This window comes from Haloplanus aerogenes, from assembly GCF_003856835.1.
Classification (GTDB): Archaea; Halobacteriota; Halobacteria; order Halobacteriales; family Haloferacaceae; genus Haloplanus; species Haloplanus aerogenes.
Window position 1 is genome coordinate 2,950,067 of the sequence record NZ_CP034145.1, and the last position, 55,037, is coordinate 3,005,103.

General features: G+C 68.1%; 60 protein-coding genes and 1 tRNA gene (2 of these 61 running past the window's edge). 42 read left to right on the forward strand and 19 right to left on the reverse strand.

Going from position 1 to position 55,037, the window contains the following annotated elements:
* The 12 genes from DU502_RS15095 to DU502_RS15150 all read left to right on the forward strand — a co-directional run.
* On the forward strand, window positions 1-545 hold the 3' portion of the coding sequence (locus tag DU502_RS15095) for a dihydrodipicolinate synthase family protein (RefSeq protein ID WP_121921578.1). The gene continues 364 nt to the left of window position 1, outside the view; only the last 545 of its 909 coding nucleotides appear in the window; its start codon lies off the left edge, out of view; it ends in the stop codon at window positions 543-545.
* Window positions 546-597: 52 nt separating this feature from the next.
* Window positions 598-1,368 carry a CehA/McbA family metallohydrolase gene (locus DU502_RS15100; protein ID WP_121921579.1) on the forward strand — a complete coding sequence of 257 codons (771 nt, stop codon included), beginning with the start codon at window positions 598-600 and terminating at the stop codon, window positions 1,366-1,368.
* 46 nt (window positions 1,369-1,414) lie between these two features.
* A complete protein-coding gene (locus tag DU502_RS15105) occupies window positions 1,415-2,395 on the forward strand; it encodes a S49 family peptidase (protein WP_121921580.1) in 981 nt (326 codons plus the stop codon).
* Window positions 2,385-3,359: a DUF4350 domain-containing protein gene (locus DU502_RS15110; RefSeq protein ID WP_121921581.1), complete on the forward strand. Its 975-nt coding sequence runs from the start codon at window positions 2,385-2,387 to the stop codon at window positions 3,357-3,359. Before DU502_RS15105 ends, DU502_RS15110 begins: the two co-directional genes overlap by 11 nt.
* Window positions 3,360-3,485: 126 nt before the next feature.
* The gene (locus tag DU502_RS15115) at window positions 3,486-4,031 is read left to right on the forward strand and encodes a peptidylprolyl isomerase (RefSeq protein ID WP_121921582.1); all 546 of its coding nucleotides are present in this window, start codon (window positions 3,486-3,488) and stop codon (window positions 4,029-4,031) included.
* A gap of 72 nt (window positions 4,032-4,103) precedes the next feature.
* Window positions 4,104-5,609 (forward strand): aminodeoxychorismate synthase, component I, encoded by a 1,506-nt coding sequence (gene pabB / locus DU502_RS15120; protein ID WP_121921583.1) that lies wholly within the window; start codon window positions 4,104-4,106, stop codon window positions 5,607-5,609.
* Window positions 5,606-6,187 carry an anthranilate synthase component II gene (locus tag DU502_RS15125; protein WP_121921584.1) on the forward strand — a complete coding sequence of 194 codons (582 nt, stop codon included), beginning with the start codon at window positions 5,606-5,608 and terminating at the stop codon, window positions 6,185-6,187. Before pabB ends, DU502_RS15125 begins: the two co-directional genes overlap by 4 nt.
* Window positions 6,172-7,035: an aminotransferase class IV gene (locus DU502_RS15130; protein WP_121921585.1), complete on the forward strand. Its 864-nt coding sequence runs from the start codon at window positions 6,172-6,174 to the stop codon at window positions 7,033-7,035. The genes DU502_RS15125 and DU502_RS15130 overlap by 16 nt, the downstream gene beginning before the upstream one ends.
* Window positions 7,036-7,096: 61 nt before the next feature.
* Window positions 7,097-7,570, forward strand: a complete 474-nt coding sequence (locus DU502_RS15135) for a hypothetical protein (RefSeq protein ID WP_121921586.1) — start codon at window positions 7,097-7,099, stop codon at window positions 7,568-7,570.
* Between the two features lie 71 nt (window positions 7,571-7,641).
* Window positions 7,642-7,726, forward strand: a tRNA-Leu gene (locus DU502_RS15140).
* 612 nt (window positions 7,727-8,338) lie between these two features.
* Window positions 8,339-8,824: a DUF5813 family protein gene (locus DU502_RS15145; protein WP_121921587.1), complete on the forward strand. Its 486-nt coding sequence runs from the start codon at window positions 8,339-8,341 to the stop codon at window positions 8,822-8,824.
* Window positions 8,825-8,862: 38 nt separating this feature from the next.
* Window positions 8,863-9,180: a hypothetical protein gene (locus DU502_RS15150; RefSeq protein WP_121921588.1), complete on the forward strand. Its 318-nt coding sequence runs from the start codon at window positions 8,863-8,865 to the stop codon at window positions 9,178-9,180.
* Here the strand turns inward: DU502_RS15150 and tmk are convergent.
* Window positions 9,177-9,755, reverse strand: a complete 579-nt coding sequence (tmk, locus tag DU502_RS15155; protein ID WP_121921589.1) for a dTMP kinase — start codon at window positions 9,753-9,755, stop codon at window positions 9,177-9,179. The genes DU502_RS15150 and tmk overlap by 4 nt on opposite strands.
* Before the next feature lie 181 nt (window positions 9,756-9,936).
* On the opposite strand from tmk, the gene DU502_RS15160 reads away from it, so the two are divergent.
* From DU502_RS15160 to cofG, 5 genes are all read left to right on the forward strand, one after another.
* Complete coding sequence (locus DU502_RS15160) at window positions 9,937-10,824, forward strand: complex I NDUFA9 subunit family protein (protein ID WP_121921590.1); 888 nt, start codon at window positions 9,937-9,939, stop codon at window positions 10,822-10,824.
* Between the two features lie 159 nt (window positions 10,825-10,983).
* The gene (locus tag DU502_RS15165; RefSeq protein ID WP_199722753.1) at window positions 10,984-12,171 is read left to right on the forward strand and encodes a tubulin/FtsZ family protein; all 1,188 of its coding nucleotides are present in this window, start codon (window positions 10,984-10,986) and stop codon (window positions 12,169-12,171) included.
* Entirely contained in the window at window positions 12,140-12,940 is an 801-nt protein-coding gene (locus tag DU502_RS15170) for a hypothetical protein (protein WP_121921591.1), read from the forward strand. Before DU502_RS15165 ends, DU502_RS15170 begins: the two co-directional genes overlap by 32 nt.
* A 5-nt stretch (window positions 12,941-12,945) precedes the next feature.
* Window positions 12,946-13,566 carry a 2-phospho-L-lactate guanylyltransferase gene (gene cofC / locus DU502_RS15175; RefSeq protein WP_121921592.1) on the forward strand — a complete coding sequence of 207 codons (621 nt, stop codon included), beginning with the start codon at window positions 12,946-12,948 and terminating at the stop codon, window positions 13,564-13,566.
* A gap of 32 nt (window positions 13,567-13,598) precedes the next feature.
* A complete protein-coding gene (cofG, locus tag DU502_RS15180) occupies window positions 13,599-14,729 on the forward strand; it encodes a 7,8-didemethyl-8-hydroxy-5-deazariboflavin synthase subunit CofG (protein ID WP_121921593.1) in 1,131 nt (376 codons plus the stop codon).
* Here the strand turns inward: cofG and DU502_RS15185 are convergent.
* Both DU502_RS15185 and cofH read right to left on the reverse strand, forming a co-directional pair.
* Window positions 14,721-15,275 (reverse strand): metal-dependent hydrolase, encoded by a 555-nt coding sequence (locus tag DU502_RS15185; protein ID WP_199722754.1) that lies wholly within the window; start codon window positions 15,273-15,275, stop codon window positions 14,721-14,723. The two genes, cofG and DU502_RS15185, sit on opposite strands and share 9 nt — an antisense overlap.
* A 10-nt stretch (window positions 15,276-15,285) precedes the next feature.
* Window positions 15,286-16,662 (reverse strand): 7,8-didemethyl-8-hydroxy-5-deazariboflavin synthase subunit CofH, encoded by a 1,377-nt coding sequence (gene cofH / locus DU502_RS15190; protein ID WP_121921594.1) that lies wholly within the window; start codon window positions 16,660-16,662, stop codon window positions 15,286-15,288.
* 102 nt (window positions 16,663-16,764) lie between these two features.
* Between cofH and uppS the strand changes: the two genes are divergently transcribed.
* Together uppS and DU502_RS15200 are read left to right on the forward strand one after the other, a co-directional pair.
* A complete protein-coding gene (gene uppS, locus DU502_RS15195; RefSeq protein ID WP_121921595.1) occupies window positions 16,765-17,700 on the forward strand; it encodes a polyprenyl diphosphate synthase in 936 nt (311 codons plus the stop codon).
* 51 nt (window positions 17,701-17,751) lie between these two features.
* Entirely contained in the window at window positions 17,752-18,654 is a 903-nt protein-coding gene (locus DU502_RS15200; RefSeq protein WP_121921596.1) for a mechanosensitive ion channel family protein, read from the forward strand.
* 1 nt (window position 18,655) lies between these two features.
* Here DU502_RS15200 and DU502_RS15205 read toward each other — a convergent pair whose 3' ends face one another.
* On the reverse strand, window positions 18,656-19,594 hold the full coding sequence (locus tag DU502_RS15205; RefSeq protein ID WP_121921597.1) for a DMT family transporter: 939 nt from the start codon (window positions 19,592-19,594) through the stop codon (window positions 18,656-18,658).
* A gap of 164 nt (window positions 19,595-19,758) precedes the next feature.
* Between DU502_RS15205 and DU502_RS15210 the strand changes: the two genes are divergently transcribed.
* The gene (locus DU502_RS15210) at window positions 19,759-20,442 is read left to right on the forward strand and encodes a DUF4382 domain-containing protein (protein ID WP_121921598.1); all 684 of its coding nucleotides are present in this window, start codon (window positions 19,759-19,761) and stop codon (window positions 20,440-20,442) included.
* A 140-nt stretch (window positions 20,443-20,582) separates the two neighbouring features.
* Here DU502_RS15210 and DU502_RS15215 read toward each other — a convergent pair whose 3' ends face one another.
* Window positions 20,583-21,191 carry an undecaprenyl diphosphate synthase family protein gene (locus DU502_RS15215; RefSeq protein WP_121921599.1) on the reverse strand — a complete coding sequence of 203 codons (609 nt, stop codon included), beginning with the start codon at window positions 21,189-21,191 and terminating at the stop codon, window positions 20,583-20,585.
* A 99-nt stretch (window positions 21,192-21,290) separates the two neighbouring features.
* Between DU502_RS15215 and DU502_RS15220 the strand changes: the two genes are divergently transcribed.
* Together DU502_RS15220 and DU502_RS15225 are read left to right on the forward strand one after the other, a co-directional pair.
* On the forward strand, window positions 21,291-22,604 hold the full coding sequence (locus DU502_RS15220; RefSeq protein WP_121921600.1) for a DUF92 domain-containing protein: 1,314 nt from the start codon (window positions 21,291-21,293) through the stop codon (window positions 22,602-22,604).
* Window positions 22,601-23,017, forward strand: a complete 417-nt coding sequence (locus DU502_RS15225; RefSeq protein WP_241966840.1) for a GNAT family N-acetyltransferase — start codon at window positions 22,601-22,603, stop codon at window positions 23,015-23,017. The genes DU502_RS15220 and DU502_RS15225 overlap by 4 nt, the downstream gene beginning before the upstream one ends.
* Here the strand turns inward: DU502_RS15225 and dnaG are convergent.
* Window positions 23,014-24,390 (reverse strand): DNA primase DnaG, encoded by a 1,377-nt coding sequence (gene dnaG / locus DU502_RS15230; protein WP_121921601.1) that lies wholly within the window; start codon window positions 24,388-24,390, stop codon window positions 23,014-23,016. The two genes, DU502_RS15225 and dnaG, sit on opposite strands and share 4 nt — an antisense overlap.
* 154 nt (window positions 24,391-24,544) lie before the next feature.
* Between dnaG and DU502_RS15235 the strand changes: the two genes are divergently transcribed.
* From DU502_RS15235 to DU502_RS15245, 3 genes are all read left to right on the forward strand, one after another.
* Window positions 24,545-25,414, forward strand: a complete 870-nt coding sequence (locus DU502_RS15235) for an MOSC domain-containing protein (protein WP_121921602.1) — start codon at window positions 24,545-24,547, stop codon at window positions 25,412-25,414.
* A gap of 62 nt (window positions 25,415-25,476) precedes the next feature.
* Window positions 25,477-26,304, forward strand: a complete 828-nt coding sequence (locus DU502_RS15240; RefSeq protein ID WP_121921603.1) for a hypothetical protein — start codon at window positions 25,477-25,479, stop codon at window positions 26,302-26,304.
* Window positions 26,305-26,367: 63 nt separating this feature from the next.
* Entirely contained in the window at window positions 26,368-27,288 is a 921-nt protein-coding gene (locus DU502_RS15245; protein WP_121921604.1) for an HFX_2341 family transcriptional regulator, read from the forward strand.
* Here DU502_RS15245 and DU502_RS15250 read toward each other — a convergent pair.
* Entirely contained in the window at window positions 27,285-28,331 is a 1,047-nt protein-coding gene (locus DU502_RS15250; protein WP_121921605.1) for an enolase-like domain-containing protein, read from the reverse strand. The two genes, DU502_RS15245 and DU502_RS15250, sit on opposite strands and share 4 nt — an antisense overlap.
* A gap of 134 nt (window positions 28,332-28,465) precedes the next feature.
* Here DU502_RS15250 and DU502_RS15255 point away from each other — a divergent pair, with 134 nt between their 5' ends.
* On the forward strand, window positions 28,466-29,005 hold the full coding sequence (locus DU502_RS15255) for a flavodoxin domain-containing protein (protein WP_121921606.1): 540 nt from the start codon (window positions 28,466-28,468) through the stop codon (window positions 29,003-29,005).
* Here the strand turns inward: DU502_RS15255 and DU502_RS15260 are convergent.
* Window positions 29,002-29,730, reverse strand: a complete 729-nt coding sequence (locus tag DU502_RS15260; RefSeq protein ID WP_121921607.1) for a DUF1405 domain-containing protein — start codon at window positions 29,728-29,730, stop codon at window positions 29,002-29,004. The genes DU502_RS15255 and DU502_RS15260 overlap by 4 nt on opposite strands.
* Before the next feature lie 72 nt (window positions 29,731-29,802).
* Window positions 29,803-29,967 (reverse strand): hypothetical protein, encoded by a 165-nt coding sequence (locus tag DU502_RS18415; RefSeq protein WP_158601193.1) that lies wholly within the window; start codon window positions 29,965-29,967, stop codon window positions 29,803-29,805.
* 117 nt (window positions 29,968-30,084) lie between these two features.
* Between DU502_RS18415 and pdxS the strand changes: the two genes are divergently transcribed.
* On the forward strand, window positions 30,085-30,984 hold the full coding sequence (gene pdxS, locus DU502_RS15265; RefSeq protein WP_121921608.1) for a pyridoxal 5'-phosphate synthase lyase subunit PdxS: 900 nt from the start codon (window positions 30,085-30,087) through the stop codon (window positions 30,982-30,984).
* 41 nt (window positions 30,985-31,025) lie between these two features.
* On the opposite strand, the gene DU502_RS15270 is transcribed toward pdxS, so the two are convergent.
* Window positions 31,026-32,540 (reverse strand): PAS domain-containing sensor histidine kinase, encoded by a 1,515-nt coding sequence (locus tag DU502_RS15270; protein WP_121921609.1) that lies wholly within the window; start codon window positions 32,538-32,540, stop codon window positions 31,026-31,028.
* A 78-nt stretch (window positions 32,541-32,618) separates the two neighbouring features.
* Window positions 32,619-33,500 (reverse strand): homoserine kinase, encoded by an 882-nt coding sequence (locus DU502_RS15275; protein WP_121921610.1) that lies wholly within the window; start codon window positions 33,498-33,500, stop codon window positions 32,619-32,621.
* A gap of 126 nt (window positions 33,501-33,626) precedes the next feature.
* On the opposite strand from DU502_RS15275, the gene DU502_RS15280 reads away from it, so the two are divergent.
* Entirely contained in the window at window positions 33,627-34,955 is a 1,329-nt protein-coding gene (locus tag DU502_RS15280; RefSeq protein ID WP_121921611.1) for an MFS transporter, read from the forward strand.
* Here DU502_RS15280 and carA read toward each other — a convergent pair.
* Window positions 34,952-36,019 (reverse strand): glutamine-hydrolyzing carbamoyl-phosphate synthase small subunit, encoded by a 1,068-nt coding sequence (gene carA, locus DU502_RS15285; RefSeq protein ID WP_121921612.1) that lies wholly within the window; start codon window positions 36,017-36,019, stop codon window positions 34,952-34,954. The genes DU502_RS15280 and carA overlap by 4 nt on opposite strands.
* A 97-nt stretch (window positions 36,020-36,116) precedes the next feature.
* Between carA and DU502_RS15290 the strand changes: the two genes are divergently transcribed.
* On the forward strand, window positions 36,117-36,530 hold the full coding sequence (locus DU502_RS15290; RefSeq protein WP_121921613.1) for an Lrp/AsnC family transcriptional regulator: 414 nt from the start codon (window positions 36,117-36,119) through the stop codon (window positions 36,528-36,530).
* A gap of 145 nt (window positions 36,531-36,675) precedes the next feature.
* Here DU502_RS15290 and DU502_RS15295 read toward each other — a convergent pair whose 3' ends face one another.
* Window positions 36,676-37,668 (reverse strand): DUF6081 family protein, encoded by a 993-nt coding sequence (locus DU502_RS15295; protein WP_124897093.1) that lies wholly within the window; start codon window positions 37,666-37,668, stop codon window positions 36,676-36,678.
* 116 nt (window positions 37,669-37,784) lie between these two features.
* Between DU502_RS15295 and DU502_RS15300 the strand changes: the two genes are divergently transcribed.
* Window positions 37,785-38,231, forward strand: a complete 447-nt coding sequence (locus DU502_RS15300) for a DUF5778 family protein (RefSeq protein WP_121921615.1) — start codon at window positions 37,785-37,787, stop codon at window positions 38,229-38,231.
* 54 nt (window positions 38,232-38,285) lie between these two features.
* Here the strand turns inward: DU502_RS15300 and DU502_RS15305 are convergent, their stop codons facing one another.
* The gene (locus DU502_RS15305) at window positions 38,286-39,023 is read right to left on the reverse strand and encodes a rhodanese-like domain-containing protein (RefSeq protein WP_121921616.1); all 738 of its coding nucleotides are present in this window, start codon (window positions 39,021-39,023) and stop codon (window positions 38,286-38,288) included.
* A 330-nt stretch (window positions 39,024-39,353) separates the two neighbouring features.
* On the opposite strand from DU502_RS15305, the gene hemA reads away from it, so the two are divergent.
* Genes hemA through DU502_RS15325 form a run of 4 tightly spaced genes read left to right on the forward strand, consistent with a single transcriptional unit; the run spans window position 39,354 to window position 42,072 of the window.
* A complete protein-coding gene (gene hemA, locus DU502_RS15310; protein WP_121921617.1) occupies window positions 39,354-40,694 on the forward strand; it encodes a glutamyl-tRNA reductase in 1,341 nt (446 codons plus the stop codon).
* A gap of 42 nt (window positions 40,695-40,736) precedes the next feature.
* Window positions 40,737-41,012 carry a 4a-hydroxytetrahydrobiopterin dehydratase gene (locus tag DU502_RS15315; protein ID WP_121921618.1) on the forward strand — a complete coding sequence of 92 codons (276 nt, stop codon included), beginning with the start codon at window positions 40,737-40,739 and terminating at the stop codon, window positions 41,010-41,012.
* Window positions 41,012-41,374, forward strand: coding sequence for an LWR-salt protein (gene lwrS, locus DU502_RS15320; protein WP_199722755.1), 363 nt, complete (start codon window positions 41,012-41,014; stop codon window positions 41,372-41,374). The genes DU502_RS15315 and lwrS overlap by 1 nt, the downstream gene beginning before the upstream one ends.
* 44 nt (window positions 41,375-41,418) lie before the next feature.
* The gene (locus DU502_RS15325; RefSeq protein WP_121921619.1) at window positions 41,419-42,072 is read left to right on the forward strand and encodes an HAD family hydrolase; all 654 of its coding nucleotides are present in this window, start codon (window positions 41,419-41,421) and stop codon (window positions 42,070-42,072) included.
* Between the two features lie 48 nt (window positions 42,073-42,120).
* On the opposite strand, the gene DU502_RS15330 is transcribed toward DU502_RS15325, so the two are convergent.
* The 3 genes from DU502_RS15330 to DU502_RS15340 all read right to left on the reverse strand — a co-directional run bounded on the left by DU502_RS15330 (window position 42,121) and on the right by DU502_RS15340 (window position 46,168).
* Window positions 42,121-42,831 carry a HalOD1 output domain-containing protein gene (locus tag DU502_RS15330; RefSeq protein ID WP_121921620.1) on the reverse strand — a complete coding sequence of 237 codons (711 nt, stop codon included), beginning with the start codon at window positions 42,829-42,831 and terminating at the stop codon, window positions 42,121-42,123.
* A 75-nt stretch (window positions 42,832-42,906) separates the two neighbouring features.
* Window positions 42,907-44,811 (reverse strand): molybdopterin biosynthesis protein, encoded by a 1,905-nt coding sequence (locus DU502_RS15335; protein WP_121921621.1) that lies wholly within the window; start codon window positions 44,809-44,811, stop codon window positions 42,907-42,909.
* Between the two features lie 136 nt (window positions 44,812-44,947).
* Window positions 44,948-46,168 carry a molybdopterin molybdotransferase MoeA gene (locus DU502_RS15340; RefSeq protein WP_121921622.1) on the reverse strand — a complete coding sequence of 407 codons (1,221 nt, stop codon included), beginning with the start codon at window positions 46,166-46,168 and terminating at the stop codon, window positions 44,948-44,950.
* Window positions 46,169-46,284: 116 nt separating this feature from the next.
* On the opposite strand from DU502_RS15340, the gene DU502_RS15345 reads away from it, so the two are divergent.
* From DU502_RS15345 to DU502_RS15360, 4 genes are read left to right on the forward strand one after another with little or no spacing between them, the layout of a single operon-like run.
* Window positions 46,285-46,641, forward strand: a complete 357-nt coding sequence (locus tag DU502_RS15345) for an Hsp20/alpha crystallin family protein (protein ID WP_121921623.1) — start codon at window positions 46,285-46,287, stop codon at window positions 46,639-46,641.
* Between the two features lie 6 nt (window positions 46,642-46,647).
* The gene (locus DU502_RS15350) at window positions 46,648-48,324 is read left to right on the forward strand and encodes an ABC1 kinase family protein (protein ID WP_121921624.1); all 1,677 of its coding nucleotides are present in this window, start codon (window positions 46,648-46,650) and stop codon (window positions 48,322-48,324) included.
* 53 nt (window positions 48,325-48,377) lie between these two features.
* Entirely contained in the window at window positions 48,378-48,752 is a 375-nt protein-coding gene (locus tag DU502_RS15355; RefSeq protein WP_121921625.1) for a translation initiation factor IF-5A, read from the forward strand.
* Between the two features lie 7 nt (window positions 48,753-48,759).
* On the forward strand, window positions 48,760-49,596 hold the full coding sequence (locus tag DU502_RS15360; protein WP_121921626.1) for an arginase family protein: 837 nt from the start codon (window positions 48,760-48,762) through the stop codon (window positions 49,594-49,596).
* A 5-nt stretch (window positions 49,597-49,601) separates the two neighbouring features.
* Here the strand turns inward: DU502_RS15360 and DU502_RS15365 are convergent, their stop codons facing one another.
* Window positions 49,602-50,021 (reverse strand): hypothetical protein, encoded by a 420-nt coding sequence (locus tag DU502_RS15365; protein WP_124897094.1) that lies wholly within the window; start codon window positions 50,019-50,021, stop codon window positions 49,602-49,604.
* Window positions 50,022-50,121: 100 nt separating this feature from the next.
* Between DU502_RS15365 and DU502_RS15370 the strand changes: the two genes are divergently transcribed.
* The 4 genes from DU502_RS15370 (at window position 50,122) to DU502_RS15385 (ending at window position 54,583) form a co-directional block, all read left to right on the forward strand.
* Window positions 50,122-50,880, forward strand: a complete 759-nt coding sequence (locus DU502_RS15370; RefSeq protein ID WP_121921628.1) for a Nif3-like dinuclear metal center hexameric protein — start codon at window positions 50,122-50,124, stop codon at window positions 50,878-50,880.
* Between the two features lie 84 nt (window positions 50,881-50,964).
* The gene (locus DU502_RS15375) at window positions 50,965-52,614 is read left to right on the forward strand and encodes a hydroxysqualene dehydroxylase (protein ID WP_121921629.1); all 1,650 of its coding nucleotides are present in this window, start codon (window positions 50,965-50,967) and stop codon (window positions 52,612-52,614) included.
* Complete coding sequence (locus DU502_RS15380) at window positions 52,611-53,501, forward strand: pyridoxamine 5'-phosphate oxidase family protein (RefSeq protein ID WP_241966841.1); 891 nt, start codon at window positions 52,611-52,613, stop codon at window positions 53,499-53,501. Before DU502_RS15375 ends, DU502_RS15380 begins: the two co-directional genes overlap by 4 nt.
* A 53-nt stretch (window positions 53,502-53,554) precedes the next feature.
* Window positions 53,555-54,583: a deoxyhypusine synthase gene (locus DU502_RS15385; protein ID WP_121921631.1), complete on the forward strand. Its 1,029-nt coding sequence runs from the start codon at window positions 53,555-53,557 to the stop codon at window positions 54,581-54,583.
* On the opposite strand, the gene DU502_RS15390 is transcribed toward DU502_RS15385, so the two are convergent.
* Window positions 54,580-55,037 carry the 3' portion of an ArsA family ATPase gene (locus DU502_RS15390; RefSeq protein WP_121921632.1) on the reverse strand. Its footprint extends 484 nt past the window's final position, so 458 of the gene's 942 nt are visible here — the last part of the coding sequence; its start codon lies beyond the right edge, outside the window — the gene reads right to left on this strand; its stop codon occupies window positions 54,580-54,582. The two genes, DU502_RS15385 and DU502_RS15390, sit on opposite strands and share 4 nt — an antisense overlap.

Below are 55,037 nucleotides of genomic sequence, written 5' to 3' on the forward strand. Positions count from 1 at the left end.
ACGAGCGGTTCCTCCGCGCCGTCCTCGAGGAGACGTCGCTCCCGATCATCCTCTACAACATCCCCTCCTGTGTCGGACAGTCCATCGACGCCGACCTCGTCGAGGCGGTGGCCGACCACCCCGACCTCGCCGGCATGAAGGACACGAGCGGCGACCTGACGCACTTCCTCGAGATCATCCGCCGGACGGGCGACGACTTCCACCTGTTTCAGGGGTGGGACAGCCAGCTCGTCCCGGCCGTCTCGATGGGTGCCACCGGCGGCATCAACGCGGTGTCGAACTACTACCCCGGCCTGATGTCGGAAGCCATCGACGCGGCGGCCGAGAACGACATGGAGCGCGGGCGCGACCTCCAGTTGAACGACATCGCGCCCATGTTCAACACGTCGCTGGAGTACGGCTTCGCCCCGACGACGAAGTCGGTGCTCGTCGAGCGTGGCGTCATCGACGACGATTCGGTGCGGCCGCCGCTGGTCGAACTGAACGACGAGCAGGTGGCGACGGTGCGGTCGCTCCTCGACGAGACGATCGCCGCCGCGGAGTAAGGCGACGGAGCGAAGCCACGAGGCTTATCTCCGTCCCGACCGAACTGGCAGTGTGAGCCAGACGACCATCCGGATCGACCCGCACGTCCACTCCGAGGGTTCCTACGACGGCCACGACCCTGTGGAGCTGCTGCTGGAGCAGGCGGCCGAAATCGGGCTAGACGGCATCGTCGTCACCGATCACGACGTGATCCACGAGTCGCTCCGGGCGGCCGAACTCGCCCCCGACTACGGGCTGATCGGGATTCCGGGCGTCGAGGTGTCGACGGACGTGGGGCATCTGCTGGCTATCGGCGTCTCGGAGATGCCGCCCCGGCGCGCCCCGCTGGACGAGACGGTCCAGTGGGTGCGCGACCACGGCGGCGTGGCGGTCGTCCCCCACCCGTTCCAGCGGAGCCGTCACGGCATTCCCCGGCGTCACCTCGTCGACTGCGACGCGATCGAGGTGTTCAATTCGTGGCTGTTCACGGGCTTTCGGAACCGGCGTGCGCGGCGCTTCGCGGCCGACCACGGCTATCCGGCACTCGCCGCGAGCGACGCCCACTCCGTGCCACACGTCGGGCGGGCGTTCACGGAACTCGTCCTCGACGACGTGGACCGATCGAGCCTCGACGGCGACACGGTCCTCGGGGCGATGCGCAACGGGTCGACGCGGATGCTGGGTCGCCGCCAACCGATTCCGGCGTCGGCCCGCCACTACGCGGTGGGATCGGCGCGCAAGAGCGGCTACTACGCGAAAGTCGGCGCCCTGAAAGGGCAGGCGGTCGCCCGGGCCGGCCTGCTCCGTGGGGCGCAACTGCTGGCCGAACTCTCGCCGCGCTGAATCGGCCCGACCGACGTTTTTTGTAGTGGTATGCCAAGACCTACGCATGGCGAGTAGAATACGGGCCCTCCTGACGCGAATCGCACGGTCGTACGTGCTGTTCGTCGTCATCGGCGTGGTCGTCGGCCTCGCGCTGGCACCCGTCGCGTGGAACGCAACGTCCTCGGAAGGGACGGTTGCAGTCGTCCCGGTCTCGGGGACTATCGACGGCGGGAGCGCCGCCGGGGTGTCGTCCATGCTGCAACAGGCCCGCTCGGATTCGGATATCAAGGCGGTCGTGTTGCTCGTGAACAGCGGGGGTGGTGGCGCCGCCGCCAGCGAGGAGATGTATCTCCAGACGAAGCGGACGGCACAGGAAATGCCGGTGATCACCAGCGTCGACGCCGCGGCGGCGTCCGGGGCGTACTACACCATCGCTCCGAGCGATCACATCTACGCCAAACCGGCGTCGACCGTCGGGAGCGTGGGCGTACTCGCGACGACGCCGACGGCGCTTGAGCCGACGACCCTCATCTCCACCACCGGGCCGAACAAACTGACCGGTGGCGACGAACGCGAGTTCAACTACATCCTCGAATCGCTGGGCAACGCCTTCATCGGGGCCGTGTTCGAGCAGCGCGGTGATCGGCTGGAGCTAACCCGGACGGAACTCGAACAGGCGCGCATCTACAGCGGGACGCAGGCGGTCCAGAACGGTCTCGTCGACTCCATCGGCGGGCGACAGGCCGCCGTCGAACACGCGGCCGAGGAGGCTGGCCTCGACAACTACAACGTGCGCGTCATGCGCCCGGACGGGACGGCGCGGTTCCTCTCGCGGTCGAACTACATCGCCTCGACCGCGCCGAACAAGACGATGGTGCCGGCCGAGTATCTCTACGGCGATGACCCGTCCAGTCCGGTGTTTCTGATGGTGCCGGCGACGTATCTCGATCCGGAGACGAACGCGTCGGCCGGCGCCCCCAACGTCACGGGCCCCGGCACGACTGCACGGGCGGCGGTCGCTCCGGGAGGGACCCATGTGGCGTGATCTGGCCAAGCGGCTGGTCGTCCTCGTCCTGACCGTCGCCGTCGTCCTCGCAGTGGTGGCGGGCGGGCCGACGCTCCTGCAGGACGACGAGGAACGAGAGCGACTGCAGAATCCCGAATACGAGCCCGACGCGGTCGTCCCCGAACCGGTCGAGGCGACGGGAACGGTCGACGCGAACCCCGCACCCTCCGCCGACGACAGCGGGACGGTCGTCATCGACCGCGGGCACAGCAATCGCTTCACCCGTGCCGACATCGAACCGCTCGTCGACGCGCTGGTGCGCGAGGGGTACAACGTCAGGTTCTACACCGACGGCGACCTGGCGACAGTCCTCGACGGCGCGGACGCGTTCCTCGTCATCGATCCCGGCGCGGAGTATCTCCCCGGCGATGTCGACGACGTGCGGCAGTTTACGGGCAACGGCGGCCGACTGGTGATGATCGGCGAACCGGACCGGACCGCGATCAGCGCCAGCCTCCTCGGGACCAGCATCCAGAACCAGGAGAGTCGGCTGACGACGCTCGCCTCCCGCTATCGGATGAGCGTCGACACCGAGTATCTCTACAACCAGGAGAACGCGGACGGGACGTTCAAACACGTCCTCGTGCGACCGACGGGCGACGGTGGGCTGGAGGGTGTCGAACGGACGGCGATGTACACGGCGGCGGCCGTCACCGCCCAGAACGGGACCGTCCTGTTGCGGAGCGCGCCCAGCACGCACAAATCCGGGAGCGACGAGGTGACCGGCGAGTACCCCGTCGCCGTCCAGCGGAACAACGTCCTGTTGCTCGGGGACAAGACGTTCATGAGCGGCGACCGGTACCGCGTCGCGGACAACGAGCAACTGGTGGCTTACGTGGCCGAGTTCATGATCGAGGGCGATTACCAGGCGCCCCCGGATGTAGACGAGGACGACGAGTCGAACGCGGAGAACGGGACGGCGACGCCGATTCCGGCCGCTTGATAGGGTCGAAAGTCGTGTCCGTGGGCTGTCGAGATGACTCGACGGCCCACCGGTGAATAGTTTCCAACGGCCCGTACGATTGCCGCGGGACAGCAACGTTATCCCGCCGGGCCGCGAGGAGTCGGTATGAGCAATCCGACTGCGACGCTGCATACGACACACGGCGATATCACGGTCGAACTGTTCGCGGATCGGGCGCCGACGACGGTCGAGAACTTCATCAACCTCGCGGAACACGACCCCGCGTCGAACGCCGATCCCGCACCCGACACGACGACGTGGGAGGACCCCGAGACGGGCGAGACGCGCGGCGACGCGCTCTACGCCGACATCCCCTTCCACCGGATCATCCACGGCTTCATGATCCAGGGTGGCGATCCGACCGGCACCGGACGCGGCGGGCCGGGCTACACCTTCGACGACGAGTTCCACCCCGACCTCCGCCACGACGGCGCCGGCATCCTCTCGATGGCCAACCGCGGTCCGGACACCAACGGATCGCAGTTTTTCATCACGCTCGACGCCCAACCCCACCTCGACGACAGTCACGCCGTCTTCGGCGAAGTCGTAGAGGGCATGGACGTCGTCGAGGAACTCGGGTCGGTGAAGACGGACCCGAACGACCAGCCACTCGACGACGTTCGACTCGAATCTGTCGATGTGGATCGCTGAAGCGGCGGACGCCACGGCGTCTACGGAGTCGGGTGGTGAGCGTCCCCCCTGCGGCGTGACGGGAGGGACGACGTGAGCGACGGCCCGACAGTCGTCACCTCGCTCGACGCGTTCCGGGCTGTGGCCGCCGAGGCGACCCCGGGGACGCGCGTGCCGGTGGTCGTGACACTGGAGGCGGACCCGTTCGAAGCCTACCGCCGGGCGCGTGGCGACGCACCCTCGGTGTTCTTCGAAACGTCCGGCGGCCAGCCCGGCTGGGGATACTTCGGCGTCGACCCCGATTTCGTCCGCGAAGTGGCCGGCGTGGAGTTGGGAGACGGTGGCCGGACCGACGGCGAGAGCGTCCTCGACACCATCACGGAACTCGTCGACGGAGAGTCGCTCGCGCGTGGCGACTGCGAAATCCCTTACCCCGGCGGCTTCTTCGGCTGGCTCTCGTACGACACCGTCCGCGAAATCGAGACCCTGCCGTCGACGACGGTCGACGACCGGGGACTCCCCCACCTCCAGCTCGCGCGCTACACGTGTCTCGCGGCGTGGCGGGCAGGCGAGTCGACGCTCCACCTCGTCGCGACGCCGCGGGTGGGCGACGACAGCGAGGGGCCGGATGGCGACCCCGTCGCCGCCGCCTACGAACGCGGTGTCGACCGCGCGCTCGCGCTGGCCGAGGCCGCGACGACCGGCGATCCGTCCGTCGGCGCTCCGTCCGCGACGGGGCCGGTGAGTTTCACCAGTTCCTGCGACCGGTCGGCGTACGCCGACCGCGTGCGCCAGGTACAGACGTACATCCGCGACGGCGACACCTTCCAGGCGAACATCTCCCACCGCCTGACGGCACCGGCGGCGGTCCACCCGGTCGAGGCGTTCGCCGCGTTGCGAGCGGTGAACCCGGCGCCGTACTCGGGGCTGATCGAGTTCCCCGGCGTCGACCTGGTGAGTGCGAGTCCCGAGTTGCTGTTAGAGCGTGACGGCGACCACCTGCGGACGGAACCCATCGCGGGCACTCGACCCCGTGGCGAGACGGACGCGGCGGACCGCCGTCTCGAAGCCGACCTGCGGAGCGACGAGAAAGAGCGGGCGGAACACGCGATGCTGGTCGACCTCGAACGCAACGACCTCGGGAAGGTGAGCGAGTACGGGTCGGTCACCGTCGACGAGTACCGGCGCGTGGATCGCTACTCGGAGGTGTTCCACCTCGTCTCGGAGGTGACCGGGACGATGGCCGAGAAGTACGACCTCGGCGACGCCATCGGCGCCACCTTCCCCGGCGGGACGATCACGGGCGCGCCCAAACCGCGGACGATGGAGATCATCGACGAGGTGGAGACCCACCGCCGCGGGCCGTACACCGGCAGCATGGCGGCCATCGGTTTCGACGGCCGGGCGACGCTCAACATCATCATCCGCACGCTGGTCCGCCACGGCGACGAGTACCACCTCCGGGTTGGGGGCGGCGTCGTCCACGACTCGGTACCCGACCGCGAGTACGACGAGACGCTGGCGAAGGCGCGAGCGCTGGTGAACGCCGTCGACACCGCCCTCGGCGACGAGATGGAGATGGAGGTGACGGGGAAGTGACCCGGATACTGGTCGTCGACAACTACGACTCCTTCGCGTACAACCTCGTCCAGTACGTCGGCGAGGCGGCCGACGAGGTGATCGTCCGGCGGAACGACGCGGTGGACGTGGCCGGGATCGAGGAGTTGAATCCGGACGGCATCGTCGTCTCGCCGGGGCCCGGCACCCCGCAGGAGGCAGGCATCTCGATGCCCGTCTTCGCCGAACTGGAGTATCCCACGCTCGGCGTCTGCCTCGGCCACCAGGCGCTGTGTGCGGTCCACGGTGCGACGGTGGGGCACGCCCCCGAAGTCGTCCACGGGAAGCGCTCGACGATCCACCACGACGGCCGGGGCGTGTTCGCCGGCCTCGCCGACCGGATCGACGTGGGGCGGTATCACTCGCTGGCGGTCGAGCGCGGCGACGTGCCCGACGTGTTGGAGGAGACGGCGCGCACCGACGACGAGAATGGCGTCGTGATGGGCGTTCGTCACCGGTCGAAACCGCACGTCGGCGTCCAGTTCCACCCGGAAAGCATCCTGACGGACGACGGGAAACGGCTCGTCCGGAATTTCCTCGAGCTATGCAGTACCACGTGAACGGCCAGTTGGTCGACGCGAGCGAGGCGACGATCAGCGTCGAGGATCGGGGCTTTCTCTACGGCGACGCCGCCTTCGAGACGTGTCGCGCCTACGGTGGCGAGGTGTTCGAGTGGGACGGGCATCTGACCCGCCTCCGCGGCACCTGTGAGACGCTCGGGATGGGTGACGCCGTGCCCGACGACCTGCACGAACGAATCGAGGCGGCCCTCGACGCGAACGACCTCGCGGACGCGTACGTCCGTCTGTCGGTCACGCGCGGGGTCCAGCCGGGGAAGTTGACGCCGGCAGAAGACGTGGACCCGTCGGTCGTGATCATCGTCAAACCGCTCCCGCGGGGAGGTGTCGACGGCGAGAAGGTGTGGGACGCCCCCGCCGACGTGCGCACCGTCGACCACCGCCGGATTCCCGAGGTGTCGATGCCGGCCGACGCCAAGACGCACAACTACCTCGACGGGATTCTGGCACGCCTCGAACTGCGCGGGACGGACGCCGACGAGTGTCTCGTCCGCGACGTGGACGGCGCCGTCGCGGAAGGGGCGACGAGCAACGTCTTCTTCGTCGACGACGGGACGCTCAAGACGCCGTCGCTCGCGGGGCCGATCCTGCCGGGCGTGACACGGGCCGTCGTCCTCGACCTCGCAGGAGACCTCGGTATCCCCGTCGAGACGGGGGCGTACGACCCCGAGGCGGTCCGCCGAGCCGACGAGGCGTTCCTGACGAACACGACGTGGGAGGTGCGACCCGTCGCGGTGCTCGACGGCGTCGCCATCGGCGGCGGCCCGATCACCGATCGGCTCGCGGCGGCGTTCGACCGGCGGGTCGAGGCGTGCTACGACGCGCAGTAATGTCAGATTAATTATCGTCGTCTGACGACAATTTATGCGCTGACGGTTCGAACGCGCGAGTATGAAGATCAACCCGGCCGACCGGAGTACGGAGACGAACGGAACGGCTGAGGCGACCGTGGTCGACGAATCGGACGAATCGGACGAGGCGGTCGACGAGTCGGCGTCCGAAAGCGCCCTCTCGGCCGAGGCCGAACCGCTGACGATCGGCCTACCGGATGGGAGCGAGAGCGTCTCGGAGGCGATTCTCTCCCATCGGCAGATGCTCACGAACCCGTCGGAGCACGGGCTGGTTTCGGCGTCGGAGGCCGAGGACGTACGCGAGACGGTTGCGGACCTCTCGGAGCGGGTGCCCGAGGAGTTGCAGGACGAGTTGGCGGAGTTGGAAACGTCGGTCGACGACCTGGTGGAGCGACTCGACCGACAGGAGCGACAGATCGACGAACTCCGGGCGACCGTCGCGTCGCTGGCCGACATTCTCGGCGCGTCGGTGGACTTCCAGACGTTCGACGACGCGGACGCGGACGACGCATAACCGACCGGCGACGATCCGACGACCGAAAGCCACTTGCGGAGGAACGGGGAACGGACAGTGTAGTTCTCGGCGCGAGGGTGGCCGAGCCAGGCCAAAGGCGGCGGGCTTAAGACCCGCTCTCGAAGGAGTTCGGGGGTTCGAATCCCCTCCCTCGCACTGTCTCCGAACGAACGTGAGGAGCAGTGCGACCGGGAGTCGAAGCAGGGAGGGCGTGCGCAGCGAACGAAGTGAGCGAGCACGTCCGACCGTGGTTCGAATCCTCTCCCTCGCACCCCCGTCCAACGAACGTGAGGAGCAGTGCGACCGGGAGTCGAAGCAGGGAGGGCGTGCGCAGCGAACGAAGTGAGCGAGCACGTCCGACCGTGGTTCGAATCCTCTCCCTCGCACCCCCGTCCAACGAACGTGAGGAGCAGTGCGACCGGGAGTCGAAGCAGGGAGGGCGTGCGCAGCGAACGAAGTGAGCGAGCACGTCCGACCGTGGTTCGAATCCCCTCCCTCGCCCCGAGTACACAAATCGCGCACGAGCCACTGGCTCGCGGTCGGTAGTGCCGAAAGCGAAAAGCGATCGTACGGGGAAAGAGGGTCCGTACGATCGCTTGCCGCCCTGAATTGGTCCCCGCTGACGCTTCGGCCCTCCAGACGAAGCGTCACCTGATACAAACAGTGGGAGAAACTTAAGCGTGCCGCCGTCGGCAGGATGGCGGGGGGCCGAAAGCGGAGCGGGGGGAACGCGAGGGACTTTTGACCGCCCACGACCTGCGTACTGACATGACCGAGACATCGGGACGGATCGCGCGCGCGTTCCGCGACCACGACTCGTTCGACCGCGTCGACGACGGCCGGTTCACGTCGACGACGACGACGTTCGACGGGATCGTCGAGGCGAGCGAGAACGACGGACGGATCGACTACGTGGTTCGGGTTCGCGCGCCGTCGCTCTCGGCGGCCGTGGAGGACGGCGTAGCCGCAGTGGTTGAGGAGGGGTGGCTGGAGACGTTCGAACTCCGCGTGGCCGACGCCGACGGCGTCGTCCGCGGCGACCACGACTTCGAACCGACGGTCGAACTGGCGGGCGACGAACTCGTCGTCGAGTTCGCGTTCACCGACATCAACGAGCGGCGGGGTGTCGACGACGCAGCGGCGCTGATCAACTACGTCGAGGGGACGTACGTCCAAGGGATCATCCCCGGCTACGAGTACGTCGACCCGGTCGGGAGACTGGTCGACCGAGCGCGACAAGCAGGGGGCCGATAAGGCGACAGGGCAAAGCCGATCGAGTTCCTTGTTCCGCTATGGCGACGATTCTGGATTTCGCCCTGATGGCCGTCGTCTTCGCGGGAAACACCCTCATTACCGCGGTCCTGACCCGCTTCTTCCGCCTCCAACTGAAGACGCGGTGGGGGACGGTCGTCTACACGGCGTTGCTGGTCCCCGTCGTCCTCGTGGTGACGACCATCGTCGTGTTCAGCCTCGGTGTCGGCGTCGACCTGGGAAGCGCCGGAGCCGTCCTCGGCCTGATGGTCGCACTGCCGATGGCGCTGGGCGTGGCCATCGACGTGCTGTACGTTCCCGCACCGGACGAGTACGAGTTGCCCGAGACGACGCGCTAAACGAGGTCGTCGACAGCGGCGAACACGTCGTCGAGGACGGCCTCGCGCGACTGCGTGGCGTCGATGCACACGAAGCGATCGGGCTCGGCGTCGAGGAGGCGTTCGTACTGCGTGCGCACGGCGCGGAGGTGGTCGACACGCTCGAACTTGTTCGTCCCGCCACTCCGCTTGGCGGCCGTCTCGGGGTCGAGGTCGAAGTACAGCGTCGCGTCGGGCGGCCGGGAGAAAGGTTCGTGAATCGACCGGACGTAATCGAATGGATCGTCGAGATGGTCGGTGAGCGTCGCCGCCTGATACGCGATGCGGGAGTCGGAGTAGCGGTCGGAGACGACGAGTGATCCCTCGTCGAGTGCAGGTCGGACGACACGGGAGAGGTGGTCGGCGTGGTCGGCAGTGTAGAGGAACAGTTCCGCTAGCGGGTCGGCATCGTCGTCGGCGATAGAGCGGGCGACGGCCTCGCCGTACCACGAATCGGTCGGCTCGCGCGTGAACACCGCGGACGGGTAGCGATCGCGAAGCGCCTGCCAGGCCGTCGTCTTGCCGCTGCCGTCGAGACCCTCGAGCGTGAGGAGCATAGTGGACGATACCGCGGTGGTGGTTTAACCGTCGGGGTCCGCGTCGGGTCGGCGTGGGTCAGGTGCCGATTGTATTTTATTTCTGATATAATGGTGCGAGCGCCGCCGAGCGAGCGATATCCGCCGTGTGAACGGTTCACAGCGCGTTAGCTTTAGGTCGATTCGCGGAAATGTATAGGCTATGAGGATTCTGGTAACGGGCGGTAGCGGGTTCGTCGGTCGACACCTGTGCCGCGAACTGAAATCGCGAGGCCACTCGGTGACGGCGCTCTCCCGTCGACCGAGTGAGGGCGACTTGCCCGGCGGCGTCGAGAAGGCGATGGGCGACGTGACGGCCTACGACTCGCTGGTCGAACCCATGCGTGGGATGGACGCCGTCGTCAACCTGGTCGCGCTTTCGCCGCTGTTCAAGCCCTCCGGCGGCGATAAGATGCACGACGTCGTCCACCGGCAGGGGACGGAGAACGTCGTGAACGCGGCCGAGGAGACTGGCGTCGAGAAGATCATTCAGATGAGCGCGCTGGGCGCCGACTCGAACGGAGCGACGGCGTACATCCGCGCCAAGGGCGAGGCCGAGGAGATCGTCAAGTCGTCGTCGCTGCGCTACGTGATCTTCCGCCCGTCGGTGATCTTCGGCGACGGTGGCGAGTTCGTCTCGTTCACGAAGAAACTCGCGCCGCCGTATCTGACGCCGCTCCCCGGTGGCGGCAAGACCCGGTTCCAGCCCATCTGGATCGGCGATCTGGTGCCGCTGCTCGCCGACGCGGTCGAGGACGACGCCTACGACGGGGGCATCTACGAGATCGGCGGGCCGGAGAAGCGCACGCTCGCGGAGATCGCGCGCCTCGTCCACGGGAGTGAAGGGCATCCGACGACGGTCGTCCCCGTCCCGATGGCGCTCGCCAAGGTGGGGCTGACGGTCCTCGGATCGCTACCCGGCGCGCCGATGGGCGCCGATCAGTACCGGTCGCTCCAGTTCGACAACACCACCGATCACAACGACGTGGAGGCCTTCGGCGTCGAAGCGTCGGACCTGCGGACCCTCGGTGACTACCTCGCGGAGCGCTGACGGACGGCAGACGCCCGTCGGACGGGGACGGAACGGGACTTCCCCCGACGCAGTCGGTCGGTTTTGCACCCCAAACACGGCGGCTCGAAACGCTCGCTCCCACAAGGTTTATGTCCGTTTTGCGCCTGGGTTCTTCCCAATGAAGAGGGGTCTGAAACTATGAAACTGGCCATGATCGGTTTCGGGCAGGCCGGTGGCAAAATCGTCGACAAGTTCCTGGAGTACGATCAGCGGACGGGGAGCGAAATCGTCCGTGCGGCCGTCGCGGTGAACACGGCCAAAGCCGACCTGATGGGGCTCGAACACATCCCACAGGAACAGCGCGTACTCATCGGTCAATCCCGCGTGAAGGGACACGGTGTCGGTGCGGACAACGAACTCGGCGCGGAAGTCGCCGAGGAAGACATCGGAGAGGTTCAGGGCGCCATCGACGGGATTCCCGTCCACGAAGTCGACGCCTTCCTCATCGTCGCCGGCCTCGGCGGCGGCACTGGGAGCGGTGGCGCGCCCGTGCTGGCGAAACATCTCAAGCGGATCTACACGGAGCCAGTCTACGGCCTCGGCATCCTCCCCGGGAGCGACGAGGGTGGGATCTACACGCTCAACGCCGCTCGCTCCTTCCAGACGCTCGTCAACGAAGTCGACAACCTCCTCGTCTTCGACAACGACGCCTGGCGCCAGACGGGAGAGTCCGTCCAGAGCGGCTACGACGAGATCAACGAGGAGATCGTCAAGCGGTTCGGCATCCTCTTCGGCGCCGGCGAGGTCCGACAGGGGCAGGAAGTGGCCGAGTCCGTCGTCGACAGCTCCGAGATCATCAACACGCTCGCGGGCGGCGGCGTCTCGACGGTCGGCTACGCCCGCGAGACGGTCGAACGCAAGCAGAAATCGGGTGGCTTGCTCTCGAAGCTCACCGGCAACGACGAATCCATCGAAGACCAGCTCGACTCCGCCAACACCACCAACCGGATCACGAGCCTCGTCCGCAAGGCGGCGCTCGGTCGCCTGACCCTCCCCTGTGAAATCGACGGCACGGAACGCGCCCTCCTCGTGATGGCCGGGCCCTCCGCCTACCTGAACCGGAAAGGGATCGAGCGCGGCCGCAAGTGGCTCGAAGAGCAGACCGGGAGCATGGAAGTCCGCGGCGGCGACTACCCCATCAACAACAGCGACTTCGTCGCCTCCGCCATCCTGCTCTCCGGCGTCACGAACGTTCCCCGCATCAAGGAGCTTCAGCAGGTCGCTATCGAGGCGCAGGACAATATCAACGAAATTCGCGAAGAGAGCGAATCCAATCTCAAGAATCTAGTCGAAGATGACGAGGACGAACTCGAATCGCTCTTCTAGGGTCGTCCTCGCCACACTTCTCGTTCTGCTCGCCGCGACCGTCCCGGCGGCGGCAGTGTCCGTCACTGGCGAGGATGTCCCCGACGAAGCGCAGGTCGGCACGCAGGTATCGGCGACGATCACCCTCGACGAACTGTATCAGAACCCCCAGAGCGAGCAGTGGCAGCTCTCGGGGACGACCGAACTCACCGACGTGTCGTGGACCATCGTGTTCTACGATCAGACCGGCTCGCAGGTGAACCTGGTCGAACCCACGGGGCAGTCCTTCTCCGGCGTCGACATCGCCGCGAGCAGCGGGACGGCCGAGGTGGAGGTGCGGATCACCGGCACCGTCCCCGAAGCGGGGTCGTACAGCTACGATCCGGCACAGGAGTTCACGATGATGCAACTCACCCGTGGCCAGTCCGGCGGCGCGAGTAGCACCATCGACACCTGGCAGACCCACCACTACACCGAGCGGAGCGCGTCGGCGCGGCAGGCCATCGATCAGGCGGGCACCGCCATCGAGGAGGCCCGCGCCAACGGCGCGAACCCGAGCGACGCACAGGCCAACTACGAGGACGCCGTCGCAGCGTACAACGACGGGAGCTTCGACGTGGCGACCAACCTCGCCAATCGGGCGACCGATCAGGCGAATCAGGCCCAGCAGTCCAGCCAGACCCAGCAGATGATCATCTACGCCGTCGGCGGGCTACTCGTTCTCGCCCTCGTGGTCGGCGGCGTCTTCTACTGGCGCTCCCAGCAGGGCCCCGACGACCCGCTCAGCTGAGCGGCATGCGTATTCTCGTTCCGTTCGAGGCGACACGGCCGAAAACCCGCCTCGACGGGGTGCTCGACACCGACGAACGCGTAGCGTTCGCGCAGGCGATGCTCCGTGACGTCCTCCGCGCCTGCCGTGACGCCGGCCACGACCCGGAAGTCGTCGCGACGGCGGAGGTAGACGTGAGCGCCCCAGTCGCCGTCGACGACCGCCCGCTCTCCGAGGCGGTGAACGCGCGGTTGGCGGCGACGGACGACCCACTCGGCATCGTCGTCGCGGACCTCGCGCTCCTGACGCCCGCCGCCGTCGACCGCCTCGTCGCCGCCGCGGCGGACGCCGACCTCGCCATCGCGCCGGGACGCGGTGGCGGGACGAACGGCCTCGTCGTCACCCACCCCGACTTCCGCGTCGACTTCCACGGCGTCTCCTTCCGGGATCACCTCGACGCGGCCGAAGCGGTCGGCGCGGACGTGACCGTCGTCGACTCGATGCGCCTCTCGACCGACGTGGACGAACCCGCGGATCTGGTCGAGGTGTTGCTCCACGGCGAGGGTGAGGCGGCGGCGTGGCTCCGCGCGGCCGGGTTCGAACTCGATCCCGTCGACGGACGCGTCGGCATCAACCGTCGGGAGTGAGGTTTTTGCCCGTCCGGCGACGAGCCGAGGGCATGGTCCGGGCACCGGAAACCGACGACGAACGGGTCGCCCCCGAATCGCTCGTCGACGCCGCCGCAGTCGACGACTTGCTCGGGGTGACGCCCGCCGACGTCGAGGCGGCGCCCGAACTCACCTTCGCGCGCAACGTCTTCCTCCCGCTCACCACCGCCTGCCGGTACACCTGCACCTACTGCACCTTCTACGACGTACCCGGCGAGGCGACGCTGATGCCGCCCGAGGCGGTCCGCGAGCAACTGCGGATCGGCGCCGACGCCGGCTGTACCGAGGCGCTCTTTACCTTCGGCGACGCCCCCGACGAGCGGTACACGGCCGTCTACGACCAACTCGACGAGTGGGGCTACGACGACGTGCTCGACTACCTCTACGACGCCTGCGAGATGGCGCTCGACGAGGGGTTGCTCCCCCACAGCAACCCGGGCGACCTGCGGGAACGAGAGCTAGAACGCCTGGCCGAGGTGAACGCCAGCATGGGCGTCATGCTGGAGACGACGGCCGACGTGGACGCGCATTCGGGCGGCCGGCGGAAGACCCCCGAGCGCCGACTGGGGACGATTCGCGCGGCGGGCGAGGCGGGCGTCCCCTTCACGACCGGTATCCTCGTCGGTATCGACGAGACGCGGCGTGACCGCGCGGAGAGCCTGCTGGCCATCCGCGAACTCCACGAGCGCTACGATCACGTGCAGGAGGTGATCGTCCAGAACGTCGTCCCGAACGAGCGCTCGGACTTCGAGCGGCCGAGCGTCGAGACGATGCGCGAGACGGTGGCGATGGCGCGGGCGGCGCTGCCTCCGGCGGTGTCGGTACAGGTGCCGCCGAACCTCTCGCCCACGCGCGAATTGCTGGACTGCGGCGTCGACGACCTGGGCGGCGTCTCGCCGGTGACGGACGACTACATCAACCCCGACTACGCGTGGCCGGCGCTGGACGAACTGGAGCGCATCGCGAGCGAGGCGGGCGTTCCCCTCCGGGAGCGTCTGCCGACGCACGAGCGGTATCTCCCCGCCGAGTTCCGGCGGGGAAGCGTCGATCCGGCGGCTGGAACGTGGCTGCGGCCGACGATTCGGGACGCACTCGACGCGGACGACGACGCCGGGCGGCGGTACCGGGCGCTGTTACAGTAACCGCTCTTCGAGGTCCGGCAACCGCTTGCGGACGAGCGTGTAGGCGCCGCCGACGGCCATGAACGTCAGGGCGACGCGGCGGACGGTCGGCCCGAAGAGGACCAGTCCCGGCGCGAGAAAGACGACGGTAAGCAAGTAGTCCTCGGGCGCGCCATCGTAGCGCACCCAGTACCGTGGGCGGAGCCACCGACTTCGGGAGTGGAGGTAGACCGCCTCGGCGGACGTACGCTCCCACGGGCGGGGTTCGGTCCCCGCGCCGAAGGCGTCGCTCACGGAGTGGACGGCCGCGGAGAGGAGAAACCACGCGACGGCCACCGTCGCGGCGACGGGAAGGGCGGCGGCGGCGACGAGTGCCGGAATCGCCCCGATCCAGTAGTAATCGGGGAAGTGGAGCGTCTTGCGGTGGACACCGGCAAAGAGGTCGAGGTCGGGGAAGACGCCGCCGGCCATGGCCGCGAGGGCGCCGACGGCCGCCAGATCCGGCGCGACGACGGCTAACGGAAGCGCGAGCAAGAGGCCGACTGCGGCGTGGGTCGTTGCCATCATGGCTTGTCGTTCAATCGTCCGCGAGAGACGGTGTGCGGTCGAGTATCGGCGTCCCGTCGGCCCGGGGACCGAGTCGCGGCCCGTGTGGAGCGTCGTCGGGATCGATGGGGTGCCGGCGTTCGTAATCGGTCGAGCGCTCGACCGGTCGCCGGCCGATGGCCGTCACCATGTCGACGTAGTCGGCGACCGACCGGAACTCGCCGTAGTCGCCGCCGGCGCGCTTGGTGATCTCTTCGGAGAGGAGCGTCCCCATGAAGTCGTTGGCGCCACAGGAGAGCGTCTTCAGCGACTTCTCGTCCCCGAACTTCACCCACGAGGTCTGGATGTTCTCGATGTTGTCGAGAAAGAGGCGGGAGACGGCGATCATGAGTTCGTCCTCGGCGTCGGTCGCGCCGCCCGAGACGAGTCCGCGGTCGTACAGCGGCGTCTGCTGGTGGATGAAGGAGAGCGGGACGAATTCGGTGATGCCGCCCGTGCGGTCCTGCAGGTCGCGCACCCGCTTCAGGTGCATGACGCGGTGCATCGCGTTCTCGACGTGACCGTACATGATGGTCGCGGTGACGGGGAGGCCGGCGGCCATCGCACCCTCCATGGCGTTCAGCCACGCCTCGGTGTCCATCTTCCCCGGACAGATCACCTCGCGCACCTCGTCGACGAGAATCTCCGCGGCGGTGCCGGGGGCGCTGTCGAGGCCCGCCTCGCGCAGGCGGCGATACACCGCCTCGTAGGACCAGTCGGTGCCGCGGCGGGCGTGGTAGGCCTCCTCCGGCGTCATGGAGTGAACGTGGACGCCGTCGACGGACATGGCGCGAATCTGGTCGACGTAGGTGCCCGGCGAAGTGGTGTAGGTGTCGGGTGGGCGGTAGTTCACTTGCTCCGGCGCGGGGTGGGATTCGAGCACTTCGCGATGCTCGTCGTCGAGGGCGAACGCGGGGTGGAGGCCGCTGACCGAACAGACCTCGGAGATGCCCAGTTCGACCGCGTCGGCGACCGCCTGCCGCGACTCCGCCGGCGTCTTGGTGAACCCGCCGTGGTCGTCCGGTGCGTCGGCTTCGAACTTCGACGCGCGATCCTTGAAGTTACAGAAGAGACAGCCGGTGTCGCAGGCCGTCGTGACGTTGTTGTTGAGGTTGGCGACGAAGGTCACGTCGTCGCCGACCATCTCGGCCCGGCGGTGATCGGCCGCCTCTAGCACTCGCTCTTTCCGGACCGGGTCGATGCCCGCCCGGTCCGTGCCGGTCGTCAGGAGTTCGACCCCGTCGTCCACGGTGAGGCGACAGCCGTCCCGGGCCTTGGCCAGTGCGTTCTCGAACGACTGGTCGGTCCGGGGGACGTGCTCGAAGTCGAAATCGGGGGCCGCGGCCGACACGTCGGGCGCGTCGCTCATCGTCACAGCCGAGGCGCCCGAGGCTAATAGGGGTTGTCGTCACCGACCTCGATCCCACCGCCTGTCAAAAGACCCATACCACTTGCCATCGACGCCACGAGTATGTACGCGCGGGTTCGTCGGTTGGCCGAAGGCGCTTACGAGCGTCTGCTCCGCCGCGACATCGATGGAACGCCAGATCACGTCGCCATCATTCAGGACGGCAACCGGCGATACGCCCGCGAGCACGGTTCGGGGGCCGCGGACGGCCACCGCGAAGGGGCCCAGACGACCGAACAGGTGCTCCGGTGGTGTCAGGACCTCGGCGTCGAGGAACTCACGCTCTATGCCTTCTCGACCGAGAACTTCGAGCGCCCGCCCGAGGAGCGCGAACACCTGTTCGACCTGATCGAGGGGAAACTGCGGGAGTTCGCCGACAAGGAACAGGTCCACGAGAACGAGGTGTGCATCCGGGCGCTCGGCGAGGTGGACCGCCTCCCCGAACGCGTCCGCGACGCCGTCGCCTACGCCGAGGAACGCACCGAGGGGTACGACCGCTTCCGGTTGAACGTCGCGCTGGCGTACGGGGGCCGGGCGGAACTCCTCGGCGCCGCCCGCGACACCCTCGGCGCCGTCGCGGCGGGCGACCTCGATCCCGCGGACGTGACGGTCGAGGAGATCGACCGCCGCCTCTACGCTCGACCCGTCCGCGACGTGGATCTGATCGTTCGCACCGGCGGCGACGAGCGGACGAGCAACTTCCTGCCGTGGCACGCCAACGGCAACGAGGCCGCCGTCTTCTTCTGTGCGCCCTACTGGCCCGAGTTCTCGAAGATCGACTTCCTGCGGGCGATCCGCACCTACGAGTCCCGCGAGGCGTCGTGGCGACACACCCGGCGGGAACGGGCCGTGGCGCTGGTCCGAGCCGTGGCGGGGGAGTCGCTGGTCGAGACGCGGGAAGTCGTCGGTCGCCTGCGCGAGCAACTCCCCCACGTCGGTTCGGAGGAACTGACCGACGAGTTGACGGCCGAACTCGACCGGGACGGGACGGCGGAGTAGCGTCGAAGATCCGGCGAGAACCTTTGTACCGTCCCGCCGTGAGCCACGGGTATGGACTGGCTCGCGTTGCAGACGGCGACGCCCACGCCGTCGCCACCGGTCGGCCCCGAAGGCCTCACCGACTACTGGCCGATCATCCTGCGCGGGGCGTGGTTCGTCGCCGGCTTCGTCGCCGTCGTCTTCCTCGGCTGGTTCGTCGTGGAACCACTCGTCGCGCGGTACGTCCGCCAGCGCAACCGCAACAACCCGACGATACAGGAAGCCGTCGCGCGGTACGTCCGCCTGCTCGTTATCGTGGTCGCCTTCTTCGTCGCCGCGGGCACGGCGGGGTACGGCGACCTGATCGGTGACTCGGCGCTCGTCATCGCCGCGGGGACGCTCGCTATCGGCGTCGCCGGCCAGACGGTCATCGGCTCCATCGTCAGTGGACTCGTCCTCGTCTTCGACCCCGAGTTCAACGTCGGCAACTACATCGAGTGGGCGGACAGGAGTGGAACCGTCCAGTCCATCACGCTCCGGGTGACGCGCGTCCTCACCCCCGACGGCGAACTCGTCACGGTGCCGAACACGCTCCTCACGGGGCAGGCCATCACGCGCCCGTACGGCCGGGGGCGTCGGCGCGTCGTCGAACACGTCGGCATCGCGTACGAGGCGGACGTGAGCGAGGCACTCGATCACCTCGCCGCGGCCACCGACGCCGTCGACGACATCGTCGCGGAGCCGACGCCGAAGGCGTACGTCGACGACTTCGGTGGCGACGCCGTCGTCTGTCGCGTCCACTACTGGATCGAGGACCCGCGCCGACACGACATCTTCGGCATCCGGTCGGCGTACGCCCGCGCGGTCAAGCGTCGCCTCGACGACGCGGGCATCGCGATCAGTCCGGCGTCGAAGCGGGAACTGCAGGGACGGATCGAGGTCGACGAGGAGAGCGACCGGCGCGGCGTGGCGTAGCTCAGCCGTCCGGACCCTTCGCCTGCCGCCATCCGACGCGACGCAGTCGGGCGTTCACGGCGCGTTCGACCGCCGGCGACGCGAGACCGACGCTCGCGAGAATGGCTGCGCCACCGAGGGCGATGGCGGGCGTGAACGGTTCGCCGAGGAGAAGGACGCCGAGGACGACCGTCGTCAGCGGTTCGCTCGTGCTGACGATGCTGGCCGTACTCGCCGGGATGCGCGCCAGTCCGGCGGTGAAGAGGATCATCGGCAGGAGCGTCCCGACGACGGTGATACCGGCGATCAGGCGCCAGTGCGCCGGCGTCGCCGGCGCCGAGAGCGTCCCTGTCCCGACGCCGTACAGCAGGACGGCGGCCGTCACGCCGAGGAAGACGTACGCCGCGTGCGTCAGCGGGGGAATCGTCTCGACCATGACCCGCGATCCGGTGGAGTACGCCGTGTAGGCCAGCGAGGCGAGACCGACGAGGACGAGTCCCGGCAGGCCGACGGCCGACCCACCGCCGGCGACGAGGGCGACGCCGCCGAGCGCGGCGATCAGGGCGAGCGCCTTCGGGACCGTGATCGGTTCGTCGAGCGCGACCGCCGAGACGAGCGTCACCTGCACCGGGTAAGTAAAGAGGACCAGCGTCGCGACGCCTGCCGAGAGCCACGCCAGACTCTCGAAGTAGGCGATGGCCATGAACCCGTACACCAGTCCGAGCGCGAGTTCGACGGCCAGCGTCCGGCCACGGAGGCGAACGGGCGTCCCACGTCGGAGGAGATACGCCCAGAGGATCGCCGTCGCGGCGACGAAGCGAGCGGCGAGAAGGGTCGCCGTCGGCAGATTCGCGCTCCGAGCGAGTTCGCCGAAGATGCCGAGCGTGCCGAAGAGGGCCGCGCCAGCAACGACGAGGGCGACGCCGGTTCCGTCGCCCATCCCCACTCTATCGGCGTCCATACCGTCTCCAGCGCCTCACGAAACAACTACCTGCCGGATATGAGGATGACCCGTTTAAGTAGGCGACGGTACCGACCCCGTCGACGTTCAATTCGGCTAAACTCGGATTCATTCGTCCCGAACCGTCGACCCGGTTTATCATCGTGGGGTCACAGGCCCCGAATATGGGAGACGGTGATGTCGATCAGCCGACAGCGTCGCGACGTGACTACCTCCGGGCGGCCGGCGGCCTCGCCGCCGCGGGTGTCGCCGGACTGGCCGGGTGTATGGGCGGTGCCGAGGCAACGACCGGGACGCTCGCGACCCAAGTGAGCGACCAACCCGGCGCCATCTCCGACTTCGAAACCTGTGTCGTCACCATCGCGGGTATCTGGGTGAAGCCGGGGACGGAGGACGAGGAGTCGACGGCGACGGCTACTTCAACGGCGACGAGTACCGAGTCGGACGGCGAAGCCGACGAGGACGATGCCCGCGAATACTACGAGTTCGACGAGCCACAGGAAGCGGATCTGGTAAAGCTACAGGGCGACCGGACGGCGCTCGTCGACGAACAGGAACTGGAGACCGGCCAGTACGCGTTCCTCCAACTCGACGTGACGGGCGTCGACGCCACGCTCGCGGACGGCGGCGAGGCGACGGTGGAGACGCCCGGGAATGCGCCGCTCAAGTTCAACCAGTCCTTCGAGATTCGGGCGGACACGCGGACGACGTTCACGGCCGACTTCACGCCGGTTCGACGGGGACGGAGCGGCTCGTACCTCCTCCAGCCAGTCGCCAGCGAGACGAGCGTGAGCTACGAATCGGCCGAGTCGACGGTGACGGGAACGGCGACGGAAACGAGCGGGTGAGGGTGGGAGTCGGTAGGCCGACGTACTTCGGTCTATCGGCCGAATTTCCGCGGGACTCGCTGGCGCTCGCCCCGCGACATTTGGACGCTTCGCTGCCACTCAGCGTCCAAACTACCGTCGGCAAACCGACGTACTTCGGCCTATCGGCCGAACCGCCGCTGCCGATTCTGGTAGTCCAACACGGCACGGAGGTAGTCCCGCTTGCGCACGTCCCGCCAGTTCACGTCGGTGAAGTAGAGTTCGGAGTAGACGGACTGCCAGATCATGAAATCGGAGAGGCGTTCGGCGCCGGTCTTGATGAGCAGGTCGGGTTCGTCCGGGAAGACGAGGCGACGCTCCACGTCAGCCTCGTCCACGTCGGCGGGGTCGAGGTCGCCGGCGTCGACCTCCTCCGCCAGCGAGCGGACGGCGGCCGCGAACTCACCCTTGCCGCCGAGGCCGACGTTCACCTGCACGGGCGCCGAGACGGGGTCGGTGTCGTCGGGGGCGCGGACGGCGACCTGTCGAGGGGCGTCGATAGCCCGGAGTTCGCGATCCAGCGTCGGGACGACGGCCTCGTCGAGGACGCTCACCGAGACGGTGGCGCGCTCGGCGCCGTAGTCGAAGACCCAGCGGAGGACGCGTTCGAGGCGGTTGTACGCCCCCTGTTCCAGCAGGTCACGCTCGGTGAGGACGAGCGCGACGTGTGCGGGGGGATCGCCGGGATGGACGCGCTGTTTGAGCGCGAGGTATCGGTCGTACAGGCCCACGGCCGCAACAGGCGTCCGCAGCCCAAAAATTCACGGATTCGGGGAACGCGAGCAGGCCGTGTCGGGAGGGTTAAGTGGCCGTCCGAGGTAGCGGACGGTGTGACGTCCACCCTTCGACGGGCCGGAGGGTTCGCAGCGGTCGGGACGCTCGCGCTCGCCGCCCCCGAACTCGGGACGGCGGCGGCCGCCCCCTTCGCCATCGTGGCGCTCCTCGCCGCGTTCGTCGTGGACGAGGGGCCGGTGTTCGAACTCTTCGCCCGGCCACAGGATCGGCGCGACGGCCGTCTCAACGGCCTCGCCGGCTTCGCGCTGGCCGCTACCGGTCTCGCTATCCTGTCGACGGCGCCGCGAGAGTCCATGCCGACGGCCGTCTTCGTCGCCGCCATCCTCGTCGTCGCCTACGGCAACGTGGGGGCACGCGCCGTCGAACAGTGGTGGACCGATCCCGGCCGCGCCATCGCCGGCTTCAGCGTCGTGGCCTTCCTCGCCGCCGTCGCCGGCCAGCTCGTCGTCGGGTGGAATCTCGGGGGCGTTCCCGACCTCGCCGCCGTCGTCTTCCTCGCCGCCGCCGGGGCGCTGGTGGCGGCGCTCCTGCGGTCGATGCTCTACGAGCGCGACGACCCCATCGTGATGCTGTCGACCGGCCTCTTGCTGTGGCTGTTTCACGCCATCGGCGTCGAGTCGGGGCTCGTCGAAGTCAGCGTCGCCCTCACCGTGACCGTCGCCCTCGGCTACGTCTCCTACCGGACGGGCACCGCGTCGGTACCGGGGATGGTGACGGGCGTCTTGCTGGGCCTCCTCACCATCGTCTTCGGCGGCGTCGGGTGGTTCGCCATCCTCATCGCCTTCTTCGCCATCGGCGGCCTCTCCGCGAAGTACAAGTACGCGGAGAAAGAGCGCCGCGGGGCCGCCGAGGACAACGAGGGGGCTCGGGGGAGCGGGAACGTCCTCGGCAACGCCGCCGTCGCCCTCGTGGCCGTCATCGGCTTCGCCGCCAGTACGGGAATGCAGGTCGACAGCACCCTCTTTCGCTTCGCCTTCACCGGATCGCTCGCCGCCGCGATGAGCGACACGCTCTCCAGCGAGATCGGCGTCCTCTTCGACGAGCCCCGACTCATCACGACGCTCGAACGCGTCGACCCCGGCACGGACGGCGGCATCACGTGGCAGGGCTACGTCGTCGGCGTCGTCGGCGCGGCCCTGGTTGCGGGCGTCGCCGTCGCCGTCTTCACGTTCGACGTTCCCGGCCTCGCTGCCCTGACCGTCGTCGTCGGCGGCGTCGCGGGCATGACCGTCGACAGCATCCTCGGGGCGACGCTCGAGGGCGGCCGCGTCGGTAATCAGACCGTCAACTTCCTCGGCACCCTCGCCGGCGCCGTCGTGAGCGCGGTGCTCGCCGTTGCCCTGCTGTGACCGTGATCCGCCCGGCGATTCCCGCCGACCAGCCGGCACTCGTCCGCCTCCAGTCGCACCTGCCGGAGCCGAGTCCCGGCTTGCTCGCCGGTACTCTCGACGAGACGGCGCTCACGCCGGCGACGGTGCTGGTGTCCGTAGAGGGAACGGAACCGGTCGGCTACCTCCTCGCCGTCCCCGGCGACGACACTACCTACGTCGCGGAACTCGTCGTCGCTCCCGACTACCGACGCGAAGGCCGGGCGAAGGCGTTGCTTTCGGCGTGTGCCGAGGACGGGTCGTCGCTGACCGTCACCGTCGCCCCGGACAACGAGGCGGCGCGGACGCTGTACGAGGCCTGTGGGTTCGAGAAGGAACGACGCCTGCCGGACTTTTTCGACGATGGCCCGGCGCTGCTGTACCGGCGCGACTAGTCGGCGGTGGCGAACTGGTCGATGGTGCGTACGCGTACGTCGACCGGCGTTTTCACCATCTCGCCGGCCGACCGCGCCACGATCTGTTCGACGCCACGCTGGGCCGCCACGTCGAGGATCCGCTGGGTCAACTGACCGTCGAGGACGAGCGCGTACGGTGCGGGGTCGGCCTCGCTTATCGCGTCGAACGCCTCGCCCGCCGGCACCGTCTCGATGGGTTCGAAGTCGGCGTCGAGGAGACGTGCCGACTCCGTCTCCGCGTCGACGATGGCGCGGACGTGGCCGCGGAGGGTCGAGGGGGTGTCGTCGGTCGCCGCGTCGGCGTCAGTATCGTCGTCGGCATCCGCGTCGGCGTCGACATCCGCCGTTTCGTCGGCAGCGTCGTCCGGTTCGGGGGGCGCGTCCGCCTCGTCGTCCGTCGATCCGACCGTCCCAACCGTCGTCGAGGCTTCGGGTGTCACTCCCGCGTCGCCGACGGAGACGGCGGCCGTGGGGGGCGTCGTCTCGGTTACCGTCGACTCCTCGTCCACCGCGTCCGCCGCAGGCGACATCGCAGGCCCCTCGTCGTCCGCGAAGAGGTCACCGTACGGCGTCTTGTCGCGCAGCGCGGACATGACCTCGTGGCGAGCCAGATCCTCGACCGACCGCCCCTCGGGCGCGAAGACGACGTAGTCCACGTCGCCCACCTGCGCGAGTTCGCGCAGGATGAGTTCGCCGCCCCGGTCGCCGTCGAGGAAGGCCGTGACCGTCCGGTCCTCGGTCAGGTCCGCGATGGGGTCGGGGACGTTCGTCCCCTCCACCGCCACGGCGTTCTTGATGCCGTACTGGAGGAGGGTGAGTACGTCCGCCCGACCCTCGACGACGATGATGGCGTCGGAGTCGGCCACGCGCGGCCCGGCGGGGAGGCCGTGATACTCGGTGATGTCCTCGATACGGACGCTCTCGCGCACCTCCTCCAGAATCTTGGAGGAGTCCATGACGCTCTCGTCGAACGACCCCGCGAGCAGTTCCTTCGCGCGGTCGATCACCTGTCGGCGCTTGGCCTCGCGCACGTCCTCGATATTTGTCACTTCGACGGAGGCCTGACAGGGACCGACGCGGTCGATGGTCTCCAGCGAGGCGGCGAGAATAGCCGTCTCCACCTTGTCGAGGCTGCTGGCGATGGTGATCCGGCCGAACGACTGGCCGTTCTCGCTGTCGATCTGTACGTCTATCCGCCCGACTTTCGAGGACTGCTGGAGGTCCCGGAGATCGAGTTCGTCGCCGAGCAGGCCCTCGGTCTGCCCGAAGACGGCGCCGACCACGTCGCTTCGCTCCACGACGCCGTCGGCCGCGATCGATGCGTGAATGAGGTATTTGGCTGTATCGTCCATTGATGATCCCCTCGACGGGGTGGTGATGATGATGGTTCCATGGGGCGACCCATGTACGCATATATACTTTTCGGGCGCGCGGGAAATACCTGTCGTACTGCCGATTCGATTCGGCCACCAACCGTTATGCGCGACCCGATCCAACTGCCGCCCGATGGCACACATCGAGCGACTGCGGCTGTATCCGGTGAAAGGTCTCGACGGCATCGAGGTCGAGTCGGCCCGGATCACGGCGGCCGGCACGCTCGCCGGCGACCGCGAGTTCGCCATGTGCGACCCCGAGGCAGGGACGATAGCGACGGGATCGGACATGCAGACGCTCGCGTACAACGGCAAGCAGACCGACCGGATTCACGACGTGCGGACCGATTTCGACCCCGAGACGAGCGTGTTGACCGTCGAGCCGAAAGCAGGGGGTGATCGCCGGCGGTTCGACCTCTCGACCGAGGACGGACGGATGGAGGCGAGCGAGTGGTTCGGCGACTTCGTCGGCGACCCGGTCGAGTTCCGCCGCCACGAACCACCGGCGTTCGTCGACCGGCCCGACGCCGGCCCGTCGATCATCAGTACGGCAACGCTAGAGGAAGTCGCATCGTGGTTCGACGACATGACCGTCGAGGGCGCCCGCCGTCGTCTCCGCGCCAACGTCGAAATCGGCGGCGTCCCCGCGTTCTGGGAGGATCGGTTCGTCGGAGAGCGGAGCTCTCCGGGCTCCCGGACTTCGTCCGAGAACGTCGGAGACGGCGCTCCCGGCTTCGTCGTCGGCGAGGGAGACGATCCGATCGAATTCGAGGGGTCCGAACCCTGTGCCCGGTGTGTCGTCCCCAGTCGTGACCCCGAGACGGGCGACCCGCTCCCCGAGTTCAGGGAGCGGTTCGTCGAGCGCCGCGAGGCCACCTTCCCCGAGTGGGCCGACCCGGACGCGTTCCCCCACTTCTACACCGTCATGCTCATCTCTCGGGTGCCCGAGGCGTCGCGAGAGCGGTCGATTTCGGTCGGGGACGCGGTGCAGGTTCGGGACTGATCCGGGCCGCTGTAAACGTACGGCGGGCGGAGAGTTATGCCGCGTCGCCGCCTCTGTCCAGTATGTCGTCGAGGCCCACCGTGGACGTGCCCACGGCCGTCCTCCGAACCCTGTCGCCACGGGGCAAAGTCGCCGTCGCAGTCGGGACCTACCTACTCTGGGCGCTGACGACGTGGACGCTGGAGGGCCGCCTGCTGACGCTCCAGCGCCCCGAGGCGACGCTGGATCGACTCCTCTATACGGGCGTCGCCAACGTCCTGATCGGCACGCTGTTCGCGTGCTGGATCGCCCGAACGTTCGTCGACGCGGGCTTCACCACCCGCGCTCGCCTCGGCCTTCGCTCGGTGCGGCGCACCCTCCTCGCCAGCGCCGTCGGCGCGGGTGCTGGAGTCGCACTGTACGTCGCGCAGGGACCGCCGACGACGGACCCGGTCGTGACGCTGAACGCCTTCTCGCAGGTTCTGCCCGTCTCCATCGCGGAACTCGCGGTTTGCTGGCTCCTCGTCGGCGGGAGCGTCGAAGCGGCGTTGCGAACGCGCGTGCCCGACGCGGTGGCCCGCGCCGGTGCGCTCGTCGTCGCCAGCGCGTTGTTCGGGCTCTATCACGTCGCTCACAGCCCACCGTTCAACACCGTCGAGACCATCGCACTTCTGACGGTCGTGAGTCTCGGGACGGGCGCGTTCTTCTTCGTCGGCCGGTCGGCCTACGGCGCGCTCGTCTTCCACAATTTCCTCGCGCTGTTCGGCGTCACGTCGGCGCTGGCGGCGGCCGGGCGGTTGGCGGCGTATCGTGCGCCCGTCTGGCCGTTGCTCGTGACTGGTGTCGTCGCCCTCCTCGTCTTCGTGGGGGCGGAGCGAGTGGGCTGGCACGGCGGTGTCGACACGCCGTGAGCCGGCGTCACAGGGCGCGACCGGCTTGACGGGATATATAACGCTCCCGGCACAGTAACAGGTATGCAGACCCACATCGTCCCGGTCGGCTTCGACTACGACCGGCTGATCGCGCCGCTGATCCGCGACCAGTTCGACGTGGATCGGGTGATCCTGCTGGAGGGGGCCGTCGGGAGCGAGGCCAACGTGGAGTACTCGCGGAACATCTCGGCCAAGCTGGAACAGGACTTTCGCAACCTGCTCGGGGCGGAGACGCGTCGGGTCGTCGTCGAGGACGTGTACGACTACGACGCCGCCTTCGAACAGGCCTTCGACCTCATCAACGACCAACTCGACGAGGGGGCGCCGGACGGCGAGGTGTGGGTCAACGTGAGTTCGATGCCCCGGCCGGTGAGTTTCGCGTTCGCCACCGCCGCCCACTCCATCACGCTGGAGCGACAGGCCGACCGCGACCGCATCCACACCTACTACACCGCCCCGGAGAAGTATCTGGAGACGGAACTCGCGGAGGAACTGCGCGCGAACCGCGACCTGTTGACGGCGCTTCTCGACGAGGGCGAGGTGGACGAGGCGCGCATCCGCGAGCGTCTCGAGGGCACGACCGAACTGCTCGACGAGTTCGACGAACGCGGCACCACCATCGGCGCCAAGCGCATCGGCGGCAAACACATCGTCGAACTCCCCGTCGCCTCCTTCTCGAACGTCAAACCCTTCGAGGAGGTGATCCTGTTCGAACTGGGTGAACACGGCGAGTTCGAATCCGTCTCCGAACTCGCGGAGGCCCTCGCGGACGAACTCGGCGAAGAGTACACCGACAGCTTCCGGTCGAAAGTCATCTACAACGTCGACCGCCTCGGTCCGGGCGGGAAAGGGTACATCGAACAGGAAGAGCACGGCAAATCCTACCGGACGCGGCTCTCCCGCATCGGCGAACTCTGGGTGCGCGCCCACGCCGACCGGGAGGACGTGCCGGTCGTCGACTAGAAGTCGAGGCCCCGGGGGTCGTCGCCCGGCACCAGCGGACTCCCCGGCAACTCGGCGGGTAAGTCGGGCAGGTTGTAGCCGCCGGGCGCCACGTCGTTGGGCGCGTCGGGATAGAACGTCGCGGCGAGAGTCTGGATGTGGTCGCGACCCACGTCGAGTTCGAACTGCCCGCCACCGTAGAGGGTCACGTCGCGATCACGGGCGTACTCGACGGTGTCGAGGAGGGATTCGACCGTGCCGAACCGCGACGGTTTGATATTGAGCCACCGGGGCTCGAACGGCAGGTCGCGCACGCTCTCGACGCCGGTGATGGGGGCGTCCCACGAGATTCGCTCCTGCACGGATTCGATCAGGGCTCGCGTTTCGTCGGTGAGCGCCGGATCCTCGATCACGGCGTCGGGAAAGCCCTCGATCACCCGCTCGTAGAGGGCGGGGTCGGGTGGCTGATCGACGGTCGTCCCGACGTAGTGGCCCTTCAGATCGAGGAGGCGGACCGCGTCGGTTTCGCCGAGGGCGGCGACGAGGGCGTCGTCCCAGTCGCTCGTCGGATCGAGTTTCAGGCCCAGATCGGGGTGGCGATACAGGATCGCCTCGACCCGATCCGTCGTCGGCGGGTCGCCGAGGCGAGTGCTGACGACGAAGGAGACGGAGTCGCGCTCGCGGCCCAGCGCCGACGCCAGATCGGTGTCGGCCTGCCGGAGCGCCAGATCGAGCGCCGCACTCTCGATCCCCCAGCGGCGGTAGTGGTGCGCCGAGGGTTGTTCCGGCTCCTTCGTGGGAAAGGGGTCCACGTCGTCGAGGGCGGTCGAGAACTCGTCGAACGTGAACTCGCCGGTGGGGACCACGGAGTTGGTGTCGGCGAGGGCGTCGTGATCCTCACGGTCGTAGGTCACGTCCTCGCCGCGGCCCACGTGACCGTCGCCGTGGAGTTTGAAGACGGTGGTCGCCCGGGTGAAGCCGCTGGAGGTGTCGCGCTCGTGGCGAGTGCGGGTCTCGCGGTCGATCCGCAGCGGGAGGTCCGCGAGGCGGTCGTAGAGTGACATGGAGTCGATAGACGGCCGAGCGGAATAACCGTGTGGCCCGTCAGTATTATCGACACTGTCGCCGTTCGTGTCGACAGGATGAACGTCTGCGCGCGACACAGACACACCGGCAACCACGGCGGAGGGCGTCGCTGATGGCTCGCATCGCCCTCGTGTACGGGACGACCGAAGGCCAGACCGCGACCATCGCGGAGCGGATGGCCGACGTGCTCGCACGGGCAGGCCACGAGCCGACGCTGTATCACGCCGAACACCTGCCCGCCGACTTCTCGCTTTCCGACTACGAGGCGGTCGTCGTCGGCGCGTCGGTCCACCTGGGTTCACATCAGGAGTACGTCACCCGCTTCGTCGCCGACCACGTCGACGACCTGAATCGCCTCCCCGCCGCCTTCTTCTCGGTGAGCCTCACGGCCGCGGAGGGGAGCGACGAGGCGTGGGCGACAGCGCGGTCGCTCCTCGAGGACTTCCTCGCGGAGACGGGGTGGGAGCCGGACGCGACGGCCGTCGTCCCCGGCGCACTCAAGTACAGCCAGTACGGGACGCTGAAGCGGTTCGTGATGAAACGCATCGCGAAGCGGGCGGGCGGCGGCACCGACACCAGCCAGAACTACGAGTACACCGACTGGGACGAGGTGGAGTCGTTCGCGGCGGCGTTCGGCGACGCGCTGGACTAACGCGCCTCCAGTTTCTTCACCCGCGTCGACAGCGTGAGGAAGGTAGCGGTGAGCGTCAGGACGACGGCGAAGGCGGCGGCGAGTTCGTGCGTGGGCGAGAGGTGGGTGATCGTCCCGTCGACGATGCGCTGGCCGGGGAGCAGGGTGTGGTGGGGTGTCTCGACGAGCGGGACGAAGTAGTCCACCAGGTCGTTGAGGCCGTACCACGCGACGGCGACGGCGACGGCGTAGACGGGAAAGTCGCTGTAGCGGTGGATGATGAACGCCTCGACGACCATCATGAGGTGGCTCCCGAGGAGAAAGGCGTACATCGGCAGGGGCGTGGTGGCGAGGAAGCCGTCGGCGAAGGCGACGAGGACGAAGGGCGTCCAGAGGCCGAGTTTCCAGCAACCGAAGAAGGCGAGAGCGTTCACGGTTTCGCTGGATCGACCCAGTTTCCAGAGCGCGAGCGAGAGGGCGATAAACAGGGTGGCGACGGGACTGTCGGGGACGAGCGGCCAGATGGCGAGCGGTTCGGCCGCGAACTGGAAGCGGTAGTACCAGAAGCCGAAGGCGGTGCCGACGAGGTTGGTGACGACGACGACCCACGCGAGCGAGAGGCCGAGGTTCTCGACGGCGCGAGGGAGGGGTGCGAGCCACCCGGGGAGCGGGTCGGGGTCGGGGAGGTCGGCGCCGTCGACGAGGGCGGCGACGCGGTCGAGGACCGACGCCGATCCGGAACTCATTGTCGGGGGGAAGGAGCGGGTCGGTAAATCGGTGGCGGTCCGGCCGCGGCACGCGATAGGTGCCGTCGGGGGCTACGGTGGGAGAAAGAGCGTGAGGAACGCGTAGACCGCCCCCAGCAGCAACGTGAACACGGCGAGGACGGCGAACCACGTCCGTCCGTCGCCAGGAACGTTGGGCACCTCCGACGGGTAGTACGGCGAGAGCGGGTTCTTCGGCTCCGGGTCACGGTCGCTCATCGGTGAGAGATGGGGCGCGAGACGTATCAGTGTCCCGAACGGTGCGCTCACCGGCCCGTCGAACGGGAATATCGACCGAAAGCCCGCGCTTAAGTCAGTCCCACCGTAACGGGGCGTATGACCGATCTCGAAGAGCTTCGACGCGGTACGGATTTGGTGAAACGCGGGTTCGCGCGGATGCAGAAAGGCGGCGTGATCATGGACGTGGTCAACGCCGAACAGGCGCGGATCGCGGAGGACTGCGGCGCCGTGGCGGTCATGAGCCTCGAAGCCGTGCCCGCGGACATCCGCAAGCGCGGGGGCGTGGCGCGGATGGCCGACCCCGCGGCCCTCACCGAGATTCTCGACGAGGTGTCGATCCCCGTCATGGGCAAGGCACGCATCGGCCACCAGAAGGAGGCCGAGATTCTGGAAGCGAAGGGTGCGGATATGATCGACGAGAGCGAGGTGCTCACTCCCGCTGACGACGACTACCACATCGACAAGCGTGACTTCACTGCCCCCTTCGTCTGTGGCGCACGGAATCTGGGTGAGGCACTCCGCCGCATCGACGAAGGCGCGGCAATGATCCGCACCAAAGGCGAGGCGGGGACGGGCGACGTGAATCAGGCCGTCACCCACCAGCGCGCCATCAAGGGCGCGATCCGGCAGCTAGAGGGCATGGCCTACGAGGAGCGCGAGCGCTGGGCGCGGGAGCACGGCGCCCCCCGCGACCTCGTCCACGAGACGGCCGAGATGGGCCGCCTGCCGGTCGTCAACTTCGCCGCCGGCGGCATCGCGACGCCAGCGGACGCGGCGCTCATGATGCACCACGGCTGTGACGGCATCTTCGTCGGCTCCGGTATCTTCGGCGCCGAGAACCCCGAAGCGATGGGGACGGCCATCGTCGAGGCGGTCAACAACTGGGACGATCCCGACCGCCTCGCGGAGATCGCGACGAACGTCGGCAAGGGGATGAAAGGCCAGTCCAACGCCGACATGGCCGAGGAAGAGAAACTGCAGGGCCGCGGCGTCTGAATCGCGCAGTCCGCCGTCGCGTGACGGCCGGTCCCGACACGTCAGGTCGGCGTCGACGTCGACGCCGGATCAGCCTGCGAACTCGGTTGCCACCGCGAGGCCGGAAAGACGATAGAGACGACGGCACCGGACGGCTCGTTATCCTCGATTTCGATCGAGCCACCGATGGGTGTCACGAGCCACTTCACGAGCCACAGGCCGAGGCCGCTCCCGTGTTTGAGCGGTCGTTCCTCGCCGTTCGTGATCACCTCCCGCTCCATCTCGGGGATGCCGTCGCCCCGGTCGGCGACGCTGAGTCGGATCGTGCCGTCCGCACCCTCGTCGACGCCGAGCGTCACGGTCGGGTGCCCGTCCGTCGAATGCTCGATAGCGTTGTCGACGAGTTCACCCACCGCGACCCGAACCGCGTGCCGATTGGCGAGGACGACCGGGTTCGATCCCTCGACCCGAACGGTCGCCTCGGGACACGCGTCGCGATACTCCGCGGCGACCGCCTCCAGTAGCGGCCGGACTTCGACGGGTTGGATGTCGCGGATCTGCTGGTAGATGTCGTCGAACTGGCGCGCCTGCGCCGAGACGCCGAGGAGGTTTTCGGCGGCCGAGACGATGGACCGAAGATCGGTTCGGGCCCGATCGGCCGGGAGGGTGACGGAGTCGCCGTCGTCGGCCGCCTCGACAGCGGACAGCAACCGTTCGGCGTTGCCGACCACCACGTTGAGATCGTTTCGCAGGTTGTGACGGAGGACGCGGTTGAACACCATCAACTGCTGGCGGCGGGCTTTGCGCTCGGTGATGTCCTGTATCGTCCCACGCAGGAAGAGACCGCTCTCGGTGTCGACGGGCTGACCCGTCGTCCGGACGATACGGGTGGTTCCCTCGGCCGTGACGAGTCGCGCCTCCACGTCGTACGGGAGGTGCCACTCGAGCGCACGTTCGACGAACGTTTGGATTTTCTCCCGATCCGAGGGGTGGTAGAACGCCAGCGCCGCTTCGAGAGAGGGTTCGTACGTGGGATCGACCTCGTGGATGCGACGCGTACCCGCCGTCCACCGGAGTTCTCCGGCGTCGAGGTCGAGTTCCCAGCCACCCACGTCCGCCGTCACCTCGGTCCGAGCCGACAGATCCTGTTTCCGTTCGAGCGCCATCTCGTGTTCCTTGCGCTCGGTGATGTCAGTCTGAATCGCGACGAAATGCGTGATCGTTCCGTCGTCGACGATCGGCGCGATTGTCTGGTTGGCGACGTAGCTCTCGCCGTCCGCGCGCCGGTTCACGACCTCCGCTTGCCAGACGTCACCGTCGAGGATAGTCGCCCAGAGTCGGCGGAAGTAGTCTGTCGTGTGGTACCCGGCGTTGAGGAGGTCCGGCGTCCGCCCGACGGCGTCGGCGGCAGTGTAGCCGGTGATCTCCTCGAACGCCGGGTTCACGTAGACGATACGCCCGTCGAAGTCCGTGACGAAGATAGCGTGGCCGGCCGCCTCGACGGCGCGTTCGAACCACGCCGAGTCCAAGGGAGCATCGGCGTCCAGTCCCGGGGGCCCGTGATCGCCATCAACCATACGTTGAACACGTTCGGGAGAACGGTCATAATTCGAGCGGGGTGCCTCAGTCTCTGGGAATCGGCCGGGGGCGAACGATCACTCGGAGTACAGCGTCGCCCCGCGACCGATCTTCGTCTGGTAGGCCCGCGAGTCGACGCCGGCGTCCTTGAACGCCTCGACCATCGCGGAAGCGATTTCCTGTCGATTCTCGGGATAGCAGGCCGCGATGATGCCCGGCCCGGCGCCGCTGACGGTGACGCCCGTCGCGCCCGCCGAGAGTGCCGCTTCGCGCACCTGATCGTAGCCCGCGATGAGGTCGGCCCGGGCTGGCGTGACGAGGCGGTCGTGCATCCCCTTCCCCACCAGCCGCGGATCGTTCCGACACATCCCGGTCGTCAGCGTGGCCGCGCGACCGACAGTGTAGATCAACTGCTCCATCGTCGCGCCCGCGGGGACGACATCGCGAGCGTCGCGCGTCGAGACGGCGATTTCCGGCAGACAGGCCACGAGCGGGATGTCGGCGTCGACGACCGTCACGTCCCGACCGGTGGCGACGGTGAAGCCGCCGAGCAGGGCGGGGGCGACGTTGTCGAGGTGGACTTCGCCAGAGACGGTCGCCTCACCTTTCCCCGCGATTGGGACGAGTTCGCGCCGCGAGAGCCCGCGGTCGTAGAGTTCGTTGAGCGCGAGTGCCGCCGCCGCGGCGCTGGCGCCGGAGGAACCGAGTCCCGACGAGGGGCGAATCCCCTTGTCGATCCGGATGTGTGCCGGGGCGTCGAGCGCCTCGGCGACCGCGCCGACGGTGTTGGAGTCGGGGTCCTCGGGGATGAACTCGGCCCCGTACCCAGTCACGTCGATCGTCGTTCGGTCGGCCTTCTCGACGCGGACGATGTCCGCCGGCCGGTCGAGGGCCGCGCCGAACACGTCGAACCCGCTCCCGAGGTTCGCACTCGTGGCCGGAGCCCTGACCGTAACCATGCCCCGGGATTGCGCGAGTCGGGTCAAAAACCTGCCGAAGGTTCGGGGCGCTGGAGTCGTCAACAGCCGGACACGACATGGCCAAGAGAGCCAATCTATAGGCCGCTGGCCCCGTCGATGGACAGTATGGCCCTCCCCGGCGGCGCGACGGCGACCGTCGAGCACCCCCGCCGCGCCGTCGCCACGGTGGTGTTCGTCGTCTTCCTCGACCTCGTCGGCTTCGGCATCGTCATCCCCATCCTCCCCTACTACGTTCGGAGTTTCGGCGTCGGCGACGTGTTCATCGGCCTGCTGGCGGCGACGTACTCGCTGATGCAGTTTCTCGCGGCGCCGACGCTCGGCCGGGCCTCGGATCGCTGGGGGCGCCGCCCGGTCGTCACGCTGTCGCTCGCCGGAAGCGCCGTCGCGTGGGTCGTCTTCGGCCTCGGCGACGTCGCGGGCGAGGCGGCGGGACCGGCCATCGGTATCGCCGTCCTCTTCGCTGCCCGCGCCCTCGCCGGCGCGATGGGCGGCAACATTGCCGCCGCGCAGGCGTACGTCGCGGACGTGACGGCGCCCGAAGACCGAGCGGGGGCGCTCGGCCTCGTCGGCGCCTCGTTCAGCCTCGGGTTCATCTTCGGCCCAGCCATGGGCGGCGCGCTGGCGAGCGAGACGGCGGTGCGGGCCGCGGCCGGCCTGCCGATTCCGGCGACCCGCTTCTCGCTCCCCGCGTTCGGCGCGGCGGCGATGAGTCTCGTCGCCCTCGGCGTCGCACTCGTCGCCCTCGAAGAGCCCGCGCGCCACCGGACGAGTGGGGTGCGGTCGACGCTGGTCGGGGATTTCGTGACCGCGCTCCGTGATCCCGCGCTCCGCGGCCTCGTCCTCGCGTTCTTCCTCGTCTCCGTCGCCTTCGCGGGCGTGCAGGTCATGTTCATCCCCTTCGTCGCCGACGCGAGTGCGTACGGGTTCGACGCCTCGGCCGCCGCCCTCCTGCTCACCTACGTCGGCGTCCTCGGCGCGGTGAATCAGGGGCTGTTGGTCGGCCGTCTCGCCGACCGGTTCGGCTCGGGCCGTCTCGCCGTCGCCGGCGCGACGATCCTGTTCGTCGCGCTCGCAGCCCTGCCGTTCGCGCCGGCACTCGGGGAACTCGTCCCGGCCGTCACTGGCCCCGCGTGGCTCACTCCAGAACTCGTCGCGTTGCTGGCGGTACTGGGCCTGCTCTCGTTCGGCAACGGCCTCCTGAACCCGTCGCTGGCGACGCTAGTGTCGTCGAACACCGGTGCGGACCGGCAGGGCACCGCCTTCGGCGTCACGCAGGGTGCGGGAAGTCTGGGGCGGACCGTCGGCCCGCCAGTCGCGGCGGCGCTGTACGCGCTCGTCTACTGGTCGCCCTTCGTCGCCGGCGCAGTGCTGGTGCTGCCGGTGATCGCGTTGCTGGTGGCAGTGGCGCGTGGTGAAGAAGGGAGACCGGCTTAGTCCGACGTGGCGACCGTCGTGTCGGTCGACACGAGGTCGAGCACGTCGTCGAAGAAGTCGAGCGAGTCGTGGGGGCCGGGGTTGGCCTCGGGGTGGTACTGGCGGGTGATGACGTTCAGTTCCTCGTTTTCGAGCCCTTCGGCGGTGCCGTCGTTGACGTTCACCTGCGTCACGTTCAGCTGGTCGCCGGGTTCGCCCACGGTGTAGCCGTGGTTCTGGGTCGTCATGACGACGCGCCCGGAGTCCAGATCACGAACCGGCTGGTTGACGCCGCGGTGACCGAAGGCCATCTTCTCCGTGCTGCCGCCGAGGGCGTTGGCGACGACCTGCTGGCCGAGACAGATACCGGCGACGGGCAGGTCGCCGACGTAGGCGTCGACCAGCGCCTCGGCCGCCTCGAAGTTCTCGGGGTCGCCGGGGCCGTTCGAGATGAAGAGGAGGTCGGGGTCGACGGCCGCCACGTCCTCGGGCGTGGCGTCGTAGGGCAGGACGTGAACGGTCGCGTCGCGTTCGAGCAGGGAGTCGATGATCGACCCCTTCGCGCCACAGTCGATCAGGGCGACCGTCGCGGTTGATCCGCCCTCGTAGACGACGGGTTCGTCGACGCTCACCTGCGCGCCGATGTCCGTGTGCTCGCTCATGCCCTTGCAGGCGTCGAGTTCCTCCTTCGCCGCCTCGGGTGTCGCGTCGGGGCCAACCGCCAGTCCACACTTCATCGCCCCTTCCTCGCGGATGGAGGTGACGAGGTCGCGCGTGTCGAGGTGGTCGATGGCGGGGATGCCCTCCTCGTCCAGCCATTCGACGATGTCCTCCGTGAACTCGCGGGCGATTGCGGCACGGGGGTGAATCCGGTCGGATTCGAATCGCTCCTCTCGGACGCCGTAGTTGCCGATCAGCGGGTAGGAGAACGTGAGCACCTGCTCCTCGTAAGAGGGGTCGGTCAGACTCTCCTCGTATCCAGTGTACGCGGTCGTGAAGACCAGTTCGCCACGCGTCCGACCCGGAACACGGCCACGCGCCTCGACGACGCGGCCATCCTCCAGGGCAAGGTAGGCGTCCGACATTACGAGAAACACAGTGATCCGCGGCCATTAAGCCTTCCTTTCGAAGCTGAGTTACGAATTTCGTAATCGGTAAGTCGCTTGCGCGGATACGCGGGGTATGGACGAGCTTGACCGGCGGATTCTGGGGATCCTCCGGCGGGACTCACGGACGCCGTACACGGAGATTGCGGATCGGGTCGGCACGTCGGAGGGGACGGTCCGCAACCGGGTCGAGCGCCTCGTCGACGAGGAGATCATCGAGCGGTTCACCGTCGCAACGCGGACGGGAAACGTAAAGGCGATGATCGAGGTGTCGGTCGCCGTCGACGTCGACACGACCGACGTGTCCGCACGGATGGCCGAGTGGAACGAGGTCGACTTCGTCTGGCAGGTCTCCGGTGAGGAGGACATCGTCATGGTCGTCGACGCCACGGACACGCAGGCGGTGAACGAACTCATCACGAAAGCGCGGGACTTGGACGAGGTACAGAACACGAAGACGCGGCTGATTCTGGACGAACGGCTGGGGTGAGTGTGCCGAACCGCGGGCGTACGTCCGTCGTCGGGTCGGCCAGTCGCCGCCGTCGGCCGTCACGCGGTTCCAAACGCGACCTGAGACGGAGTGGCTGATTTCAGGCGCTAATCCCCTCCTCGACGAGCGAGTGGGGCGGGATAGTTCACTCCCCCAGCGTTTCGGTCGTCACTTCGAAATTGTCGAACGTCGCGGTCACTCCCTGACCGAAGAGGCGTTCGTCTTCGGGGAACGAAACGAAGTGGTCCCCGTACTGTGGGTGGAAGGGAAACTCGTCGAGGAGGCTGAAGAGGCCGTGAGCCATGTTGAACGTGCTCATTCGATCCCGGAGCCGTTCACCGGTGGCGCCGATCGACGGCCACGTGATGTCGTCGAATCGCCCGGGATGTTGCACGTCCAGTGGAATGCCCACCTTCTCTTGTCGAGCGACGCTATCGCCGTCCAACAGCCACTCCGCGTGATCCGCACCGCTCGGATTCCGTCGATAGCGGATCGCATAGGTGTGCATCCCCGGTGAGATATCGACGGTCTCGATAATCTGCGTATACCCCTCGTCGAGGCCTACCCCGTGGACCAGCGGGGCTAGGAGCCGTTCGGTCAGACAGAACGCTTTCCCTTCGCCCACGAACCAGTCGAATAGCTGTCCCGTCTCGTGGATGTTGAGGACGTGAAACGTGGCCGCCGCCTGCTGGGGTTCGAGCACCGTTTTGCAGGGTTCGTCCTCGGCGGGGGCGGGACAGATCTGCCGATCGGGGTCGGTTCCCACCGTCGTCGCGTCGATATCGGCGGCGAAGGTGATGCTCCCGTGATCCGGGATGTCGAAGTAGTTCGTACTCTGGGCGAAATATTTCACGTGATCCAGCGTACTGTCACGTGACGTCTGGAAGGGCACCGCTTCGAGCTGTAGTTCGCCCGGAAACTCCTGTGTGCGTGTACGCAGCGCCTCCGGTTCAGCGGCAAATCCGGGGATTCGATCGCTCGCGAACCAGCGATTGTGGTACTCGGTCAATCCATACGTACCGGCCTGTTTGGTGAAGTCGTCGTAGACGTTTGTCATGTGCGCGTTTGCCTCCCCTCGACCGTTCACGCCGTCCGGAACCGTCTCGACCGGCACTGCCTCGTGCGACGACTGGTTCATCATAATAAATAATGCTGTAAAATAATTAATGTTTTGGCCATGGTCGATGCCCGAATCGGCCCGGCGACGTTGCGACGAATCGTCATCGGTAAATCGATGCCCGGAAAAATACGGATATGAGCGACAGTTCCGACGTACTCGACGCCGACCTCTACCGCCGGACGAAGGCGCTGCTCGAACCCGGCGACATCGACCTCGCGGGCGCCATCGTCCACACCGACCTCTCGGGACAGGAAGACCTCGAAATGCACGAACTGACGGTCGAACTCAACGAGGTCATCGCCGCCCACGCCGGCAAGGGCGAGGCGTACATCTACGCCGGCAACGACGACACCGACTTCTCCTCGAACCAGTTCCAGGGTCGCGCCGTCGAGGACGATTCCTTCGTCTGGGAGTGCCAGCAACTCCTCCGCAACGGTACCTTCGACCTCGTGTTCTACTACGAGGCGGACGTGGATCAGGACGCGCTGGTCGAGGCGATCCGTGACCGCGGCTACGAGGTGACGAGCGTCGTCCTCGACGCCGACGACGAACTCGAGGTCGAAGGCAATAGTAACGTTTGAAAGTCATCACACACCTGATCGCACGGCGTCTTTCGATCGGGTGTGCGAACAGCTTCAAACGCTACGATAGCGCAACTGGCCGTCGACGTCGACGAGACCCGAAGCGAGGTCGGCGATGGGTGCCGACAGTTCGTAGACGGGCGTCGTGATGCGAATCGAATCCTCGGGCGCCACGTCCGCGAACCGGACGTTGAGCGCGTAGGAGCCGTCCGAGGCGATAGGCGTGACTTCGCGCTGACCGGTGGGATCGTGGCGCGCCCACGCCCACTCGCCGGCGAGGGCCGGATCGGTCCGCCCCTCGACGACCCGGAGCGGGGGTTCGTAGTCGGGGCGGCCGCCGGCGATGGGATACCCTTCGTCCTGCCACGCCCAGAAGCCGTCGTCGAGGGCGGTGACGTTCTCGTAGCCCGCGTCGATGAGCGCCGCGGCACGCATCGAGGAGAGGTGGTGCGGACAGCCACAGTACGTGACGACGAGCGTGTCGGCGTCCCAGTCGGCGACGGGGTCGTCTTGCTCCTGACCGTAGCGGGCGGGGCTCCAGACGGCGCCCTCGATGTGGGACTGGATGTAGGCCGAGCGGGAGCGCGCGTCGACGAATTTGGCCCGATCCGACTCGTACCAGTCGTGAACGTCGGCAATCGGGGCCAGCGGCACCGACTGGCCGTCGACGCTGATAGTCTCGTAGCCGTCGAGGTTCGAGGCGCTGCCGCTACTGCCGCCGCCGAGACAGCCAGCGACGCCGCCGAGGGCCGCGCCCGCACTCGCGAGAACCGTTCGTCGGGAGAGCGTCATCGGGCCGACGGTACGAAACGGACGCGCATGAGCCTTCCGCACGACGAGAACCGGGGATCACGGCTGCGTCCGGTAGTTTTCAGCCGCCGGGAGACGACGAGACGTTTAAGCCCCCGCATCCGAGAGGGACGTGTATGCAACGGACTCGTGTGGGCCGCCGGTCGTTCCCGTCGGCGGTGTCGCCGCGCTCGCACCCGGTGGCGAGCGCGCGCGGGACCGGGCCATCGCGACGCGGACAGCAGGGCGGGCATTGGAAGAGTTTAGGTAGGATGGGCTCAAAAGGCGACGCGAAACGGAGCATATGACAGGCGTGTCTCGGGGAGATTCACGATGACGACGGGTGTGATTCAGGGAGTAACGGTCTCTCACCAGCGAGCGACCGTCGACGAAATCGAGTCGGCGGCCGCCGAAGACGAGGAAACGGCCGTCCGTGACCTGCTGGCACGCGAGGGCGTCGACGAAGCCTTCTCCCTCCAGACCTGTAACCGGTCGGAGGCGTACGTCGTCACGGAATCGGTCGCGGACGGCCGAGCGGCCCTCGACGAATTCGCCCCCGAGGTCCGCGACGGCGCGGTCCGCGAGATGGACCACGAGACCAGCCTGCGACACCTGATGCGAGTCGCCGCCGGACTGGAGTCGCTCGTCCTCGGCGAGGATCAGATCATCGGCCAGCTTCGCACCGCGTTCGAGACGGCACGCGGCGTCGGCGGCATCGGACCGGTACTCGATCCCGCCATCACGAAGGCCATCCACGTGGGCGAGCGCGCCCGGACCGAGACGACGATCAACGAGGGCGTGGTGTCGCTGGGGAGCGCCGCCGTCGAACTCGCCCGTCAGGAACTCGACCTCGACGGCGCGACGGCGCTGGTCGTCGGCGCCGGGGAGATGGGCCGCCTCGCCGCGCAGGCGTTCGACGACACGGGTGTCTCGACCCTCGTCGTCGCCAACCGGACGGTGCCGAACGCCGCCCTCCTCGCGGACGAGGTGGAGACGACGGCGACGGCCGTCTCGCTCGACGCCACCGACGACGCCGCCGAACGGGCAGACGTACTCGTCACCGCCACCGACAGTCCCGATCCCGTCATCGACGCGGCGGCGCTCGCCGATGCCGGGCGGACACTCGTCATCGACCTCGCCCAGCCACGGGACGTAGACCCGGCGGCGGGGGATCTCGACGGCGTCGAGGCGTACGACATCGACTCGCTGGAGGCGATCACCGACGAGACGCGCGCCCAGCGCCGCGAGGCCGCCGCGAAGGTCGAGGCGATGATCGACGAGGAGTTCGACCGCCTGCTCGACTCCTTCAAGCGCCGACAGGCGGACGAAGCCATCAGCGCGATGTACGAGAGCGCCGAGATGGTCAAAGAGCGGGAACTCCGCACTGCGGTCTCCCGGCTGGAAGCACAGGGCGAGTTGACCGAGGAACAGCGGGAGACGGTGGCGGCGCTCGCTGACGCGCTCGTCGGGCAGTTGCTCGCGGCACCGACCAAGAGCCTCCGCGACGCCGCCGCCGAAGACGACTGGACGACGATCCAGACCGCGCTCGGCCTGTTCGACCCCGAGTTCGGCGGCGACGACCCGACCCCCGCGACGACCGAGCGACCCCGCGAGGCGATGGACGACGCCGACGACATCCCCCAGCACGTGCGCGACCGCCTCGGCGACGAGTAACCCGACCCCAACCGTTATTCTTCGCGCGGCCGACGCCTCCGTATGCCCAACCTGCTCGACGACGACGAGATCGAGCGGCAACTCCCGAACGAGTGGGAGCGCGACGGCGACGAAATCGTCCGCGTCTACCCGTTCGACGACTACCTCGACGGCGTCACCTTCGCCACCCGCGTCGGCGAGGTCGCGGACGAGGAGTTCCACCACCCCGAGATCATCATCCGCTACGACGAGGTGGAGGTGCGCCTGACGAGCCACGAGGCGGGTGGGATCACCGACACGGACGTTCGACTGGCGGCTCTGTTCGACGACGAGCGGTGATGGACGTGGACGCCGCGTACGTCTTCCGCGTCACCTTTCGCCTCGACGCGCCGGAAGTTGAGGTCGACCCCGAGCAGTTCGAGACGGTGGTCCGAAAACCCGCCGTCGAACCGGGGACCGAGGGGTGGCGATTCTTCGAGGCGGCGCTCTGGCGCGGCGAGGTGACCGACGCGGCGTACCTGCGCTCGCTGGCCGAGGACTGGCTGTCGGTCCCCGTCGAGTCGGTGACGTTCAGCGAACTGCGGACGGACGAGGCGTATCTCGACGCGCTCCGGGACGCCATCGCGGGGTCGGGAGCGTTCGAGGACACGCCGCAGGAAGTCCTGCACGCACATCTGGGGAGTTCGATTCGGGTGGAGTAATACGGCGGAACACACTTGTTCGATCCCCACCTATCATCACCCGAATGGTCGCACACGCCTACGATTTCTGGCTGTTCGACCTCGACGGGACGCTCGTGGACGTCGACCCCGACTACGCCGACGCAGTGTTCGAACAGGTCGGTGACCGCCTCGGCCGGTCCTTCTCGGAGCGCGAGGTCGAAGTCCTCTGGCACGGCCTGTCGGGGGAGCGAACCCCGCAGTTGCGAGAGTGGGGGATCGACCCCGACGCGTTCTGGGCGGCCCTCCACGAAGCCGAAGATCCCGAGGCCCGCGCAGCGGCGACCTACCTCCACGACGACGCCGACTTCGTGGCCGACCTCGACCGGCCCGTGGGACTCGTCACCCACTGTCAGGAGTATCTGGTCGATCCGGTACTCGACCAACTCGACATCCGCGACTGGTTCGACACGGTCGTCTCCTGTACCCACGACACCGGGTGGAAACCCGACCCCGCACCGGTGCATCTCGCCATGACCGACCTCGGCGTCGAGTCGAACGCCGAGGGAGTGCTGGCGGGCGACGGCCCGAACGACATCGGCGCGGCGTGGAACGCCGGCCTCGACGGCGTCCACGTCGAACGCCACGATCCGTACCGGCGCGGCCGCTGTGTCCTCGGTGACTACCGCGTGCAGTCGCTCGACGAACTGCGAGCGAAACGGCAGGCGGCGAGCGATTAGAACGGCGGTCGAAAGTCATCGGGTGTGAGAACAGTTTCGACCGGCCCTCTAGTCCGAACGGACGAGAACGAGGCCGTCGCTCGTGACGGCGAGTTCGTGGTCGGCGTAGAAGAACCGAACCTGAACGTCGTCACGGGGGCCACCGCTCGACCGATAACAGAGGGTCGCGAGTGCATCGGCGTCGACGTGCTCGTACAACGGCGGGAACGCCGCAGCATCCCGGTCGGTGTAGTCTTCGACGGCCGAGACGATGACGGTCGCGAGATCGGCCGTCTCACTCGGCTGGAAGGTGGCGATGGGCACCCAGTGTTCCGCCGTCTGAAGGCCGTCGCGGCCCTCGGTGCGCGTCGCGGCTCGCGGCGCCACGGCGGCGGTCTGCGGCGACGACGATACGTCGGCGAGCGACAGCACGTGGTCGAACAACGTGTCGAACGGGTCGCCCGAGCTTTTCTTCACGTACTGTACGCTCGACGTCCGGATCTCCGGGTCGAGGGCGTCGTGGTCCATGGACGTGAACAGGACGACCGGCAGATCGGGGAACGTGTCGGCCGCGTGCGTGACGAAGGGCTCCCCGTCGGCGGTCCGGAACGAGTCGCTCACGAGACAGTCGATATCGCGAGTCGACAGCAACTCCTCGCCGGTATCCGGGTCGGACGCTGTCAGCCAGGTGATCTCGTCGTGAACGTCGGCCCAGTCGCTCGACAACTCGAGCATATCCGGATCGTCGTCCACGTGCAGGACGGTACACTGGGAAGACACACCGTGCTGTTCGGTGTTGGAGTTATAAATACTCATTGGCAGTTCGAGAGGAGCGGTGCGCCGACAGCCGGGTGATCAGGCGTCGAATCCGGCGAGCGACGCCACCGTGTCGTCGAGGTGGGTGTCGAGGACCGACCGGAGCGACTCGACGCCCGGTTTGTCGGTCCGCTCGGGGTTCGCCAGCACACGGACGGATTCGGTGCCGAGGGAGACGAACTCACAGTCGAGGGCGTCGGCGGTCGCCCGGAGGCCGAGGCCGGCGGCCGCATCGCCCGCGAGCACCTTCCGCGCCGGGCTCTCGAACCCCTTGACCGTCAGCCCGTAGCCGTCGATGGCGTCGGTCAGGTCGCGGCGGTCGGCATCCCGGTCGGCGGCCACGTCGTCGAGGGCAGCGTCGAGGCTGGCGCGCAAGCCCGAGTCCATCGCCCGATTGATAAAGCGCAGGTCGCGGTCGACCAGATCGGCCAGCCCCTCGATGTCGTCGGGGTTGCCGGCGGGGACGATCAGCCCCCACTCGCGGGTCCAACCCCCGAGGTCGACCGCGTCCACCTCGCGGTCGGAGGGGCCGGAGACGACGGCCACGTCCGGCACGCCGTCGCGCAGGCGGCGGCGGCCCTGTCGGCTCCCCACGTCGAGATAGCGGGGGCGCTCGACGTGATCGATGAGGCGCGAGAGCGCGGGGTCGTCCTCGCCGACGCCGAACAGGGTCGGCGCGCGCACGTCGGGGGAGAACAACTGGACCGTCACCGTCTCGCCCTCGGCCAGATACTCGGTGTCAGCATCCACCTCGACGACGCCGTCGGCCTCGACGAGACTCGTCGTCGCGCCGCTCCCTTTGTCGACGGGGTAGACGAGGGTCTCACCCGCACCGTCGTCGACGAGGCCGACGGGCATCAGCCGGGTCCGGCCCTCGCTGTAGCGTTCCTGCACGGCCATCGTGCCTTCGACGGTCGCGGTCTGGGGGGCGGGGAGGCCGGCCGCCGACCGGATCGCCGGCGCGACGAAGGTGCGGAAGATGGTGAGCGCGGAGACGGGGTAGCCCGGGAGACCGATGTACGCGGAGTGCGAGGCGTCACGGGCCTCGCCGAGACGGCCGACGAGCATGGGTTTGCCCGGCTTGACCGAGACGCCGTGAAGCAGGAGTTCGCCCTCCTCCTCGATGACGCGATAGATCACGTCGACGGCGCTGGCCGAGGTGGACCCCGAGGAGAGCACGAGGTCACACTCGTCGGCGGCCTCGACGAGCAGACGCTCCATCTCGTCGTAGTCGTCGCCGGCGTGGGGGTAGAGGACGGCCTCGCCGCCAGCCTCCTCGACGCCGGCGGCGATGGTGTAAGAGTTCACGTCGTAGATCTGGCCGGCGTCGCTGTTCAGGTCGTCGCCGGGGCGGACGAGTTCGTCGCCGGTGGAGACGATGCCGACCGTCGGTGTCCCGCGGACTGGAACCGCGTCGATACCGAGCGCCGACAACAGGCCGATCTCGCGGGGCGTGAGCAGGGTTCCGGGGCCGAGCGCGCGCGATCCCGCAGCCACGTCGGCACCCGCGACCATCACGCGGTCGCCGGGGGCAACGGAAGTGCGGATGGCGATCCCCGCGTCCACTTCGTCGGTCCGTTCGACCATCACGACGGCGTCGGCGCCGGGGGGCATCACGGCGCCGGTCGAAATCTCGGCGCAGGTCCCCTCGGTCACCTCCACGTCGGGTTCGGCGCCGGCGTGGACCGTTCCCACCTGATCGAGGACGACGGGATCGGCCTCGTCCGCACCGAAGGTGTCCGCGGCGCGGACGGCGTAGCCGTCGACGCTGGCACGGTCGAACCCCGGCACGTCGAGGGTGGCGTCGATCCGTTCCGCGAGGACGCGCCCGCGGGCCTCGTCCAGCGGGACCGTCTCGTCGTCCGGCGAGAGGTCGAGGCTCTCGATGGCGTCGCGGGCCTCGGCGGGGGAGGCGAGGTCACGGAACTGCCGTCGGTCCGTCATCGAAGGATACCTCCGATTACGGACGCTGGAAGTCGCAGGGCGCGAAGCGGTAGCGAGACGCGAGCAACGTGAGCGTCTCGATACGGCGAACGGCGGAGCCGTGAGCCAGCGAGCGCCATCGTCTTCCTGAAGTCGCTCATGCCGACCACTCCCAGTCCTCGACGGCGACGATTTCACCCTCGTCGTACCCCTCCCGCTCTTCGGGGACGACGACCCAGCCGTCCGCGAGGGCGACGCTGGAGAGGACGCCGGAACCGCTCGCGCGAGTTGGTTCGGCGGTGTAGCCGTCCTCGGTGTCGGTCAGTCGAACCCGCGCGAACGTCCGCGTCCCGGGCTCGCTGGATATCTTGCGCGCCAGTTCCGCCTCGACGGTCGGCTGGTCGGGAACGGGCATGTTCCCCGCCGTCTTGAGGACGGGCCGCAGGAACTGCACGGCGTTGATGATGCAGGCGACGGGGTAGCCGGGGAGCATGATCACGGGCGTCTCCTCGACGACGCCGAGCGCGACGGGGTGCCCCGGTTTGAGGGCGACGCCGTGAACCAGCACCTCGCCCAGCTCGTCGACGACTTCGGGCGTGTAGTCGCGTTCGCCGACGGAGGAGCCGCCGGTGGTGACGACCACGTCCTTCGCGAGATCGCGCTGGATCGCGGCGCGGATGGCGTTGGGGTCGTCGTCGACGACGTTTCGGTAGGCGGGGACGCCGCCCCAGCGGTTCGCCAGCTGGGAGACGGTGAGGCCGTTGGTCTCGATGACCTCACCCGGTCCCGGGTCGCGCTGGACGAGTTCCTCGCCCGTCGGGATCACGCCGACCGTCGGGGGTTCGTACACCTCCACCTGGTCGACGCCGACCGACTTCAGGAGGCCGAGATCGGAGGGGCGGATGCGGTGGCCGGGCTGGTAGAGTTCTTGCCCCTCGGCGACGTCCTCGCCCACGTCGCCGACGTTTTCCCCTTCCGCCACGGCGTCGAACACTTCCACCTCGTCGCCGACGGGTTCGGCCTCCTCGATCATGACGACGGCGTCGGCGCCGTCGGGCAGGTCGCTCCCGGTGTGGACGCGGACGGCCTCGCCGGGGGCGACCGCTCCCTCGCCCTCGCGGAGGATGGCGGGCGAGCGCCCGGTCGCGCCGAAGGTGTCCTCGGCGCGGACGGCGTAGCCGTCCATGGCGGCACGGTCGTAGCCCGGGACGGGCGTGGGGGCGGTGACGGGTTCGGCGAGGACGCGCCCGTCGGCTCGGCCGAGCGCCACGCGCTCCGTTCGGTCGTGGCCCGAGACCGCGTCGAGGACGGTCTCCAGTGCCTCGGCGACGCGGGTGCGGTCCTTGAATCCCGCGCGTTCGAGATCGTCGTGACTCATACCCGCCCTTGCGCTCGGGGATACAAAAACCCGTAGCCGGGGGACGCGATGGACGAGGGCGTGAGACGGCCGCACACACCGCGGCCTTTTTCGATGCCCGCGCCTTACCCCGACCCATGTCAGCACTGCGGGACGCGCTTCGGGAACTCCCCGAGGCGGTGTTCGCGGACCTGCTCGAGAGCGACGACACGTACCTGCTGGTCATCGACCTGCCCGGCGCGACGGCGGAGACGGTCGATATCCGCGTCGAGAAAGGCCGCCTCCTCATCGAGGCGCGCCGCGAGAAAGCGCTCCCCGCGTCGTTCGAGTACGTGCGCGAGGATCGGCCGCTCTTTCTCGACGCCGAACTCCCCCTGCCGCCGGACGCGACGGGGGCGGGTGCCGAAGGGTCGATGGAGCGGGGCGTCCTCGAACTCCGTCTCCCCAAGTACGAGGCCGCACCGGAGCAGTCCATCCCGATCGAGGACGCGTAAGCCCGGGTGGTCACGCTGGTCAATCTCCGTGCCTACTGGCGGTTCGTTCGCGTTCTTCACCAGTTTCTGCCGCTGATCGTCACCTACGCCCGTGACCGTCGGCGGTTCCTCCTGTTCGGTAGCTCCCGGAGCGTCGACCCCGAGACACAACGCAGGCGGGCGGATCGGCTCCTCTCCTCGTTGCTCACCCTCGGGCCGACGTTCATCAAACTCGGACAACTGCTGTCGACGCGACCCGACGTACTCCCGCCGGCGTACATCGAGGTGTTGACCAGTCTGCAAGACGACGTGCCGCCGGCGCCGTGGGAGGAGGCCAAGCCCGTCCTCGAAGCGGAAGTCGGTCCCGTCGACGAGGTGTTCGACGAGTTCGACCACGAGGCCATCAGCGGCGCCAGCCTCGGACAGGTGTACCGCGCCACCTACGAGGGCGACGAGGTGGCGATCAAGGTGCGCCGGCCGGGCGTCGAAGCCCTCGTCGAGGCGGACCTGCGAGCGGTCAAGTGGCTCCTGCCCATTCTCCTCCGCTTCATCGACGAGGCGCGGCGGTTCTCGGTCGAGAACGTGGCCGAGGAGTTCGACACGACGATCAGACAGGAGATGGACTACAGCCGGGAACGCCGGATGCTCGTCGAGATACGGGAGAACTTCGCCGACAACGATCGCATCCGCATCCCGAGAGCCGTCGACGAGCTCTCGGGGAACCGAGTGTTGACGATGGAGTACATCGGCGGGGTAAAGATCAACGACGTCGAGGCGCTGGACGAACTGGGGATCGACCGGAGCGAGTTGGCCGAGAGCCTCCAGCGTATCTACCTCCAGATGATCATCGAGGACGGCGTGTTCCACGCCGACCCGCACCCGGGGAACCTGTCCGTCATGGACGACGGCGAGATCATCTTCTACGACTTCGGGATGAGCGGGCGCGTGGACGCCTTCTTCCAGGAGAAGATCGTCGACTTCTACATCGCGGTGGCGAATCAGGATATCGACGGCATCCTCGACGCGATGATCGAGATGGGGACGCTCAGCCCCGACGCCGACCGCGAGGTGATGGGCAACGTGATGGAACTCGCCATCGCGGACGTGCGCGGGGAGGATCTGGAGCAGTACCGCGTCCAGCAGGTCATCCAGCAGGTGGAAGACACCATCTACGAGTTCCCGCTCAGGCTTCCCCGGAACTTCGCGCTCATCATGCGGGTGGCGACGGTCGTGGAGGGGGTGTGTGTCACGCTCGACCCCGACTTCGACTTCATCAGCGTCGCCACGGAGTACCTGACCGAACAGGGCTACCGCGAGGAGGGGATCAAGCAGGCCGTCGAATCGGCGGGCGACCAGCTAGAGGAGACGGCCCGGTCGCTGGTGACGGTGCCGCCGAAACTCGACGAGGTGCTGGGTCGGGTCAACCGCGACGACCTGACCGTCGAAGTGAAACTCGCCGACCAGCACGACGTGCTGGATCAGCTCGCGAAACGCATCACGTACAGCATCCTCGTCGCCGTCGGGTTGCTCTCGACGGCCATCCTCTACTCGTTCAACGAGGCGCCGGAGGCGGCAGCCGTCGCCGGGGCAGTCACGCTGCCCGTCGGCATCCTGCTCTATCGATCGCTCCGGCGGAAGAAAGGCGTCAAGGCGCGTCCGCAGTTCACCCGGCAGGAGATGCGACGGCGACGCGGCGACGAGTGACCGCTCAGGGGCTTTCCAAACCGTTTATACACCGCCTTCTGTTATCGGACGGTATGGCGCGAGAGCAAAAGCAGGTGCGGGAACTGCAGGAGGGGAGCTACGTCATGATGGAAGACGCCCCCTGCAAGATCAACGCGTACAGCACGGCCAAACCCGGGAAACACGGCAGTGCCAAGGCCCGAATCGAGGGCAAGGGCGTCTTCGACAGCAAGAAGCGGTCGCTCAGCCAGCCGGTCGACGCCAAAGTGTGGGTCCCGATCATCGAGCGCAAGGGCGGACAGGTCGTCTCCGTCTCCGGTGACGACGCCCAGATCATGGACCTCGACACCTACGAGACGTTCACGATGCGCATCCCCGAGGGCGAGTCGCTGTCGCCCGACGACGAAATCGAGTATCTGGAGTACGAAGGCCAGCGGAAGATCGTCTGAGACAGCGATGTTCCCCGGTGCGACCGCTGACCGCGAGGACGCGAACTACGTCGTCGTCGGCGCACCGCTCGATATCTCTACGACGTTTCAGCCCGGGACCCGATCCGGCCCCGACCGCATCCGGCGTTTCGCGGGCTCCTTCGAGGATTACGACCACCGAACCGACCAGCACTTTTCCTCCCTCTCTGTCCACGACGCCGGCAACGTCCACGCGTGGAACGATCCGGGGGAGTACGTCGAGTACGTGGCGGGCACCCTCCGTGACGCCGTCGACGACGACGCCGTCCCCCTCCTCCTCGGCGGCGAACACACCGTCACCGTCGCCGGCGTCCGCGCCGTCGATCCGGATCTGTTCGTCTGTCTCGACGCCCACCTCGACCTCCGGACCGCGTTCGACGGGAACTCGTGGAGTCACGCCTGCGTGACCCACCGAGCGCTGGAACGGGCGGACCACGCCGTGATCGTCGGCGCCCGCGCCGGGAGCGAGGCCGAGTGGGAGCGGGCGCACGAGGACGACGTGACCGTCGTCTCCCCGGAGACGGTGCGGGAGCGTGGCGCGGCGGCCGTCGTCGACGCCGCGGAGGCGGCCGTCGGGGGCCTCGCCGCCGCGACGACGTACCTGAGCGTCGATATCGACGCCGCCGATCCCGGCGTCGCGCCGGGGACGGGGACGATGGAGCCCGGCGGGCTGTCGGCACGGGAGATGGGGACCGTGGTCCGCGCGGTGGCACCGCACGCCGACGGCGCCGACGTGGTCGAGGTGAACGACCGCGACGACGGGCAGGCGGCGACGCTCGGCGGCCACCTGTTGCGGGCGTTCGTGTTCGCGCACGCCGACGAGTAGCGGACTCAGTGAACGGCGACGAAGACGCGAAACCACGTCCCGTTGTAGCGTACGTACGTCGGCCGGGACTCGTTGTAGAAGCTCCACCCGTCGGCAGCCACCCGCTCCCGCTGCAACGCCGCCCTGAACGTCCGTCGACGCTGTCGACTCAGATTCTCGAAGGTCGCCGTCTCGTTCGCGGGAGCCGCCGTCGCGGTTCGGTTCGACACCTGCTCAACGTGGACGAACTCGTGGGGACTCGCGTGCCGTTCGGTGTCCGCCGACTCCAGCGAGGCAGTGTCGGTCGGCGCCGCCGTGTCGGTCGCCGTTGGGGTGTCGGTCACTGTCGGCGTGCCAGTCCGCCGTTCGCCGGCCGTACTGTCGAGACACCCGGCACCGGCGCCGAGACTCGTCCCACAGCGCGCGAGGAACGAACGACGGTTCACGTCCGCTCCCTCGCCCATCGGCGAAAAATATCTTGTGTCCGTCGGAAGCGCTCGACGAGGCCAGCGAAGATCACTAATCCCCGCCGGCCGAGTGGTCAGTATGGATCGACAGGAGTTCGTCGACCGACTGGACGACCGGCTTCGCACCGACGACTACGCCGATCTGGACGCGAGCGCGAACGGCCTGCAAGTAGGGCGACGTTCGGGTACCGTCGACCGCGTCGCTATCGCCGTCGACGCCGCGGAAGCGACCATCGAGGCGGCCATCGACCGCGACGCCGACGTACTGCTCGTTCACCACGGCCTCGTGTGGGGCGGCCTCGACCGCCTCACCGGCCTCGACTACGACCGGATCGAACCACTCGTCGAGAACGACGTTGCCCTCTACGTTTCGCACCTGCCGCTGGACGGCCACCAGGAACTCGGCAACGCCGCGATCCTCGCGGACCGACTGGGACTGGCGGAGCAGGAACCGTTCGGGGAGTACGGCACCGAGTACGTCGGCGTGCGAGGGACGGCGAGCGACGCGTACACCACCGCCGACCTGTCGGCCCGGCTGGACGCGGAGCTCGACACCGAGACGCGGGTGCTCGGGTTCGGCCCGGACGAAATCGAGGACGTGGGCATCATCACCGGCCGGGGCGTCGACTGGATCGAAGCAGCCGCGGAAACGGACCTCGACGCCTTCATCACCGGCGAAGGGAAACACGAGTCCTACCACGAGGCGCGCGACCTCGGCGTGAACGTCTTCCTCGCCGGCCACTACGCGACGGAGACGCTGGGCGTCCGCGCGGTCGGTGAGCTCGCCGAAAAGTGGGGACTCGAAACGACATTCATCGAACATCCTACAGGTCTCTGAACTGACAGTTAGATCCCTGATCGAGATTTTCAGCCCACTCAGAGTCGGGGAAACAGTTATGCTCGATCCCACTATCGGAGTTACATGTCGACACGGACGCCGCGCATCGTCGTACTCGGTGGTGGGATCGGTGGCCTGAGCGCCGCCCACGAACTCGCCGCGCGCGATTTCGACGTCACCGTCTACGAGGCCAAGGAGCAACTCGGCGGGAAAGCCCGGAGCTTCCCCGTCTCGACGCCAGACGGCGGCACGGTTCCGGCCGAACACGGTTTCCGCTTTTTCCCTGGCTTCTACCGGAACGTGCGGGAGACGATGGAACGGATTCCGCTGCCCGAGGGCGGCGTCGTCGCGGACAACCTCGTCCACACGGACGAGACGCTGATCGCGGCCACGGAGGGGCGGGAGACGGTATCGGAGACACGAACGCCACAGACGGTTGGCGAGTGGGCCGAGGCGTTCAAGCCGACCATCGGCGGCGGTGATCTGACGCCGGCGGAGACGAACTACTTCCTGCGGCGCCTGTTCGTCATCCTGACCAGTTGCCGGGCGCGGCGGGAACGCGAACTCGACCGCGTTTCGTGGTGGGAGTTCGTCGACGCCGAGTCGCAGTCGCCAGCCTACCGCAAACACCTCGCGGAGAGCACGCAGGCGCTGGTGGCGCTCCAGCCACAGCGCGGGAGCGCCCGCACCATCGGCCAGATTTACGTGCAGTTGATGCTGGACCAGATCGATCCCAACCGCCCCACCGAGGCGGTGCTCAACGGCCCGACGAGCGACGTGTGGATCGATCCGTGGGTGACGTATCTGGCGTCGCTGGGTGTCGATTTCCACACGGATTCGCCGGTGACGTGTATCGACTCGGACGGCGAGCGCGTAACCGGCGTCGAACTCGCGAGCGGGGAGACGGTGACGGCCGACCACTACGTCGCCGCGCTCCCGGTCGAGGTGATGGCGTCGCTGGTGACGCCAGACCTCCGCCGGGCGGCGCCGTCGCTCTCGCACGTTGAGCGCCTCGACACCGCGTGGATGAACGGCATCCAGTTCTACCTGACCGAGGACGTGCCGCTCGCACGCGGCCATCAGGCCTACACCGACTCGCCGTGGGCGCTGACCGCCATCTCCCAGCGGCAGTTCTGGGACGACGGCCCCGTCGACGTGGCGGCCGGGAGCGCGGGCGCGGTGCAGGGCGTCCTCTCCGTCATCGTCTCCGACTGGGAGACGCCGGGGGTCGTCTACGACAAACCCGCTCGCGCGTGCAGTCGCGAGGAGATCAAGACGGAGGTGTGGCATCAATTGGCGGCGCACCTGAACCGCGACGCCGAACGCCTCTCGGAAGAGGTACTCTACGACTGGGTGCTCGACCCGGCCATCGTCGAAGCGGAGAGTGGGATGGCGAACACCGAGCCACTCCTGATCAACACGGTCGACTCCCTCCGCCACCGGCCACGGGCGGTGACCGAGGCCCCGAACCTCGTCCTCGCGGCCGATTACGTGCGCACGGAGACGGATCTGGCGACGATGGAGAGTGCGAACGAGGCGGCCCGGCGGGCCGTCCGTGGCATCATCGACCGCGCGGGTGTCGACGCCGACCCGCCGCAGGTCTGGGGACTGGACGAACCCCGTCTGTTCGACCCGCCGAAACGACAGGACGAAGTCGCGTTCAGACTCGGTCTCCCACATCCCGGCGAGGCCGAACGCGGTCTGCGAAAGACGGTCCGGGGACTGTGGGGGTGACCGACGACACCGTCCGCGAGGCGGTGTATCGCTCGCTCACAGCCGAGTTCGCGACGGGGGTGGACGGTCGGCCGGCGACGGTGCCGCTGACGCCCTTCTATGACCCGACGCGGGCGGTGATCGTCGTGACCGCATCGCCCGCGTTCGCGGGGAAGGCCGAGCGTGCGGACGCCGATCCGCGGGTGTCGCTTCTGTTGCACGGGGCAGACGAGCGACTCCACGTGACCGGACGGACGACGGTCCGCGATACGGATCTGGAGGCCAACAGTGCGGTCGTCGAGCGCCTGCTCCGCGACGAACCGCCGACGCCGAAGCGGGCGGCGATGACCGCCGCCGCCGACTTCCTGAACACCCGACTCGGCCGCCTACTGCTCGACTGGTACGGCCTGCGCATCCTGATCGAGGTCGAGCCGACGGCAGTCGAACGAATGCCCACCGGCGGCGTCGAGACGACGGTGCCGGCGTGGCCCGCGGCCGACGTAGACGCGAGCGAGGCCGCGACGTACGACCGGATCGTCGCGACGGTCGTGCAGGACGGCTGGCCCCGGAGTTGGCCGCTGTCGGCGCCGACCGTCCGGGACGGTCGACTCCGTCTCGACTCCCCATCCGACGTGTCGCCGACGGACGGCCAACCGGCCTGTGTCCTCTGTCACTGGCACGACGACGACCTCTCGGCGCTCGAACAGCGACTGATACGGGGTCGCTGTCGGATCGACGGCGACGTGGTGTGGTTCGACCCCGCGAGTTCCTTCCACCTGCGCAACCGGACGGCGCTGGATCGACTCCGATTCGTCGTCGACGGCAAACGGCGGACGCGACGGTACTTCGCGGATCGGGACGAGACGTACAGTCCGTGGCCGGGGCTCCGGACACTGACGGAGTGGTGAGGCGACGAGGCCGTATCGCGCCGTTGAAACCCCCGGAGTGCGGAGAGCGGGCAATGACCGACGACGACGCGGACGCAGATGCGGACGGACACCACACCCATCGCGAGGAGTTCCACGAGAACCCGCTCGGCCACGCCGACGTGTGGGCGGGCATGAGCGTCGGTGACCTCGCCGATGAGTACGGCAAGGCAGGCATCGGCGCGGCGAAGATGGGCCGCGCCGTCGACGTGTACGCCGAGATGCTGGAGCGAGCGGACGTGACCAACTTCTTCGGCCTCGCGGGCGCGATGGTACCCGGCGGGATGCGAGGGATCGTGACCGATCTGATTCGTGACGGCCACATCGACGTGTTGGTGACGACGGGCGCGAACCTCACTCACGACGCTATCGAGGCCATCGGCGGCAAACACCACCACGGCCGGACGGCGGAGGCAGGCCACGAACGCGAACACGACGAACGCCTCCGCGACGAAGGAGTGGACCGCATCTACAACGTCTACCTCCCACAGGAACACTTCACGCTGTTCGAGGGCCACCTCCGCGACCGTGTCTTCCCCGAGTTCGACGGCGTCGTCGCCACCAGCGAGTTCACGCGCGAACTGGGACGGGCCAATCTGGCCGCCAACGAGGAGAACGGCGTCGACGAGGACGCCGGCATCGCCGCCGCCGCGTACGAACACGACGTGCCCATCTTCGTCCCCGCGATTCAGGACTCCGTCCTCGGGATTCAGGCGTGGATGCACTCGCAGGTGTCGGCGTTTACCCTCGACGCCCTCGCGGACCTGACGAACATCACGGACATCGCGTTCGACGTGGAGAACGCGGGCGCGACCGTCGTCGGCGGTGGCGTGCCCAAGAACTTCGTCCTCCAGACGATGCTCACGGTGCCCGACGCGTACGACTACGGCGTCCAGCTCACCACCGATCCGGCCTCGACCGGCGGCCTCTCGGGGGCGACGCTCGACGAGGCACGGTCGTGGGGGAAACTGGAGAAATCCGCGAAGAACGTCACCGTCCTCGGCGACGCGACGATCACCCTCCCGCTTCTCGTCGCGGGCGCACGCGACCGGATCGAGGGCTAGAGCACCCCCGCCACCCGCTCCAGCGCGTCCATCCCTTGCGCCTCGCCGTCGAGTTCGGGGACGCGTCGGACCGGCAGGTCGAACGTCCCCTCCACCGCGGCGAGTCGGTCGGCGTGGCGGCGCTCGTCCCGCCGACACCGCGCACAGTCGCAGTCATCCGGGTTCGTGAACAGCCGATTCACGACCAGCGCGTCGACCGGCACCTCGGCCTCGCGCAGGCGGGCGACGAGGCGTTCGCTCTCCGCGATGGCCATGCGCTCTGGCGTGCAGACGACCCGGAAGCTGGTGCGGGTGGGGTCGCGCAAGAGCGTTCCCACCGCCTCGACGCGGTCGTGAAGGGTCGTCACCGCGTCCGCGTTGTCGTCGCCCCCGCCACCCCAGTACGCCGCCGGCCCGAGAACCATGCTCCGCGCGGCGCGGGCGGTCCGGCGCACCCGCCGTTGCACGTCGCCGG

Coding starts and splice junctions, on each gene's coding strand:
- lwrS (WP_199722755.1), top strand. CDS start 41,012: ATGGACGTGGACGCCGCGTACGTCTTCCGCGTCACCTTTCGCCTCGAC.
- dnaG (WP_121921601.1), bottom strand. CDS start 24,390: ATGGACGATACAGCCAAATACCTCATTCACGCATCGATCGCGGCCGAC.
- DU502_RS15105 (WP_121921580.1), top strand. CDS start 1,415: ATGGCGAGTAGAATACGGGCCCTCCTGACGCGAATCGCACGGTCGTAC.
- DU502_RS15150 (WP_121921588.1), top strand. CDS start 8,863: ATGGCGACGATTCTGGATTTCGCCCTGATGGCCGTCGTCTTCGCGGGA.
- DU502_RS15260 (WP_121921607.1), bottom strand. CDS start 29,730: ATGAGTTCCGGATCGGCGTCGGTCCTCGACCGCGTCGCCGCCCTCGTC.
- cofH (WP_121921594.1), bottom strand. CDS start 16,662: ATGAGCGACGCGCCCGACGTGTCGGCCGCGGCCCCCGATTTCGACTTC.
- DU502_RS15360 (WP_121921626.1), top strand. CDS start 48,760: ATGTTCCCCGGTGCGACCGCTGACCGCGAGGACGCGAACTACGTCGTC.
- DU502_RS15305 (WP_121921616.1), bottom strand. CDS start 39,023: ATGACGCTCTCCCGACGAACGGTTCTCGCGAGTGCGGGCGCGGCCCTC.
- DU502_RS15145 (WP_121921587.1), top strand. CDS start 8,339: ATGACCGAGACATCGGGACGGATCGCGCGCGCGTTCCGCGACCACGAC.
- DU502_RS15345 (WP_121921623.1), top strand. CDS start 46,285: ATGTCAGCACTGCGGGACGCGCTTCGGGAACTCCCCGAGGCGGTGTTC.
- DU502_RS15280 (WP_121921611.1), top strand. CDS start 33,627: ATGGCCCTCCCCGGCGGCGCGACGGCGACCGTCGAGCACCCCCGCCGC.
- DU502_RS15110 (WP_121921581.1), top strand. CDS start 2,385: ATGTGGCGTGATCTGGCCAAGCGGCTGGTCGTCCTCGTCCTGACCGTC.
- tmk (WP_121921589.1), bottom strand. CDS start 9,755: ATGCTCCTCACGCTCGAGGGTCTCGACGGCAGCGGCAAGACGACGGCC.
- DU502_RS18415 (WP_158601193.1), bottom strand. CDS start 29,967: ATGAGCGACCGTGACCCGGAGCCGAAGAACCCGCTCTCGCCGTACTAC.
- DU502_RS15205 (WP_121921597.1), bottom strand. CDS start 19,594: ATGGACGCCGATAGAGTGGGGATGGGCGACGGAACCGGCGTCGCCCTC.
- DU502_RS15325 (WP_121921619.1), top strand. CDS start 41,419: ATGGTCGCACACGCCTACGATTTCTGGCTGTTCGACCTCGACGGGACG.
- DU502_RS15165 (WP_199722753.1), top strand. CDS start 10,984: ATGAAACTGGCCATGATCGGTTTCGGGCAGGCCGGTGGCAAAATCGTC.
- DU502_RS15335 (WP_121921621.1), bottom strand. CDS start 44,811: ATGACGGACCGACGGCAGTTCCGTGACCTCGCCTCCCCCGCCGAGGCC.
- carA (WP_121921612.1), bottom strand. CDS start 36,019: ATGTCGGACGCCTACCTTGCCCTGGAGGATGGCCGCGTCGTCGAGGCG.
- DU502_RS15130 (WP_121921585.1), top strand. CDS start 6,172: ATGCAGTACCACGTGAACGGCCAGTTGGTCGACGCGAGCGAGGCGACG.
- DU502_RS15340 (WP_121921622.1), bottom strand. CDS start 46,168: ATGAGTCACGACGATCTCGAACGCGCGGGATTCAAGGACCGCACCCGC.
- cofG (WP_121921593.1), top strand. CDS start 13,599: ATGGTCCGGGCACCGGAAACCGACGACGAACGGGTCGCCCCCGAATCG.
- DU502_RS15135 (WP_121921586.1), top strand. CDS start 7,097: ATGAAGATCAACCCGGCCGACCGGAGTACGGAGACGAACGGAACGGCT.
- DU502_RS15275 (WP_121921610.1), bottom strand. CDS start 33,500: ATGGTTACGGTCAGGGCTCCGGCCACGAGTGCGAACCTCGGGAGCGGG.
- pdxS (WP_121921608.1), top strand. CDS start 30,085: ATGACCGATCTCGAAGAGCTTCGACGCGGTACGGATTTGGTGAAACGC.
- DU502_RS15295 (WP_124897093.1), bottom strand. CDS start 37,668: ATGAACCAGTCGTCGCACGAGGCAGTGCCGGTCGAGACGGTTCCGGAC.
- DU502_RS15115 (WP_121921582.1), top strand. CDS start 3,486: ATGAGCAATCCGACTGCGACGCTGCATACGACACACGGCGATATCACG.
- DU502_RS15250 (WP_121921605.1), bottom strand. CDS start 28,331: ATGTCACTCTACGACCGCCTCGCGGACCTCCCGCTGCGGATCGACCGC.
- DU502_RS15200 (WP_121921596.1), top strand. CDS start 17,752: ATGGACTGGCTCGCGTTGCAGACGGCGACGCCCACGCCGTCGCCACCG.
- DU502_RS15235 (WP_121921602.1), top strand. CDS start 24,545: ATGGCACACATCGAGCGACTGCGGCTGTATCCGGTGAAAGGTCTCGAC.
- DU502_RS15375 (WP_121921629.1), top strand. CDS start 50,965: ATGTCGACACGGACGCCGCGCATCGTCGTACTCGGTGGTGGGATCGGT.
- uppS (WP_121921595.1), top strand. CDS start 16,765: ATGTACGCGCGGGTTCGTCGGTTGGCCGAAGGCGCTTACGAGCGTCTG.
- DU502_RS15270 (WP_121921609.1), bottom strand. CDS start 32,540: ATGGTTGATGGCGATCACGGGCCCCCGGGACTGGACGCCGATGCTCCC.
- DU502_RS15300 (WP_121921615.1), top strand. CDS start 37,785: ATGAGCGACAGTTCCGACGTACTCGACGCCGACCTCTACCGCCGGACG.
- DU502_RS15240 (WP_121921603.1), top strand. CDS start 25,477: ATGTCGTCGAGGCCCACCGTGGACGTGCCCACGGCCGTCCTCCGAACC.
- hemA (WP_121921617.1), top strand. CDS start 39,354: ATGACGACGGGTGTGATTCAGGGAGTAACGGTCTCTCACCAGCGAGCG.
- DU502_RS15210 (WP_121921598.1), top strand. CDS start 19,759: ATGGGAGACGGTGATGTCGATCAGCCGACAGCGTCGCGACGTGACTAC.
- DU502_RS15160 (WP_121921590.1), top strand. CDS start 9,937: ATGAGGATTCTGGTAACGGGCGGTAGCGGGTTCGTCGGTCGACACCTG.
- DU502_RS15355 (WP_121921625.1), top strand. CDS start 48,378: ATGGCGCGAGAGCAAAAGCAGGTGCGGGAACTGCAGGAGGGGAGCTAC.
- DU502_RS15255 (WP_121921606.1), top strand. CDS start 28,466: ATGGCTCGCATCGCCCTCGTGTACGGGACGACCGAAGGCCAGACCGCG.
- DU502_RS15315 (WP_121921618.1), top strand. CDS start 40,737: ATGCCCAACCTGCTCGACGACGACGAGATCGAGCGGCAACTCCCGAAC.
- DU502_RS15370 (WP_121921628.1), top strand. CDS start 50,122: ATGGATCGACAGGAGTTCGTCGACCGACTGGACGACCGGCTTCGCACC.
- DU502_RS15185 (WP_199722754.1), bottom strand. CDS start 15,275: ATGATGGCAACGACCCACGCCGCAGTCGGCCTCTTGCTCGCGCTTCCG.
- DU502_RS15245 (WP_121921604.1), top strand. CDS start 26,368: ATGCAGACCCACATCGTCCCGGTCGGCTTCGACTACGACCGGCTGATC.
- DU502_RS15290 (WP_121921613.1), top strand. CDS start 36,117: ATGGACGAGCTTGACCGGCGGATTCTGGGGATCCTCCGGCGGGACTCA.
- DU502_RS15385 (WP_121921631.1), top strand. CDS start 53,555: ATGACCGACGACGACGCGGACGCAGATGCGGACGGACACCACACCCAT.
- DU502_RS15170 (WP_121921591.1), top strand. CDS start 12,140: ATGACGAGGACGAACTCGAATCGCTCTTCTAGGGTCGTCCTCGCCACA.
- cofC (WP_121921592.1), top strand. CDS start 12,946: ATGCGTATTCTCGTTCCGTTCGAGGCGACACGGCCGAAAACCCGCCTC.